The organism is Streptomyces sp. NPDC039736 (assembly GCF_055596485.1).
This window is the reverse complement of record NZ_JBVIUQ010000003.1, coordinates 211,217-268,887: the sequence shown is the minus strand read 5'-3', so window position 1 is coordinate 268,887 and position 57,671 is coordinate 211,217. Positions and strand designations below refer to the sequence as shown.

43 protein-coding genes and 1 pseudogene (1 of these 44 cut by a window edge) are annotated in these 57,671 nt (G+C 70.6%); 29 read left to right on the top strand and 15 right to left on the bottom strand.

Annotation, left to right across the window (positions count from 1 at the left end; translation table 11 throughout):
* The 6 genes from yicI to ACZ56L_RS10570 form a co-directional block, all read left to right on the top strand.
* Positions 1–1,812: the 3' portion of an alpha-xylosidase gene (yicI, locus tag ACZ56L_RS10595; protein WP_471063156.1), read on the top strand. It extends 471 nt beyond the left edge of the window; the window shows 1,812 of its 2,283 coding nt (coding positions 472–2,283); the start codon falls outside the window, past its left edge; it ends in the stop codon at positions 1,810–1,812.
* A gap of 247 nt (positions 1,813–2,059) precedes the next feature.
* Complete coding sequence (locus ACZ56L_RS10590) at positions 2,060–3,118, top strand: LacI family DNA-binding transcriptional regulator (protein ID WP_471063154.1); 1,059 nt, start codon at positions 2,060–2,062, stop codon at positions 3,116–3,118.
* A 243-nt stretch (positions 3,119–3,361) separates the two neighbouring features.
* Complete coding sequence (locus ACZ56L_RS10585; RefSeq protein WP_471063152.1) at positions 3,362–4,594, top strand: extracellular solute-binding protein; 1,233 nt, start codon at positions 3,362–3,364, stop codon at positions 4,592–4,594.
* The gene (locus tag ACZ56L_RS10580) at positions 4,595–5,590 is read left to right on the top strand and encodes a carbohydrate ABC transporter permease (RefSeq protein WP_471063150.1); all 996 of its coding nucleotides are present in this window, start codon (positions 4,595–4,597) and stop codon (positions 5,588–5,590) included.
* A gap of 32 nt (positions 5,591–5,622) precedes the next feature.
* A complete protein-coding gene (locus ACZ56L_RS10575) occupies positions 5,623–6,459 on the top strand; it encodes a carbohydrate ABC transporter permease (RefSeq protein ID WP_345219995.1) in 837 nt (278 codons plus the stop codon).
* A 77-nt stretch (positions 6,460–6,536) separates the two neighbouring features.
* The gene (locus ACZ56L_RS10570; protein ID WP_471063147.1) at positions 6,537–8,768 is read left to right on the top strand and encodes a beta-glucosidase; all 2,232 of its coding nucleotides are present in this window, start codon (positions 6,537–6,539) and stop codon (positions 8,766–8,768) included.
* Positions 8,769–8,981: 213 nt separating this feature from the next.
* Here the strand turns inward: ACZ56L_RS10570 and ACZ56L_RS10565 are convergent, their stop codons facing one another.
* On the bottom strand, positions 8,982–10,970 hold the full coding sequence (locus tag ACZ56L_RS10565) for a beta-galactosidase (RefSeq protein WP_471063145.1): 1,989 nt from the start codon (positions 10,968–10,970) through the stop codon (positions 8,982–8,984).
* A gap of 726 nt (positions 10,971–11,696) precedes the next feature.
* Here ACZ56L_RS10565 and ACZ56L_RS10560 point away from each other — a divergent pair.
* From ACZ56L_RS10560 to ACZ56L_RS10550, 3 genes are all read left to right on the top strand, one after another.
* Positions 11,697–12,530, top strand: a complete 834-nt coding sequence (locus ACZ56L_RS10560; RefSeq protein ID WP_471063143.1) for a helix-turn-helix domain-containing protein — start codon at positions 11,697–11,699, stop codon at positions 12,528–12,530.
* 134 nt (positions 12,531–12,664) lie between these two features.
* Positions 12,665–13,444: a phytanoyl-CoA dioxygenase family protein gene (locus ACZ56L_RS10555; RefSeq protein WP_471063817.1), complete on the top strand. Its 780-nt coding sequence runs from the start codon at positions 12,665–12,667 to the stop codon at positions 13,442–13,444.
* Positions 13,441–13,764, top strand: a complete 324-nt coding sequence (locus ACZ56L_RS10550) for a hypothetical protein (protein ID WP_471063141.1) — start codon at positions 13,441–13,443, stop codon at positions 13,762–13,764. The genes ACZ56L_RS10555 and ACZ56L_RS10550 overlap by 4 nt, the downstream gene beginning before the upstream one ends.
* Before the next feature lie 29 nt (positions 13,765–13,793).
* Here ACZ56L_RS10550 and arfA read toward each other — a convergent pair whose 3' ends face one another.
* Complete coding sequence (gene arfA, locus ACZ56L_RS10545) at positions 13,794–15,308, bottom strand: arabinosylfuranosidase ArfA (RefSeq protein ID WP_471063139.1); 1,515 nt, start codon at positions 15,306–15,308, stop codon at positions 13,794–13,796.
* A gap of 347 nt (positions 15,309–15,655) precedes the next feature.
* The gene (locus tag ACZ56L_RS10540; protein ID WP_471063137.1) at positions 15,656–17,635 is read right to left on the bottom strand and encodes a glycoside hydrolase family 31 protein; all 1,980 of its coding nucleotides are present in this window, start codon (positions 17,633–17,635) and stop codon (positions 15,656–15,658) included.
* An 88-nt stretch (positions 17,636–17,723) separates the two neighbouring features.
* Here ACZ56L_RS10540 and ACZ56L_RS10535 point away from each other — a divergent pair, with 88 nt between their 5' ends.
* On the top strand, positions 17,724–18,086 hold the full coding sequence (locus ACZ56L_RS10535) for a DUF1304 domain-containing protein (protein ID WP_401762888.1): 363 nt from the start codon (positions 17,724–17,726) through the stop codon (positions 18,084–18,086).
* Between the two features lie 18 nt (positions 18,087–18,104).
* Here ACZ56L_RS10535 and ACZ56L_RS10530 read toward each other — a convergent pair whose 3' ends face one another.
* Together ACZ56L_RS10530 and xylA are read right to left on the bottom strand one after the other, a co-directional pair.
* Positions 18,105–19,508, bottom strand: a complete 1,404-nt coding sequence (locus ACZ56L_RS10530) for a xylulokinase (protein WP_471063135.1) — start codon at positions 19,506–19,508, stop codon at positions 18,105–18,107.
* A 3-nt stretch (positions 19,509–19,511) separates the two neighbouring features.
* Positions 19,512–20,699 (bottom strand): xylose isomerase, encoded by a 1,188-nt coding sequence (gene xylA, locus ACZ56L_RS10525; protein WP_468685513.1) that lies wholly within the window; start codon positions 20,697–20,699, stop codon positions 19,512–19,514.
* A 156-nt stretch (positions 20,700–20,855) separates the two neighbouring features.
* On the opposite strand from xylA, the gene ACZ56L_RS10520 reads away from it, so the two are divergent.
* Complete coding sequence (locus tag ACZ56L_RS10520) at positions 20,856–22,079, top strand: ROK family transcriptional regulator (protein ID WP_471063133.1); 1,224 nt, start codon at positions 20,856–20,858, stop codon at positions 22,077–22,079.
* A 302-nt stretch (positions 22,080–22,381) separates the two neighbouring features.
* On the opposite strand, the gene ACZ56L_RS10515 is transcribed toward ACZ56L_RS10520, so the two are convergent.
* Positions 22,382–23,824: an endo-1,4-beta-xylanase gene (locus tag ACZ56L_RS10515; RefSeq protein WP_471063131.1), complete on the bottom strand. Its 1,443-nt coding sequence runs from the start codon at positions 23,822–23,824 to the stop codon at positions 22,382–22,384.
* A 1,037-nt stretch (positions 23,825–24,861) separates the two neighbouring features.
* Here ACZ56L_RS10515 and ACZ56L_RS10510 point away from each other — a divergent pair.
* The 3 genes from ACZ56L_RS10510 to ACZ56L_RS10500 all read left to right on the top strand — a co-directional run bounded on the left by ACZ56L_RS10510 (position 24,862) and on the right by ACZ56L_RS10500 (position 30,474).
* Entirely contained in the window at positions 24,862–26,331 is a 1,470-nt protein-coding gene (locus ACZ56L_RS10510) for a non-reducing end alpha-L-arabinofuranosidase family hydrolase (RefSeq protein ID WP_471063129.1), read from the top strand.
* An 868-nt stretch (positions 26,332–27,199) separates the two neighbouring features.
* Positions 27,200–28,213: a LacI family DNA-binding transcriptional regulator gene (locus ACZ56L_RS10505; protein WP_471063127.1), complete on the top strand. Its 1,014-nt coding sequence runs from the start codon at positions 27,200–27,202 to the stop codon at positions 28,211–28,213.
* Positions 28,214–28,926: 713 nt separating this feature from the next.
* Positions 28,927–30,474 (top strand): WD40/YVTN/BNR-like repeat-containing protein, encoded by a 1,548-nt coding sequence (locus ACZ56L_RS10500; protein WP_471063124.1) that lies wholly within the window; start codon positions 28,927–28,929, stop codon positions 30,472–30,474.
* 206 nt (positions 30,475–30,680) lie between these two features.
* On the opposite strand, the gene ACZ56L_RS10495 is transcribed toward ACZ56L_RS10500, so the two are convergent.
* Positions 30,681–31,838 carry an ROK family transcriptional regulator gene (locus tag ACZ56L_RS10495; RefSeq protein WP_471063122.1) on the bottom strand — a complete coding sequence of 386 codons (1,158 nt, stop codon included), beginning with the start codon at positions 31,836–31,838 and terminating at the stop codon, positions 30,681–30,683.
* Positions 31,839–32,031: 193 nt separating this feature from the next.
* Here ACZ56L_RS10495 and ACZ56L_RS10490 point away from each other — a divergent pair, with 193 nt between their 5' ends.
* From ACZ56L_RS10490 to ACZ56L_RS10480, 3 genes are all read left to right on the top strand, one after another.
* Entirely contained in the window at positions 32,032–34,245 is a 2,214-nt protein-coding gene (locus tag ACZ56L_RS10490) for an alpha-galactosidase (protein ID WP_471063120.1), read from the top strand.
* Between the two features lie 122 nt (positions 34,246–34,367).
* Positions 34,368–34,565, top strand: a complete 198-nt coding sequence (locus ACZ56L_RS10485) for a hypothetical protein (protein ID WP_471063118.1) — start codon at positions 34,368–34,370, stop codon at positions 34,563–34,565.
* Between the two features lie 225 nt (positions 34,566–34,790).
* Entirely contained in the window at positions 34,791–35,651 is an 861-nt protein-coding gene (locus ACZ56L_RS10480; protein WP_401762858.1) for an alpha/beta fold hydrolase, read from the top strand.
* Between the two features lie 162 nt (positions 35,652–35,813).
* Here the strand turns inward: ACZ56L_RS10480 and ACZ56L_RS10475 are convergent, their stop codons facing one another.
* Positions 35,814–36,119 carry an RICIN domain-containing protein gene (locus ACZ56L_RS10475; RefSeq protein WP_471063116.1) on the bottom strand — a complete coding sequence of 102 codons (306 nt, stop codon included), beginning with the start codon at positions 36,117–36,119 and terminating at the stop codon, positions 35,814–35,816.
* A 230-nt stretch (positions 36,120–36,349) separates the two neighbouring features.
* Here ACZ56L_RS10475 and ACZ56L_RS10470 point away from each other — a divergent pair, with 230 nt between their 5' ends.
* A complete protein-coding gene (locus tag ACZ56L_RS10470) occupies positions 36,350–37,177 on the top strand; it encodes a hypothetical protein (RefSeq protein ID WP_471063114.1) in 828 nt (275 codons plus the stop codon).
* A 298-nt stretch (positions 37,178–37,475) separates the two neighbouring features.
* On the opposite strand, the gene ACZ56L_RS10465 is transcribed toward ACZ56L_RS10470, so the two are convergent.
* A complete protein-coding gene (locus ACZ56L_RS10465; protein ID WP_471063112.1) occupies positions 37,476–38,285 on the bottom strand; it encodes a helix-turn-helix transcriptional regulator in 810 nt (269 codons plus the stop codon).
* Between the two features lie 192 nt (positions 38,286–38,477).
* Between ACZ56L_RS10465 and ACZ56L_RS10460 the strand changes: the two genes are divergently transcribed.
* From ACZ56L_RS10460 to ACZ56L_RS10450, 3 genes are all read left to right on the top strand, one after another.
* The gene (locus tag ACZ56L_RS10460) at positions 38,478–38,981 is read left to right on the top strand and encodes a hypothetical protein (protein WP_471063110.1); all 504 of its coding nucleotides are present in this window, start codon (positions 38,478–38,480) and stop codon (positions 38,979–38,981) included.
* A gap of 37 nt (positions 38,982–39,018) precedes the next feature.
* A complete protein-coding gene (locus ACZ56L_RS10455) occupies positions 39,019–39,534 on the top strand; it encodes a hypothetical protein (protein WP_345219257.1) in 516 nt (171 codons plus the stop codon).
* A gap of 154 nt (positions 39,535–39,688) precedes the next feature.
* Positions 39,689–40,909: a hypothetical protein gene (locus ACZ56L_RS10450; RefSeq protein ID WP_471063108.1), complete on the top strand. Its 1,221-nt coding sequence runs from the start codon at positions 39,689–39,691 to the stop codon at positions 40,907–40,909.
* 292 nt (positions 40,910–41,201) lie between these two features.
* On the opposite strand, the pseudogene ACZ56L_RS10445 reads toward ACZ56L_RS10450, so the two are convergent.
* The 6 genes and pseudogenes from ACZ56L_RS10445 to ACZ56L_RS10420 all read right to left on the bottom strand — a co-directional run.
* Positions 41,202–42,263, bottom strand: a pseudogene (locus ACZ56L_RS10445) (threonine aldolase family protein); the annotation flags it as partial.
* An 87-nt stretch (positions 42,264–42,350) separates the two neighbouring features.
* The gene (locus ACZ56L_RS10440; RefSeq protein ID WP_471063106.1) at positions 42,351–43,742 is read right to left on the bottom strand and encodes a hypothetical protein; all 1,392 of its coding nucleotides are present in this window, start codon (positions 43,740–43,742) and stop codon (positions 42,351–42,353) included.
* A gap of 80 nt (positions 43,743–43,822) precedes the next feature.
* Positions 43,823–45,049 carry a metal-dependent hydrolase family protein gene (locus ACZ56L_RS10435; RefSeq protein WP_401762839.1) on the bottom strand — a complete coding sequence of 409 codons (1,227 nt, stop codon included), beginning with the start codon at positions 45,047–45,049 and terminating at the stop codon, positions 43,823–43,825.
* A gap of 100 nt (positions 45,050–45,149) precedes the next feature.
* Complete coding sequence (locus ACZ56L_RS10430; protein ID WP_471063103.1) at positions 45,150–46,883, bottom strand: flavin monoamine oxidase family protein; 1,734 nt, start codon at positions 46,881–46,883, stop codon at positions 45,150–45,152.
* Between the two features lie 64 nt (positions 46,884–46,947).
* On the bottom strand, positions 46,948–48,498 hold the full coding sequence (locus ACZ56L_RS10425) for a glutamate-cysteine ligase family protein (RefSeq protein WP_471063101.1): 1,551 nt from the start codon (positions 48,496–48,498) through the stop codon (positions 46,948–46,950).
* Positions 48,499–48,634: 136 nt separating this feature from the next.
* Entirely contained in the window at positions 48,635–49,303 is a 669-nt protein-coding gene (locus tag ACZ56L_RS10420) for a hypothetical protein (protein WP_471063099.1), read from the bottom strand.
* 700 nt (positions 49,304–50,003) lie between these two features.
* Between ACZ56L_RS10420 and ACZ56L_RS10415 the strand changes: the two genes are divergently transcribed.
* The 8 genes from ACZ56L_RS10415 (at position 50,004) to ACZ56L_RS10380 (ending at position 57,538) form a co-directional block, all read left to right on the top strand.
* A complete protein-coding gene (locus ACZ56L_RS10415; RefSeq protein ID WP_471063097.1) occupies positions 50,004–50,333 on the top strand; it encodes a hypothetical protein in 330 nt (109 codons plus the stop codon).
* A gap of 729 nt (positions 50,334–51,062) precedes the next feature.
* Entirely contained in the window at positions 51,063–51,821 is a 759-nt protein-coding gene (locus tag ACZ56L_RS10410) for an iron-containing redox enzyme family protein (RefSeq protein ID WP_345219265.1), read from the top strand.
* Between the two features lie 55 nt (positions 51,822–51,876).
* On the top strand, positions 51,877–53,157 hold the full coding sequence (locus ACZ56L_RS10405) for a pyridoxal phosphate-dependent aminotransferase (protein ID WP_345219266.1): 1,281 nt from the start codon (positions 51,877–51,879) through the stop codon (positions 53,155–53,157).
* Positions 53,158–53,173: 16 nt separating this feature from the next.
* Entirely contained in the window at positions 53,174–54,970 is a 1,797-nt protein-coding gene (locus ACZ56L_RS10400) for an FAD/NAD(P)-binding protein (RefSeq protein WP_471063095.1), read from the top strand.
* A gap of 3 nt (positions 54,971–54,973) precedes the next feature.
* Positions 54,974–55,501 carry a cupin domain-containing protein gene (locus tag ACZ56L_RS10395; protein WP_468685456.1) on the top strand — a complete coding sequence of 176 codons (528 nt, stop codon included), beginning with the start codon at positions 54,974–54,976 and terminating at the stop codon, positions 55,499–55,501.
* Positions 55,498–56,268, top strand: a complete 771-nt coding sequence (locus ACZ56L_RS10390; protein WP_468685453.1) for a sulfite exporter TauE/SafE family protein — start codon at positions 55,498–55,500, stop codon at positions 56,266–56,268. The genes ACZ56L_RS10395 and ACZ56L_RS10390 overlap by 4 nt, the downstream gene beginning before the upstream one ends.
* Positions 56,269–56,303: 35 nt before the next feature.
* A complete protein-coding gene (locus ACZ56L_RS10385) occupies positions 56,304–56,900 on the top strand; it encodes an O-methyltransferase (RefSeq protein ID WP_401762816.1) in 597 nt (198 codons plus the stop codon).
* Between the two features lie 89 nt (positions 56,901–56,989).
* Entirely contained in the window at positions 56,990–57,538 is a 549-nt protein-coding gene (locus ACZ56L_RS10380) for a nitroreductase family protein (RefSeq protein ID WP_401762813.1), read from the top strand.
* Positions 57,539–57,671: the final 133 nt, after the last annotated feature.

The window sequence follows — 57,671 nt, the reverse complement described above, 5'->3', positions numbered from 1 at the left end:
GGCGAGCTGGTGTACGGGCTGGGCGAGCGGTTCACCCCGTTCGTCAGGAACGGCCAGACGGTGGACATCTGGCAGGCGGACGGCGGCACCAGCAGCGAACAGGCCTACAAGAACATCCCCTTCCACCTCACCAACCGGGGCTACGGAGTCTTCGTCAACCACCCCGGCAAGGTCAGCTACGAGATCGGCTCCGAGTCCGTCGGCCAGGTCCAGTTCAGCGTCGAGGACCAGACGCTGGAGTACTTCGTCGTGCACGGCCCCACCCCGAAACAGATCCTGGAGCGCTACACCGCCCTCACCGGCCGCCCCGCCCTTCCCCCGGCCTGGGCCCTGGGCCTGTGGCTGACCACCTCCTTCACCACCGACTACGACGAGGCCACCGTCAACCGCTTCGTCGGCGGCATGGCCGAGCGCGGCATCCCGCTGAGCGTCTTCCACCTGGACTGCTTCTGGATGCGCGAGTACCAGTGGAGCGACTTCGCATGGGACCCCGAGACCTTCCCCGACCCGGCCGGAATGCTGGCCCGGCTCAAGGAGCAGGGACTGCGGATCTCCGCCTGGATCAACCCGTACGTCGCCCAGAAGTCCGCCCTGTTCGCGGAGGGCATGCGCGAGGGGTACCTGGTGCGCCGCGCGGACGGCAGCGTCTGGCAGTGGGACCTGTGGCAGCCCGGCATGGCCTTGGTGGACTTCACCAACCCGGCCGCGCGCGACTGGTACACCGGCAAGCTGCGCGCACTGCTCGCCCAGGGGGTGGACTGCTTCAAGACCGACTTCGGCGAACGCATCCCCACCGATGTCGTCTGGCACGACGGTTCCGACCCCCAGCGGATGCACAACTACTACACCCAGCTCTACAACGAGGCCGTGTTCGAGCTGCTGCGCGAGGAGCGCGGTGAGGGCGAGGCGCTGCTCTTCGCCCGCTCCGCCACCGCCGGGGGCCAGCAGTACCCGGTGCACTGGGGCGGTGACTGCGAGTCCCACTTCAACGCCATGGCCGAATCGCTGCGCGGCGGGCTCTCCCTCGGCCTGTCCGGCTTCGGCTTCTGGAGCCACGACATCGGCGGCTTCGAGGGCACGCCGAGCCCGGCCGTCTTCAAGCGCTGGGTGCAGTTCGGCCTGCTCTCCTCGCACAGCCGGCTGCACGGCAGCAAGTCGTACCGGGTGCCCTGGGACTACGGCGACGAAGCCGTCGACGTCACCCGGGAGTTCACCCTCCTCAAGCACCGCCTCGCCCCCTACCTCCAGCGCGCCGCCCAGCAGGCGCACACCACCGGCATCCCGGTGATGCGCGCCATGGTGCTGGAGTTCCCCGACGACCCCGCAGCGGCCACCCTCGACCGGCAGTACCTGCTGGGCGGCGACCTGCTCGTCGCCCCAATCCTCAGCGACGACGGCACGGTGGAGTACTACGTCCCCGAGGGGACCTGGACCAACCTGCTGACCGGCGAGCAGGTCACAGGGCCGCGCTGGACCAAGGAACAGCACGGCTTCCACACCCTGCCGCTGCTCGTCCGCCCCGACTCCGCCATCCCCCTGGCGGCCGACGACCAGCACCCCGTCTCCGCCTGGGCCGACGGAGTCGAACTGCGCGTCCACGCCTTCGCCGACGGCGCGGAGCGCACGGTCGTCATCCCCCGCTCCGACGGCCCCGGCGAAAGCGCCCGCTTCCATCTGCGCCGCAGCGGCGACCGACTCCACGTCGCCACCGACAGCCTCCGTCCGTGGCACCTGCGGACCGGCGGACCGGACGGCACCCTGCACACCTGCCCGGCCGGCACCCCGCAGGCCGACTTCCCCTACCCGGTCTGAGAACGACGCCTCCTCCTCCGGCACGAGGTCTGTTCGTCTGTTCCGGGACACGGCAGGACGGTACGGCAGGACGGTACGGCAGGACGGTACGGGCCTCTGCCGCCGGAATCAGGCGCTTCGCACCGGTTTCGCGTTCGAGGAGCCGGACATCGGGGCGGGGTGACCGACACGCGGCCGAGTGCATGTCCTACGGTTTCCGGAAGGCGCCCGGATTCCTTCCAGGCGCACAGCTACGGAGGTGGGGACTGTGGCCGGGAAACGCGCCCAGCGCACTACAGGTACGCAGGGCCCGGACGGGGCGGCCAAGGTGACGATCAGCGAGATCGCCCGGGAGGCCGGAGTGTCCGTGCCGACCGTCTCGCGCGTCGTCAACGGGCGTTCCGACGTCTCACCCGACACCCGGGCCCGGGTCGAGGACCTGCTGCACCGGCACGGTTACCGGCGTCGCCCGGGAGCGCAGGGGACCCGGGCGGCCCTGCTCGACCTGGTCTTCAACGACCTGGACAGCCCCTGGGCCGTGGAGATCATCCGGGGTGTGGAGGAGGTCGCGCACGAGCAGGGCGTGGGCACGGTGGTCTCCGCGATCCACGACCGGGCGGGCGCGGCCCGCCAGTGGATGACCAATCTGCGGGCCCGCGCCTCGGACGGCGTGATCCTGGTGACCTCCGTGCTCGAATCCGGTCTCCACGACGAACTGCGGCGCCTGGGCGTGCCGTTGGTGGTGATCGACCCGGCCGGATCGCCCGCCACGGAAGTGTCCACCGTCGGCGCCACCAACTGGGCCGGCGGCATGGCTGCCACGGAGCACCTGCTCGGGCTCGGCCACCGCAGGATCGGGTTCGTCGAGGGCCCGCCCCGGCTGCTGTGCTCCCGGGCCCGCCTCGACGGCTACCGCGCCGCACTCGACGTGGCCGGGGTGCCGGTCGACGACGAGTTGATCGTGCCCGGCGACTTCTACCACGAGTCGGGCTTCACGGGGGCGAACCGGCTGCTCGACCTGGACGAGCCGCCCACCGCGATCTTCGCGGCCAGCGATCAGATGGCGCTCGGCGCGATCGAGGCACTGCGCCAACGCGGTCTGCGCGTGCCGGAGGACATGAGCATCGTCGGCTTCGACGACCTGCCGGAGGTGCGCTGGTCGTCCCCGCCGCTCACGACGGTCCGTCAACCCCTGTCCGACATGGGCAAGTTGGCGGCTCGGATGGTGCTGGACCTGGCCCGGTCGGTGCAGCCCGCCTCGCCGCGGGTGGAGCTCTCGACGGAGTTGGTGGTCCGCGCGAGCACGGCCAGCCGGCGAGGCGCATAGCGGAACAGTGACTTCCGCCCCGGAGGGGCGGCAGGGGTGTCAACGTCCTTTTTCGCCAGGGACGTTGACACCCCTTTCGCATGCCCGTAACTTCCGTGTCCGTCTCCCGAAAATTATCGGACTTCTTCCGGAAGGTGTGCTGTGCCAGCCTCCGATCGAGTCGCCGCATCCCTCTTCGGTGCCGCGTCCTCCCCGTTTCCCCGTCGCCGATTCCTCGGCACCGCGACAGCGGCCGGACTCGGTGTGGCCGGACTGTCCGCCTGCTCGGACTCCGGGGCCACCACCACCGACAGCGAGGGCCGTACTGTCGTGGAGCTGTGGAACATCCAGACCACGGAGCCCTCGAAATCCGTCTGGCCCGAGCGGGTCAAGGCGTTCGAGGCCAAGAACTCCAAGGTGCGCATCAAGCTCGTCACCCTGGAGAACGACGCGTACAAGTCCAAGATGACGGCGCGCACCAGTTCCGGAAAGCTGCCGGACATCTACCACACCTGGGGCGGCGGGGTCCTGAGGCAGCAGATCGACGCGGGACTCGTGGAGGACCTCACGCCCACCGTCAGCCCCATGGCTCCCACCTTCATCCCGGCGTCGCTCAAGCCCTACGAGTTCGACGGCAAGACGTATGCCATGCCCATCGACATCGGCGCCGTCGGCTTCTGGTACAACAAGGCGCTCTTCGCCAAGGCCGGCATCACCGCCCCGCCGGCCACCTGGGCCGACTACCTCGATGCGGTCAGGAGGCTGAAGAGCGCGGGGATCACGCCCATCGCCCTCGCGGGCAAGGAGAAGTGGCCCGGCATGTACTACTGGGCGTACCTCTCCATGCGGGTCGGCGGAGTCGACAGCATGCAGGAGGCCGCCGACGCCGAGGACTTCACCGGCGACAGCTTCCTCAAGGCCGGCGAACACCTCAAGGAGCTCGTCGCCCTGGAGCCGTTCCAGAAGGGCTTCCTCGGCGCCGGGTACTCCACGCCCAACGGCGAGGCCGCGGTCATGGGCAACGGCGAGGCCGCGATGGAGCTGATGGGCCAGTGGGGGCCCAACGTGCAGGCCGACTCCGGCAAGGGCATCGGTGAGGACCTCGGGTTCTTCCCGTTCCCCGCGGTGGCGGGCGGCAAGGGCGCCCGGACCGACGTGTTCGGGGGCGGCGGCGGGTACGCGGTCCGCAAGGGCGCCCCGCAGGCGGCCGTCGACTTCCTGAAGTTCTTCATGTCGCCCGAGTCCGACCGCGTCCTCGTCTCCGAGGCCGAGATGATGCCGGTCGTCAAGGAAGCCGTCGGCGCCCTGACCGACCCCGGCCTCAAGGCCGTCTCCGAGACCCTCGGCAGGGCCACCGGCTTCCAGCTCTACCTCGACCAGGCATACCCGCCCGCCGTCGGACAGGAGATCAACGACTCGGTCGCCGCCCTCATCGCCGGGACCAAATCCCCCGAGCAGGTGGCCCGTTCCGTCACGCAGGTCGCCAAGAGCCAGTAAATGACCATGACGTCGACCGATACGCGCTCCCCAGGGCAGGCCCTCGCCGAGCAGCCGGACACGGACGGGCCCACCCGCCGCCCGTTCGCCCGCCGCCTGCGGGACTGGCTGACCCCCGTCCTCTTCACGGTGCCCGGACTCGTCCTGTTCGGCCTGTTCGTCCTCGTGCCGATCCTGTACGCCGGGTACGTCAGCTTCTTCAACTGGGGCGGATTCGGCGCCCCCTCGGACTTCACCGGCATCGACAACTACACCCGACTGCTCGGCGACCCGGTCTTCCTCGGCGACCTGTGGCGCGGACTGCTGCTCGTCCTGCTGTCCGTGGGGATTCAGCTGCCGTTCGCGCTCGCCATGGCCGTGCTGCTCAACCAGAAGCTGCGCGGCCGGGCCTTCTACCGGATGCTGTTCTTCGCCCCGTACGTCCTCTCCGAGGTCATCACCGGCGTCCTGTTCTCCATGATCTTCGCGCCGGACGCGGGCCTCGCCGACAAGGTGTTCGGCGCGATCGGCCTCGACGAGCTGGGCGGACTGTGGTTCGCCGACCAGGACAACGTCCTGGCCACCGTGTTCCTCGTCATGATGTGGAAGTACTTCGGCTTCCACATGATGCTCTACCTGGCCGGCCTCCAGGGCGTCCCCGCCGCACTCCACGAAGCGGCCCGCCTCGACGGCGCCGGCCCCTGGCAGCGCTTCCGCCACATCACCCTGCCGCTGCTCGGCCCGACGATCCGGATGAGCGTCTTCCTGTCCGTGATCGGCGCGATCCAACTGTTCGACCTGGTCTGGGTGGTGACCCAGGGCGGCCCCGACCACCACTCCGAGACGATGGCCGTCACCCTCTTCCAGTTCGGGTTCAAACGCACCCAGATCGGCTACGCCGGCGCGATCAGCATCGCGATGTTCCTCATCAGCCTCGTCTTCGCCCTCGCCTACCAGCGCTTCGTGCTGCGCCGCGACACCGAAGGAGCCCTCACCTCGATGCGAGGCAACCGATGACCCCGACGCGGCCGACGCCCACGAAGGCGCCGATGTCCCCCGGCCTGCGGCGCAGACTGCGCTCCACACCCCTGTACGTCATCGTGTGGGTGATCGGCGTGGTCATGGTCACGCCGCTGCTGTACGCGCTCGTCTCCGGTTTCAAGTCCACCGACCAGCTCTCCGGGAACGGCTTCGGACTGCCCTCGCCGTGGGTCACGTCGAACTACACGGACGTCCTGGCCTCCGCCGCCTTCTGGCGGATGCTCGGCTCCTCCACCCTGATCGCGGTCGGTACGACCCTGCTGACGGTCGGCGCGGCAGCACTCGCCGCGTTCGCACTCGCCCGCTTCGCCTTCCGCGGCCGGGAGGTGCTGTTCACCCTCTTCACCGTCGGGCTGATGTTCCCGTTCGCCGTGGCGATCCTGCCGCTGTTCATCCTGCTGCGCACCTTCGGCCTGCTCGACAACCCGTGGGGCGTGATCCTCCCGCAGGCCGCGTTCGGACTGCCGATGACCATCCTCATACTGCGCGGCTTCTTCCGGGAGATTCCCGGCGAACTGGAAGAGGCCGCGACGCTGGACGGCTGCTCGCCCTTCGGTTTCTTCTGGCGCGTCCTGCTGCCGATGGCCCGCCCCGCCCTGGGCACGGTCTCCGTCCTGGCCGTGGTGGGCAGCTGGAACAACTTCCTGCTGCCGCTTCTCGTCTTCAGCGAACCCACCTGGTGGACGATCCCGGTCGGAGTCCAACAGTTCCAGGGCCAGTACGCCGCCGACATCGCCCGCGTCTTCGCCTATCTGGTCCTCGCCATGGTGCCCGCACTCGGCTTCTACGCCGTCGCCGAACGGCAGTTGATCGGCGGTATCACCATGGGCGCCACCAAGGGCTGAGCCCGCACGGGCCGCCCGGTCGCCGTCCTCAGCCCCTTCGCGCCACCCACTCACTCGTACCGCACGTAAGGAGTTCCATGGCCGAGCCATGGCAGAACACCACCCTGCCCGCCCACGCCCGCGCGGCGGACCTGCTCGCCCGGATGACCAACGAGGAGAAGACCGCCCAGCTCTCCAGCGTATGGATCGGCGCCGACACCGAAGGCGCCGACGTCGCACCCGGACAGCACACCTACGCCGCCCGCAGCGCCGCCCTCGACGCCCTGCTGCCCTACGGCCTCGGCCACCTCACCCGCCCCTTCGGCACCGTCCCCGTGGACCCCGCCGAAGGCGCCGCCCGCCTCGCCGGCCTGCAACGCGCCATCCGCGCCGGCAACCGCTTCCGCCTCCCCGCGATCGCCCACGAGGAGTGTCTGACCGGCTTCACCGCATGGCAGGCCACCGTCTTCCCCACCCCCCTCGCCTGGGGCGCCACCTTCGACCCCGCGCTGATAGCGGAGATGGCGCAGGCCATCGGTGCGTCGATGCGCGCGGTCGGCGTCCACCAGGGCCTCGCCCCGGTCCTCGACGTCGTACGGGACCCGCGGTGGGGTCGCACCGAGGAAGCCATCGGCGAGGACCCGTACCTCGTCGGCACGATCGGCACCGCGTACGTACGAGGTCTGGAGACGGCCGGGATCGTCGCCACCCTCAAGCACTTCGCCGGCTACTCGGCCTCGCGGGCCGCCCGCAACCACGCCCCCGCCTCGATCGGCCCGCGCGAGCTGGCCGATGTTATCCTCCCGCCCTTCGAGATGGCGCTGCGCGAGGGCGGCGCCCGCTCCGTGATGCCCGCCTACAACGACATCGACGGACTGCCCGCCCACGCACATGTCCGGCTCCTCACCCAACTCCTGCGCGAGGAATGGCAGTTCACCGGAACGGTGGTCTCGGACTACTACGGTGTCTCGCTCCTGGAGGAAGCGCACCGGCTCACCGACGGGGAGGCCGGAGCGGCGCGGCTCGCGCTCGCGGCCGGTGTCGACGTGGAACTTCCGGCGGCCCGCTGCTTCACCCCCGCCGACCCGCTCCCCGAGGACCTGCTCGACCGGGCCGCACTGCGCGTCCTCACGCAGAAGTGCGAACTCGGCCTCCTCGACCCCCACGAAGAACCCGGCGCCGCCGGGACTGCCGACGCACCCGTCGACCTGAACCCTCCGCACCTGCGTGAGCTGGCACGACGGGTGGCCGAGGAATCGGTCGTACTGCTCGCCAACGACTCCGGTGTGCTGCCGCTCGACGGCGGATCGCGCCTCGCCCTCCTCGGCCCGCTCGCCCACGAGCAGGCCGCCGTGCTCGGCTGCTACACCTTTCCCCGGCACGTCGGCGTCCACCATCCGGACCTGCCCACGGGTGTCGAGGTGCCGACGCTCGCCGAGGCGCTGCGCGCCGAGCTGCCGGACGCCGTGTTCGTCGAGGACCCGGCCGGTGCCGATGTGTGCCTGGCCGTGGTCGGGGACCGCTCCGGCCTGTTCGGCCGGGGCTCTTCGGGTGAGGGGTGTGACGCGGAAGACCTCCAACTTCCCTTTGAACAGGACAAGTTGTTGGACGAGGCGATGGCTTGCGGTGTGCCCGTGGTCATCGTCGCCCTCGGTGGACGCCCCTACGCGCTCGGCCGCTGGGCCGACCGGGCCGCCGCGGTCGTCACGGCGTTCTTCCCCGGGCAGGAGGGCGGCGGGGCCGTCGCCGGAGTCCTGTCCGGGCGGGTCGAACCGTCCGGGCGTCTGCCCGTCGCGGTACCGCGCAACCCCGGCGGCCAGCCGGCCCCCTACCTCGCCCCGCCGCTCGGCAGGCACGGCTTCCCCAGCAGCGTGGACCCCACCCCCCTGTACCCGTTCGGGCACGGCCTCTCGTACACCGCCTTCGCCTGGGGCCGGCCCCACTGCGACGCACCGGAGTTCTCCACCGACGGGGAGACCACCCTGCGCCTGACCGTACGCAATACCGGCGACCGGGCGGGCACCGAGACCGTCCAGCTCTACCTCCACGACCCGGTCGGCACCGTCGCCCGCCCCGAGGTCCGGCTCGTGGGCTACGCCCGCGTACCGCTCGAAGCGGGCGCCTCGGCCGAGGTGCACGCCACCTTCCCCGCCGACCTCGCCGCGTACACCGGCGCGGACGGCCGCCGCGTGGTCGAACCCGGAGCCCTCGAATTGCGCGTCGCCGCTTCCAGTGAACACGTCCACCACACGGTGTCGCTCACCCTGACCGGGGAAGCGCGGCAGGTGGGGCACGAACGCCGGATGCGGTGCGAGATGCGAGTGAAGTAGCACCACTCGTCCATGCCACGGCGTCAGCGAGGACAGGAGGCCCAGGGCGGAGAGCAGAGCGGCACGGCAGGCGGTGCCGCGGCGCGCTGGGCCCCCGGGCGTGCGCGGCCGGGGCGGGCGGTGGGCAGCCGCCGGTGGTCGGTGTGCGGGCGGCGCCGGACGCGGCGGCAGCGGGTCAGCGCGGCGAACGCGTCGTCCGGCGCCTCCCTTCGGTCAGTGCCCGCGCAGAACCGCGCAACCACCGGCCGGCAGTACGCGCACGGGGGCGTCGGTGAGCAGGTCGTGCGCGGCCTCCGGCAGGGGCACGGGCTCGGCGGTGTGGTTGAGCAGGACCTGCCAGCTCCGTCCGTCGGGGGAGCGGCGGGTGACGGCCTCGACACCGGGCGGCAGGTCCGGCACCTGCGGTTCGACCCCGGCCTCCGCCAGCAGGCGGCCGACCAGCGCCGCGTAACCGACGTCGTCCAGCCGGGTGGACAGGTACCAGCCGTGTCCGCTGCCGAAGCGGTGCCGGGTGAGGGCGGGCCCGCCCGTGAGCATGCCGTGGGTGTACGCGGCGAGGGTCTCCGCGCCCTCGGTGCGCAGCAGTTCGCTCCAGACCGTGCCCTGCGACCCGTCCGACAGGACGATCCGCTCGTCCTCGCGCAGCGGCCGGTACTCCTCGACGCGAATGCCCAGGGCCTCGCGCAGCGGTGCGGCCGGGTAGCCGCCGAGCCTGGCGTGCATGCGGTCGTCGACGTAGCCGCTCGCGTGCTGGACCAGGAGCGTCCCGCCGCCGTCCACGAAGCGGCGCAGGCTCTCGGCCCCCTCGTCGGACAGCAGGAACAGGGCCGGGGCGACGACGAGCCGGTAGCGCGCCAGTTCGTGCTCCGGGCGGGCGAAGTCGACGGTGCATCCCGCGTCCCACAGCGCGCGGTGCGCCCGGACGAGTTCCCCGTGGTAGTCGCCGAGGCGGGAGGAGGGCAGCCCGTCGACGCCGAGTGCCCACCAGGCGTCCGGGGAGTCGAGCACGGCCACGGACGCGGTGACCGTCGACCCCGCCAGCTCGCCGAGCCGGGCGACGGCCTCGCCCAGTTGCGTGACCTCGCGGAAGATCCGGCTGTCGGGACCCGCGTGCGGGACCATCGCCGAGTGCCAGCTCTCGGCGCCGGCCCGGGACTGCCGCCACTGGAAGAACAGGGCGCCCTCCGAACCGCGGGCGATGTGGCCGAGGGAATGACGCATGATCTCGCCGGGCTCCTTGCCGAGGATGCGGTCGCCGTCGTACACGGTGTTGGTGCCCTGCTCCATCAAGAGCCAGGGGCGGCCGCCGCCGAGGGAACGGGTGCGGTCGGCGTGGGCGGCGACGCCGGCTGCGGCGTCCAGCCCGGGTGCCGCCGGATACTGGTCGGACGTGACGACGTCGAGTTCGCCGGCGAGGGCCCACAGGTCCACGTTCTGGTAGGCGGGGAGCATCAGGTTGGTCGTCACCGGCCGGTCGCTGTGCGCGCGGATCGCGTCGCGCTGCTCGCGGTGGGCGGCGACGATCTCGGCGGACCAGAAGCGGCGGAAGTCCAGCGCCTGACCGGGATTCTTGTGCCACTGCGAGGCGCGCGGCGGCAGCACCTGCTCCCAGGACGTGTAGTGCTGGCTCCAGAACGCCGTTCCCCAGGCCTCGTTGAGGGCGTCCAGCGAGCCGTGGCGCGCTCGCAGCCACACCCGGAAGGCGGCGGCCGTGTGGTCGCAGTGGCAGAGGGTGCCGTACTCGTTGTGCACGTGCCACAGGGCGAGGGCGGGGTGGTCGCCGTACCGCTGGGCAAGGACGGAGGCGATCCGGCGGGCCGCGCGCCGGTAGGCGGGCGCGGTGAGGCAGTAGGTGTCGCGGCTGCCGTGGGTGAGGCGGGCGCCCTGGGGGGTGACCGGCAGCGCGTCGGGGTGGGCCAGGGTGAACCAGGGCGGCGGTGAGGCCGTCGGGGTGGCGAGGTCGACGGCCACGCCGTTCGCGTGCAGGCGCTCGATGTGGGCGTCGAGCCAGGCGAAGTCGAAGCGCCCTTCCTCCGGTTCGAGCAGGGCCCAGGAGAAGACGCCCACGGTAGCCAGGTTGACCCTGGCCCGGCGCATGAGCTCGTCGTCCTCCTGCCACACCGGCTCGTCCCACTGCTCGGGGTTGTAGTCCCCGCCGAAGGCCAGGCCGCCCAGGCGGTCGGTGATGCTGCGGGTCGTCATGACGGTTCCTCGGTCGGGGGACAAACGGCTTCCTGGTGATCTGCCGGGCCGGGTGACAGCAGTACGTGGCGCCTCGCGGGCCCCGCGCCCGGCAGGGCGGTGACGGTGCGGCCCGCCCTCCGTCCGCCCCGGCCCGCTTCCTGCGCGGGACCGGGGCGAGGGGCTGGTGCTCGACGTGCTGCTTGGAACACCGGACCCCGGCCGGACGGCAGAGGGGTCGGTGAGGCCGCATGCACGGCCGAAGATGCGTGTCGAAGCGCTTCGCCAGAAGACGCAAGTTAACGGAGAAGCTCCGCGGAAAACAAGAGGCTCTACCGTGTAATGCTTCTTTTCGTGGTCACTTGCTGGATCGGCGAGAGGGACAGCCAAGTCGAAGCGCTTCGTCAACCGGGGCCGGAGTCGACTTCCTGCGTCCGTTCCGGCGACGAACCCCGCTTCCGGACCGGTGCGTTCGCAGGCGGAGGGGACAGGGCGGTGAGGCAGGGCGCTGCGGCAGATGGTGAGCCGGTCGGATCGGTACGATGCCGCTGACGCGGCCCTGCTCGGCCCCGGCGAAGAGGGGCGGACAAGAGGAGGGCGGCAGGGGCGGCCTGGAGGCCGGCACCCGGCGTCACCCGCTCTTCACCTGTGGAGAGCTGTTGACCTCCCGGGAAGCCATGGACGATTTTCGTACGAGGTCTTCAGCCCGGGTACGAACCCTTCCCCGACGTATGCTGCCGAGGCACCGTGACCCCATTCCAGTCCGTACAGACAGCCCTCGTCCGCCTCGACGGTCCACCCGAACCCGCGGCCGTCGGCATCGGCGTCCACGGCCCGGCCGGGCACGTCGACGAGTTCCAACTGCCGGACATGTGGCAGTTCCACCTCTATCACTACGAGGCCGACCTGACCGTGGGCGGCGTCGAGCACCGGATTCGCCCCGGCCACGTCAGCCTCGTGCCGCCCGGAACGCCGGTCCGCTACCTGTACCGGGGCCGCTCCGAACACCTCTACGTACACCTGCGCCTCGGCGCTCAGGGCGCCGCCCGTGAGGTGGCGACGGTCCAACGCGCAGGCGTCCAGGCCGCCGTCCTCGACGGCCAGTTGCGCCAGGCGCTGTCCGCCTGGCCGCACACCCCCGGGCGGGCGGCGGCCGAAGTGTGGGCCGCGCTGTGGAACGTGGCCGAGCTGGCCCCGCTCCGGAACGGGAAGGCACAGGTCTTCCCTCCCGCGGTGGCCGCCGCGGTGGCCCTGATCGAGGCGCGGCTGGCGGAGCCGCTCACCGTGCCCGACATCGCGAAGGCGGCCGGTGTCTCCCACAACCACCTCACCCGCCTCTTCCGCACCGCCACGGGGGAAACAGTGGTCGGCTACATCCGTACCCGCAGGATGGAGCGGGCCGGGCATTTGTTGCGAGCGAGCACGCTCTCCATCTCCCGGGTGGCCGCCGCCGTCGGCATTCCCGATCTGCAGGCGTTCAACAAGGCCTGCCGTCGCGAGCTCGGGGCCTGCCCACGAACGGTCAGAGCCGCACGGCGCGGCACCCCGATGAATCGCCCCGCGGTGAGAATCGACCAGTAGAGGGTGAGCCCGGCCCACGCGCCCCGGTGGCGGCCGCTCCTAGCGTGTGCGCCATGACGCATACCGAGACCGAGACACGTGCAGGAACCGGGGCACCGACCCCGCCGGGCGGCGCGCTGCTCAGTACGGTCCAGATGGCGCGCTTCGTGGCGAGCGGATCGCTGCGCCTCGACGCGGTGGTTCCGGCGGCGATGAACGCCGAGGCCCTGCGGGTGCTGGAGGACGGAGTGCCGCCGGTGCCCTACGGGACACCGGTGCCGCAGGCCTACGCGCCGGGGTCGTTCCCCCGCAGGCTGCTCGAACTGCCGCAGGTGGAGGGGGCCTTGCACAGCCTGGTGGGTCCTGGGCCGACGGTGGACCACCACGCCGTGCACATCCGCGAGCCACGCGGGGGAGACGCCCAGCCGTTGCACGCGGACGCCGTCATCGACGTGAGGCCCGACGCGTTCGACGTCCAGCTGATGTACTACCCGCAGCAGGTGACGCTGGAGATGGGCGGCACCCTGAGCGTCCCCGGGAGCCATCTGCGGCGGACCAACGAGACCGACACCGGCCGGTACCAGAACCTGCGGGGCCAGGACCGGTTGGTCTGCCCGGCCGGCACGGTGGTGTTCCTGCACCACGGGATCTGGCACGGGGGCCGCCGCAACGACAGCGACATCCGGCGCTACATGTTCAAGATCCGCTTCAACCCGACGGTGCGCCAGCGCCTCCTGTGGGACCTCGCCGACCTGCACGACCCCCAGGTGCACGCCGAACTCGACGCGCACTTCCCCTGGTACGAGCAGGCCGGCGGCCGTCTGGAGCGGTACAACCGCGTCCTGCTGTGGCGCGAACTGACAGGGGACGACGGATTCGACATCGACCACTGGGTGACCAGGGTCTCCAACCGCCCCGGAGCGAGGACCGCATGACCATCGACACGACGGACTCCGGCCCCCGGGCGGGCGGCACGCCTGTGCTGCGGCAACGGGTCCTGGTGCTCTACCTGTCCACCTCGGCCCTGGACTCCCCGGTCGTCGGCTGGTCCCACTACGACGGGACCGGCCGCACCTTCCCGACCACGGGCGACAGCGACGAGCCGCCGTACGAGTCGGGCGTGGCGGCCCTTCTCGACGGCTGGCGGCTGATCCAGGCCGCTCAGCTGATCCCTCCCGGGCCGGGCAGCGAGTACGGCGTCTCCTTCCTCAAGCACGAGTTCTTCTTCGAGCAGATCGTGGACGTCCGGGCGTAGGAGCCGGCACAGCTCGCCGGTGGCCGGGTTCAGGCCAGCCGGATGACGTTCCAGGACAGCGGTTCCAGCACCGCGCTCAGCACGCCGTCCGTGAGGCGGGTGCCGGTGGCGCGGTGCGGGCCGACGCGTTCGGGGTCGGCGAGTGTGTTGCGCGCGTCGGGGTCCTCGTCGGCGAGGACACTGTGCTCGACGACCCTGCTCAACTCCAGTGCGTGCAGGGTAATTTCCAGCGGCAGGGGCTCGGTCTGGCTGCGGTTCACGGCGAAGACGGCCACCGTCCCGTCCGGTGCGCGCACCGCCGTCGCGTGCAGCAGCGGCACCTCCCCGTGCTCCTTCGTCGCGTACGTGGGCGAGTCGGGCCGTACGTCCAGGACCTGTCCGCGCCCGTGGCGGGCGGCCTGGGCGAAGGGGAAGAAGGTGGTCTGCCGCCATGCGGGACCGCCGGGTTCGGTCATGATCGGGGCGATGACGTTGACGAGCTGGGCGAGGCAGGCGATGGACACCCGGTCGGCGTGCCGGAGCAGCGCGACGAGGAGCGACCCGAGGACGACGGCGTCGGTGACGGAGTAGCTGTCTTCGAGCAGGCGGGGCGCCTCGGGCCAGTCGAGAGGGGCGGTGGCGGCCTCCTCGGCGGAGCGGCGCTGGTACCAGACGTTCCACTCGTCGAAGGAGAGGCTGATCCTCTTCGACGACTTCAGGCGTGCGCCGACGTGGTCGCAGGTGGCGACGACGGCCTCGATGAAGGCCTCCATGTCGACCGCGGAAGCGAGGAAGGAGTCCCGGTCCCCGTCGACCTCCTCGTAGTAGGCGTGCAGGGAGACGTGGTCGACGAGGTCGTACGTCTCGCTGAGGACGGTCGCTTCCCAGGCGGCGAAGGTGTCCATTCCCCGGCTCGAACTCCCGCACGCCACGAGTTCGACGGCGGGGTCCATCTGCCGCATGGCGCGGGCGGTTTCGGCGGCGAGGCGGCCGTACTCCTCGGCGGTCTTGTGGCCGGTCTGCCAGGGGCCGTCCATCTCGTTGCCCAGGCACCACAGGCGGATGCCGAAGGGCTGCTCGTCGCCGTGGGCGATGCGGCGCTCGGAGAGTTCCGTTCCGGCGGGGTGGTTGGCGTACTCCTGGAGTTCCAGGGCCTCGGCGACGCCTCGGGTGCCGAGGTTGACGGCCACCATGGGCTCGGCCTGCGGGCCGACCTTGCGGAGGAAGCCGATGTACTCGCTGAGGCCGAAGCGGTTGGTCTCGGTGGAGCGCCAGGCGAGGTCGAGCCGCCGGGGGCGTTCGTCGGCGGGGCCGACGCCGTCCTCCCACTTGTAGCCGGAGACGAAGTTGCCGCCGGGGTAGCGGATGGCGGTGGTGCCGAGTTCGCGGACGAGACCGAGGACGTCCGTGCGGAGTCCGGCCTCGTCGGCGGTGGGGTGTCCGGGTTCGTAGATGCCGGTGTGGACGCAGCGGCCGAGGTGCTCGACGAAGGAGCCGAAGAGCCGGGGGTCGACAGGGCCGACGGTGAAGGCGGGGTCGAGGGTGAAGCGGGCGGTGTGCGGCATGGCAGTGCCTTTCAGGTGGGTGGTGCGGGGCTGGGGGTTGCGGGAGCGGGCCCGGTCACTGCCCGGCCGGGCGCGTGTGGGCCCCGCCGCGCACGGACTGGCGCTGGACGCGCGGCCCGGCACTGGAGGAGGGCGAGGACGAGGAGCGGGAGCGGGTCCGCGATGACGACGGCGGCCATCAGCCGGGCGCGCCGAGGCCCAGTGCGAGCAGTGGCGGCCGTCGCAGCGGTTCGCCGGACGCCGCGGACCTCTCCCCCTGCGCCCGCCGTCACCGGCCTCGTCACCGGCCGCTTCGCCCCGAGGCCGCCTGCGCCTTCCCGCGGCGGGTCGGACACGGGCGGGTCACGTCAGCGGAACAGCGCCGCCACCCCCGCCCCCTCGCGGACGAAGACGGGTATGCGGTCCAGCGGAGCATCGGCGTCGAGCGTCGTTCCGCCCTCCTCCACCCTCCCGGAGAACGGGTCCAGCCAGCGCGCCCCGTACGGCAGGTGGACCCGGCGGCTGCGCGCTCCCGCCTCGTGGACCGGCGCCACCAGGACGTCGGGGCCGAGCAGGAACTGGTCGTCCGCCTCCCAAGCACGTTGGTCGTCGGGGAAGTCGAAGAACAGCGGGCGCATCGGCGGGGCGCCGGTGCGGTGGGCGACCTCGGACAGCTCGTGCAGGTACGGGCGCAGCCGCTCGCGCAGGAGCAGGTGTTCCCGGAGAATGCCGTAGGCCTCTTCGCCGTAGGACCAGACCTCGTTCGGTCCGCCGGTCATGTCCGTGGAGAACGCGGGGTGATGGGGTTCGCGCTCGCCGTGCAGGCGCATGACGGGGCTGAAGGTGCCGTACTGGAACCAACGGATCAGCAGTTCGCGGTAGGCGCAGTCGTCCGGGTCGCCGCCCGAGAAGCCGCCGATGTCGGTGTTCCACCAGCAGATGCCGCTCATCGCGACGTTCAGCCCGGCCCTGATCTGGCGCGACAGCGAGTCGAAGGTGGGCGGGATGTCGCCGGACCACAGCGCGGCCCCGTACTTCTGGCTGCCCGCCCACGCCGAACGCACCAGGGACAGCGGCCGGTCGTCGCCCGCCGAGGCCAGGCCCTCGGCGACCGCACGGGTGTGCAGTACGGGGTAGAGGTGCGCGGCCCCGGCGGCCGGTCCGGCCGCGTACACGGCGCGCTCCGCCGCCTCCCGGCCCAGGTCGGGTTCACAGGCGTCCAGCCAGAAGCAACTCACCCCGTGCGCACGGTAGTTGGTGTTCAGTCGCTGCCACAGTGCGGTACGCGCACCGGGGTGAGTGGCGTCGTAGTACGCCATCGGGCGCATCGGCTCCTCGGCACTGCGTGACGGCCAATGGGCGGTGAGGAGGCCGCCGCCCGCGTCCCTGACGAGGTGCCCGGCGGCGGACAGTCCGTCGAACGAGTCGCTGCCGGGCTCGACCGTCGGCCACACCGAGACCGCGAGCCGCACCCCGAGCGCGGTCAGCTCCTTCACCATCCCGGCGGGGTCGGGCCACTCGCTCCCCTCGAAGCGCCAGTCGCCGTGGGCGGGCCAGTGGAAGAAGTCGCAGACGATGACCGACAGCGGCAGCCCGCGCTCCTTGTACTGCCGGGCCACCGAGAGGAGTTCGTCCTGGGTGCGGTAGCGCAGCTTCGACTGCCAGAAGCCGGACGCCCACTCGGGCAGGAGGGGCGGGCGGCCGGTGACCTGGGTGTACGCGTCGAGGATCTGGCCCGGGGTGTCGCCCGCGGTGACCCAGTAGTCGATGCGTCCGCCGCCGTCGGCGGTCCAGCGGGTCGTGTCGGCGCCCAGCTCGACGCGGCCGGTGGCGGGGTTGTTCCACAGCAGGCCGTAGCCGCGCGAGGAGTGCAGGAAGGGGATCGCGGCGACGGTGTTGCGCTGGACGAGGTCGATCACACAGCCCTTCTGGTCCAGGCGGCCGTGCAGGTGCTGGCCCAGGCCGTGCAGCCGCTCGCCGTCGTACCCCTCGAAGTGCTGTTCCGTACGGCCGTTTGCCGCGTGCACGCGGGGGCCTTCGTGGTGGGCGTACGGGGACTTCTCGGCGAGCAGTTCGCGGCCCGACGCGGTGTCCAGGAAGCGCAGGCGGCCGTCCGCCGACGCCTCCACGGTGAGGCGGCCGTTGACCAGGCGGGCCGAGCCGTCGTCGGCCACAAGGACCTCGGTGGGCGGTGGGGGCGGGGGGCTCTCCAGCGCACCGGGGGCGGCGGGGTCGACGGACCCCGAAGCGGCGCGCACACGGACCGCGTGCGGACCCCAGGGCTCGGCGTGGAGGACCTCGTTGGCTGTGCGGCGTTCCAGAGCGCCGGCACGGATGGTGTACGTCAAGGGGCTTCCCCTGTTCTGCTCGACTGGCGGTCTCGTCTGTCCGATCGGCGGGGGCGGGGCGCACGGGGAGTGACATAACATGCACGTTATGTCTGCTTTCGCCGCTGTTGCGGTTGTCGCTCTCGCTCTCCTGCACCTCTGCATCCTGGTTCTGGAGATGTTCCTGTGGACCGGCTCCAGGGCGCGGGCCGTCTTCGGCACGACAGCGGAGTTCGCGGCTTCGACCAGGGCGATGGCCGCCAACCAGGGCCTGTACAACGGATTTCTGGCAGCCGGACTCCTGTGGGGTGCCTTCGCCTCCGATCCGGTCGGATTCCAGGTGCGGGTCTTCTTCCTGGCCTGCGTCGCCGTGGCCGGGCTCTACGGCGCCGCGACGTCGTCCCGCAAGATCCTCTTCGTGCAGACCGTCCCCGCGCTCGCCGTGCTCGCGCTGGTGCTCCTTGCTCGCTGAGGCAGGGGCGCGGCGCCGTCAGCGCGCGGACCGGTAGCGGTCCAGGACCTCGGGAGTGGCGGGCGCGGTCACGGTTCGGGTGCCCGCGCGCTCCCAGGCGGGCAAGTGCCCGAGGTGCACTCCGGCGGCCTGCCGCGCGGCGCCGTCGGCGACGTACTCACCCGGCTCGGGGACGAGCACGGGAAGCCCGAAGACCGCGGCGGCGACCTCCTGCACGGCGGCCGAGCGCGCCCCGCCCCCGACCAGGACGATCCGTTCGGCCGGGACGCCCTGCGAGGTGAGCGCGGCCAGCCCGTCGGCGAGGGAGCAGACGATGCCCTCGACGGCGGCACGGGCCAGGTGGGCGGGCGTGAAGTTGCCCAGCGTCATGCCGTGCAGCGAACCGGTGGCATCGGGCAGGTTGGGGGTGCGCTCCCCCTGGAAGTACGGCACCAGGGTGAGGCCCTGCGCCCCCGCCGGCACGGAGAGCGCCAGCGGGGTCAGCTCGTCCAGCGGGACACCGAGCACGGCCGCGGTCGCGTCGAGCACGCGTGAGGCGTTGAGCGTGCACACGAGCGGGAGATGGCGGCCGGTGGCGTCGGCGAAACCCGCCACCTGCCCGGAGGGGTCCGCCGTCGGCCGGTCGGCGACGGCGAACACGGTGCCCGAGGTGCCGATGGAGACGACCACGTCGCCCACCGAAGCCCCGACCCCGAGCCCGGCCGCCGCGTTGTCCCCGGCGCCGGGACCGAGGAGCGCGCCCCCCGGCGTACGGCCCGCCACTTCGAGCGGACCCAGGACCCGGGGGAGCACCGGGCCGTGCCCGAGGGTGCGGGCGAGAACGTCGGGCAGGTACCTCCCCGTCGACGGCGACCAGTACCCCGTGCCCGAGGCGTCCGAGCGGTCCGTCCGCAGCGCGTCCAGCGCGCCCGAACCGGGGCCGTGCCCCGCGAGCCGCCAGGTGAGCCAGTCGTGCGGAAGGCACACGGCGGCCGTCCGCGCGGCGCTCTCGGGCTCGTTGTCGGCCAGCCACCGCAGCTTGGCCGCGGTGAGGGCGGCGACCGGAAGGGTCCCGGTCGCCTCGGCCCACCAGCGGGCTCCGGCGGCGGAGTCGCCGTCGCCCGCCTCGCTGATCAGCGCCGTGGCGGCATCGGCCGAGCGGGTGTCGTTCCACAGCAGCGCCGGGCGGACGACCGCGCCGTCCCTGTCGAGACAGACCATGCCGTGCTGCTGGCCGGCCACCGAGACGGCGACGACGTCGTCGATGCCGCCCGCCGTCTCGATCGCGGCCTCCAGCGCCTCCCACCACGCGTCGGGATGCACCTCGGTGCCCTCGGGATGGCGGGCCGAGCCCGAACGCACCAGTGCGCCGGTCGCGGCGTCCCGCACCACGACCTTGCAGGACTGGGTGGAGCTGTCGACTCCGGCGACGAGGTCGGCCATCGGTCAGCGCCCGCCGGTCAGGTGCTCGATCGCGAGCTGGTTGAGGCGTACGAACGCGAAGGAGTGCGCGGCGGCCTTCTCGACGTCGAACTCCTGGAACGCGGACGCGTCGGCGAGCAGGTCCGCCGCCGACTCCCCGGCGGCGAGCGTCGGCTCGGACAGCTCGTGCACGCCCGAGGCGCGCAGCGCCTCCTGGACTTCCGGGTCGGCGCGGAACGCCGCCGCCCGCTCCCTGAGCCGCAGATAGGTGGCCATGTTGGCGCGGGCGGACTCCCACACGCCGTCGTACCCGTCGGTGCGGGAGGGCTTGTAGTCGAAGTGGCGCGGGCCCTCGTAGCGGGGACCGCCGCCGGGGAAGCCGTTCTCCAGGAGGTCGACCGTGAAGAACGCGCTGGTCAGGTCGCCGTGCCCGAAGACGAGGTCCTGGTCGTACTTGATGCCGCGCTGGCCGTTGAGGTCGATGTGGAAGAGCTTGCCCGCCCACAGCGCCTGTGCGATGCCGTGCGTGAAGTTCAGGCCGGCCATCTGCTCGTGCCCGGTCTCCGGGTTGACGCCCACGATGTCGCCGTGCTCCAGCTGCGCGATGAACCCGAGGGCGTGGCCCACGGTCGGCAGGAGGATGTCGCCGCGCGGTTCGTTCGGCTTGGGCTCCAGGGCGATCCGCAGACCGTACCCCTTGTCCTTGATGTACGCGGCAGCGGTGTCCACGCCCTCGCGGTAGCGGTCGAACGCGGCGGCGAGGTCCTTCGAGCCGTCGTACTCCGAGCCCTCGCGGCCGCCCCACATGACGAAGGTCTCGGCGCCGAATTCGGCCGCGAGGTCGATGGTGCGGAGCACCTTCGCGAGAGCGAAGCGGCGCACCGAGCGGTCGTTCGAGGTGAAGCCGCCGTCCTTGAAGACGGGGTGGCTGAAGAGGTTCGTGGTGACCGTCGGTACCTTGAGGCCCGTCTTCTCCAGCGCGGTGCGGAAGGCGCTCAGGATTCGCTCGCGCTCGGCTGCGGAGGCGTCGAACGGGATCAGGTCGTTGTCGTGGAACGTGATGCCGTACGCGCCGAGCTCGGCGAGCCGGTGAACGGCCTCGACCGGGTCGAGAGCGGCACGGGTCGGGGCGCCGAACGGGTCGTTGCCCGTCCAGCCGACGGTCCACAGGCCGAAGGCGAACTTGTCCGCGGCAGTGGGGAGCAGAGTCATGCCAAACACCTCATCCGGGCTCGTCCTCTGCTGCGGGAGAAGCACTTCCGAGCAGGAGCAGAATTAGTATTGGATCTGAACTATATGGACCGTGGTGAACTTGTCAACGATCGTGCGGCGCGGCCGGACGCAGACAGGACCACCGAAGGGACGCACGTGCAGGGGCAGGGCGACAGCGCGGCGCACATCCAGGCACCCGGCCGGGTCACCGACGTACGGCGGCGCAATCTCGCCCTCGTACTCGCGCGCATCGGACCGGACGCCCCCGCGTCCCGGGCGGACATCGCCGCCGCCACCGGCCTCACCAAGGCCGCGGTCTCCAGCCTGGTGACCGACCTCCTGGCAACAGGGCTGGTCGAGGAAATCGGCGTGACCCGGGCCGGCGGGCGGGGCCGGCCCGGGGTGGGCCTGGCCCTCGACCCGCGACGCGGCGCGGTCGGCGCCGAGGTGAACGTCGACTACCTCGCGGCAGGCATCGTGGACCTGCACGGACAACTGCGGGTCCATGAAGTGGCCGAGGCCGCCAACCGGGACCGCGCCCCGGACGAAGTCCTCGCGGAACTGTCGGAACTCGTCGCACGCTGTTCGGCCCGGGCCACCGACGCGGGGATGACCCTCCTCGGCGGCGGACTCGCCGTTCCCGGCCTCGTGGACCCGGGCCGCGGGACCGTTCTGACAGCCCCCAATCTCGTGTGGCACGGCGCCGATCTGAGCACCGCGCTCACCGGCCTCGCCCAGCCGACGCCCTTCGGCGTCGTCCTTTCCAACGAGGCGGACAGCGCATCCCTCGCCGAACTCTGGTACGGCTGCGGGGCGTCGCTCGGCTCCTATCTGTTCGTGTCGGGCGAAGTCGGGGTCGGCGGCGGCCTGGTGCTGGCGGCGGAGCTGTTCTCCGGCCCCGGCGGACACGCGGGCGAAGTGGGACACGTCGTCGTCGAACCGGGCGGCCGACGCTGCTCGTGCGGAGGCCGCGGTTGCCTGGAGACCGTCGCCGGTCAGGAGGCGATCCTCGCCGCAGCGGGAATCACCGGCGGCGGCAGCACGACGGCGGAACGCATGAGCGTGCTGCGGTCCGCCCTCACGGCAGGCGACGCACGGGCGCTCGCCGCCGTCGCGCACGCGGGGCATTGCCTCGGGATCGCGGTGGTGTCCTCGGCACGCCTCGTCGACCTCTCGGCCGTGGTGCTCGGCGGGCACTTCGCGACGCTCGCCGCTTGGCTGCGCCCCGCACTCCTCAGCAGCCTCGACGACTTCGCCCCGGGTCTCATCGCCCCCAGCCGCGCGGTCTTCTCGGAGCTGGGGGCGACGGCTGCACTGCGGGGGGCCGCGGGCTCGGTGCTGCGGCGGGCACTGGCCGCACCGTACGAACTGCTGGACTGAGTGCGGAAGTCCGCGGGGGCCCGCCGCGCGGGCAGCGGGCCCTCGGGCCTCCCTCCTCCGCGCGCCGGAAGCCCGTTGTGTGCTGGGATTGTGCAGCGGACCGTGTGTTCAAGCCCTGCCTCAGGGGGCGCGCTCCCGACCGCCGTATCCACCTCAGTAACTGGTGCAGCCAGTCCGGGGCGGACCTCGGCGGACGCCCGACGACTGCCTCCGCAGCGGGAGGCGGGTACCCCGTCGGCCCGGGTCGCAGGCCCTGGCCGCGACGAGGGCCGCGCCGCGTTCCGACAGGTCTGGCAGGACTCTCAGGTGAGGGTCCAGCGCTGGTTGCCCGCGTTCGAGCAGGAGTAGAGCTGGGCGAGGGTGCCGTTGGCCGTGCCGGCTCCGGCGGCGTCGAGGCACAGGCCGGACTGGACGCCGACGACGGAGCCGTCGGAGTTGAGGCGCCACTTCTGGTTGTCGCCGCCCCAGCAGCTGTAGATCTGCACCTTGGCGCCGTTGCCGTTGCCCGCGGCGTCCAGGCACTTGTCGCCGTAGACCCTGAGCTCGCCGGCGGCGGTGTGCGACCACTGCTGGTTGGTGTTGTTGTTGCAGTCCCACAGTTGGACCTGGGCGCCGTCGGTGGTGGTGGCGCCCGGCACGTCCAGGCAGCGGCCGGAAGCGACGCCCCTGATCTGTCCGGAACCCGAAGGGGGCGGGGTGGAGGCGGAGTTGAGTGCGTCGAGGACGGCGGTGTAGGCGGGCTTCTTGCTGCCGTTGGCGTTGAACAGCAGGGGCGAGTGCTCGGGTCGCCAGGAATCGGTGTCGCGCACACCCCAGACGGTGATGCCAAGACAACGCGCGACGGCCAGGCAGTCCTTGGTCACGTCGGCGTAGGCAGTGGGCGACGCGCCCTGGACGTCGAGTTCGGTAACGGCCACGTCGACGCCGAGAGCGGCGAAGCTCCGCAGGGTGGTGCGGAAGTTGCTGTGGTAGGGGCTGTCGTTGTTGAAGTGCGACTGGAAGCCGACGCAGTCGATCGGTACGCCGCGCTGCTTGAAGTCCTTGACCATGGCGTACATGGCCTGGGTCTTGGCCCAGGTCCAGTTCTCGACGTTGTAGTCGTTGTAGCAGAGCTTGGCGGCCGGATCGGCGGCGCGCGCGGTGCGGAAGGCGACCTCGATCCAGTCGTTGCCGGTGCGCTGCAGGTTGGAGTCGCGCCGGGCGCCCGAACTGCCGTCCTGGAACGCCTCGTTCACGACGTCCCACTGGGCGATCTTGCCCTTGTAGTGGGTCATCACGCCGTTGATGTGGCCGACCATCGCCTGGCGCAGCGTGCTGCCGCTGAGGCTCTGCATCCAGCCGGGCTGCTGGGAGTGCCAGGCCAGGGTGTGACCACGCACCTGCTTGCCGTTCTGCACCGCCCAGTGGTAGACGCGGTCACCGGCGGTGAAGTCGAACTGGCCCCGGCGGGGTTCGGTGGCGTCGATCTTCATCTCGTTCTCGGCCGTCACCGAGTCGAACTCGCGGTTCGCGATCGCCGAGTACGTCGAGTCACCCAGCCTGCCCGAGGCGATGGCGGTGCCGAAATAGCGACCGCTCTGCGCCGCCGCGGCCCCGAGTGTGTTCTCGGCCGCGCTTTCGGCGGCGTGTGCGGCCGGTGACGTGACCGGCGCGGTGAGCGCACCGAGGACGCCGACGGCCAGTGCGGTGAGCAGAACGCCGGCCTTCCGGCGGACGGCGGGCGGGGGAGTGGCATGCGAAGACATGACTGTGCCTCCAGAGCTGAGATCGGGGAAGGGGGGAACGGAGTCGCGCCGGGGGCGACCACCGTCCCGGAGACGTTGCGCGACTGCCAGGTGAGCGACTGTGCCGCTGTGGTGACCACGCCGGCGCGCTGGGGGCCGTCCGGCGGGCAGCCGACCCGGTCGACGCGTACCGCGGTGTTCGCCGCCGCGGCGGGAACCGCCACCGGGCGGTGGCAAGGCGTCCGGGGTGGCGCGACGAAGAGGAGGAGGGCATGAGCGGCTCCCGCGTCGATGGTGTTCACCGGGTGGAGTGGGTCCGGGTGAGCAGGTCCTCCGCCGCGGCAGGCGGCCACGGGGGCAACCGTGTGAGGAACCAGGTGCCGGTGGGGCCGGCGGAGGTGAAGGAGCGGAAGCAGCGCAGGCCGACGGAGTGGACGCTCCCGGGGTGAGCACACACCGGTGGCGACCCGCAGCCACTCCGTGGAGGCGTTCTCGGTGACCGGCGGCACCGTGGGCAACGCCGAGGAAGTGCGCTTCCTTTCGAAATATCGAACGGCGGTCGGTGCGTCGGCTGATTCGAGTCGGACAGTAGCGACGTGCGGGGTGAGCGTCAACAGTGCTGACGCACAAGGGAGTTGGAAATGTGGCGACCGGGTGGACGCCGCTTGGCCGCCTTCTCCCTCCCCAGCGCGGGCGCGTGGGGCGAGGACCGAGGCGAAAGTTTTCGGAGAATTGCCGTTCGGCCCGACCTGTTGGTCGAGCCGCCAGGGGCAGCGCTGTTGGCGGCAGATCGGTCGTAGGTCTTGACCCAGAGACCTCGTGTTCCTAATTTGTGGCGTCAGCGATCCGAGAACGTTCCGGAAAAGTTTCGGACTTGAAGCGGCGTCCGCCCTCCCGGATCCCTCACCCCGGCCACGGGGAAGTGCTCCAGCTGGAGCGCGCAGAGCGCCGATGCGTCGGCAGGTGCGCCAGTTCTCCCCCGCCCCGCCCCTGATCCCGCCGCGGCCGCTCCGCGGTGCATCAAGGTCACCTCACCCCCGCCCCCAGGAGGTCTTCCGATGCGGTTCCGCCAACGGCCCCTGTTCCACCTCAGACGCCTGCTCGCCGTCCTCGCGCCCCTGCTGCTCGCGGCCACCGTCCTCGGCGCCCCGCCCGCCGCCGCGGCGACCGTCGACACCAACGCCTGGTACGTGCTGGTCAACCGCCACAGCGGCAAGGCCCTGGACGTCCACAACCTGGCGACCGGCGACGGCGCGCGCATCACGCAGTGGACCAGGAACGACCAGAACCAGCAGCAGTGGCAGTTCGTCGACTCCGGCGGCGGCAACTACCGCATCAAGTCCCGCCACTCCGGCAAGGTGCTGGACGTCCACAACCGGTCGACGGCCAACGGCGGCCCGATCGTTCAGTGGGCCGACCTCAACGGCACCAACCAGCAGTGGCGGCCGGCCGACAGCTCGGACGGCCATGTGAGGCTCCTCTCGCGCCACAGCAACAAGGCCCTCGAAGTGCAGGGCGCCTCCACGGCCGACAACGCGAACGTCGTCCAGTACGACGACTGGGGCGGCGCCAACCAGCAGTGGCGGCTCGTCAAGGTCGGCGGCGGCAACTCGGGCCCGTGCGAGCTCCCCTCGACGTACCGCTGGACATCGACGGGGCCCCTGGCCCAGCCCAAACCGGGATGGGTCTCGCTCAAGGACTTCACCGTCGCCCCCTACAACGGCAAGCAACTCGTCTACGCGACGACGCACGACACGGGCACGAAGTGGGGTTCGATGAACTTCAGCCCGTTCACCGACTGGTCGGAGATGGGCTCGGCCGGCCAGAACACGATGTCGTCCGGCGCGGTCGCGCCCACGCTCTTCTACTTCGCGCCGAAGAACATCTGGGTACTCACCTACCAGTGGGGTGCGACCACCTTCTCCTACCGGACGTCGAGTGACCCCACCGACCCCAACGGCTGGTCAGCGCCGCACGAGCTCTTCTCCGGAAGCATCGGCGGCCCCGGAACAGGACCCATCGACCAGACGATCATCGGCGACGCGACGAACATGTACCTGTTCTTCGCCGGTGACAACGGCAAGATCTACCGGGCCGACATGCCGATCGGGAACTTCCCGGGCAGCTTCGGCTCGTCGTACACGACGATCATGAGCGACACGACCAACAACCTGTTCGAGGCACCGCAGGTCTACAAGCTCCAGGGCCAGAACCGCTACCTCATGATCGTCGAGGCGATCGGCTCCCAGGGCCGCTACTTCCGCTCGTTCACCGCCACCAGCCTGAACGGCACCTGGACACCCCAGGCCGCGACGGAGAGCAACCCCTTCGCAGGCAAGGCCAACAGCGGGGCCGCCTGGACCAACGACATCAGTCACGGCGAACTGCTCCGCACCGGCCCCGACCAGACCATGACCGTCGATCCCTGCAATCTGCGGCTGCTCTACCAGGGACGCAGCCCCGACTCGGACGGCGTCGACTACGGCCTCCTCCCGTACCGTCCGGGGCTGCTGACACTGCGGCGCTGACGGCGCGGCCCGAGTCCGCTACGGGGCCCGCGTGGTGGGCTCCGCAGGAAGCGGACAGGACGTGAAGCCCCTGGGAGGGAGGGGACGTGCGACGGCTCTGCCGTTCCAGGAGGCTTCACGTGGTCCTTCACCACCCGCCGAGTCCGAGGAGCCGGCCGACCGAGCGGGGTACCGAGCTCCGGTACGCGATCCGGTTCGGGCGATCTCGACATTCCCGAGCCTCCCGGGCAACCGCCGCGCGCGGGTCGGTCAGCTCTTCTTCGGCGGTGCGCCGGGTCGGTTGGCCAGGGTGACCGCCGGTCTGTGAGCGCTGATCACGCGGACGGTCACCGGGCCTGCCCCGGGCGCGGCATGCACCAGGGGCGCGCCCGGGGAGAACGCGGCGGCTGTGGCCGTGACCGACGCCGCCGTCCACGCGGCTCGCGGCAGGTTCCGCACCGCGGACATGCCGTGACCGCGCCACCCTCGGCCTCGGCTGGAGGGTGCCAGAACTCCGCTGACGGGCCCACTGCTTGTCCCCGGCCCCCTGCCGCGGTGGTGTGGGACGACTTCCCGGCCGATGCCGGGGCCGGCGGCGTGGTCGACGAAGTGTCTGCGGTAGCCACCGTCGCCCCGGATCTCGCCCCGGATCTCGCGCAGGGCGGGCGGCAGCCCGCCCGAAGAGGGCCCGACCGGGGGAGGGGCCCGGATCGTGTTCCGCTGGACGCCGGTTGACGAATGGTCCGTGCCGGGTGCCTTCGGACCGCTGAGTGAAGCGCTTCAATAGCATGGTCTGGACAGGTCTCGGCGACTGGGGCTAAGGTGCGTCCTATCCGCGACGATCTATGCCAAGTCCGCTGTTGAAGCGCTTCTTCTCGGGGAGAATCCGATGGTCACCCTTGCTGAAGTGGCGCAGCATGCCGGAGTCTCGGCCAGCACCGTGAGTTACGTCCTCAGCGGCAAACGGACCATCTCCGCAGTGACGAAGCAGCGGGTTGAACGCAGTATCCAGGAACTTGGCTACCACCCGAACGCCGGGGCGCGGGCATTGGCGAGCAGCCGGTCCAACATCATCGCGCTGATGATGCCGTTGCGTACGGACATGTACGTACCGGTCATGATGGAGATCGCCATCGCCGTCGCCACCCATGCCAGGGAGCACGGCTTCGACGTGCTGATGCTCACCGGTGAGGAGGGGCCCGCCGCCGTGCAGCGCGTGGTCGGCAGTGGGCTTGCCGACGCGATCATCCTGATGGACGTGGAGCTGGACGATGCCCGGCTCCCCCTGCTGCGCGCGAGCGGGCGGCCCGCCGTGCTCATCGGCCTTCCCGCCGAACCCGGTGGACTCACCTGTGTGGACCTCGACTTCGCTGAGGCCGGGGCGCTGTGTGCGACGCACCTGGCCGAGTTGGGGCACCGCGACATCGTCGTGATCGGTGAGGCTCCGGCAGTGTACGAGCGCAAGACCGGCTTCGCGGAGCGCACCATCGAAGGCCTGCGGGGCCGTGCACAGGAGCTCGGCCTGCGTGTGCTGCACCGTCCGTGCGAGGGGTCGTACGCCGCAGTGGCCGGGGCCCTGGGGCAGGTCTTCACCGAACGTCCCGGCGTCACGGGTTTCGTCGTACAGAACGAGCAGGCGCTGGAACCCCTGCTCAGCCTGCTGCGCCAGGACAGACGTGCCATTCCCGAGGACATCTCGGTGGTCGCCGTCTGCCCGGAGCAGGTGGCCCTCCAGGGCTCGATCCGGCTGACCTCCGTCACCATCCCCGCGCGCGAGATGGCACGCCAGGCCGTGGAGCGCCTCGTCGCCAAGATCGCGGGTGAAAGCCAGGGCGAGATCTTCCTCCTTAAGCCCGAACTCGTCGCCCGGGCAAGCAGCGGACCGGCGCCCGCAGGAGGGTGACGGGCTGGTACGGCGGGGTCTGACCGCCCCGCCGAATCGGTCCTCCACCCGCAGTGGAGCGCAACAACCACTGGCGCGAGCGCCGAGGGCAACGGCCTCGCCATGCGCTCGGCAACGAGAGAACGCGCCAACTCCCAGAATCAGCGGCCCCGTTACGGGGCCGCGAAGAGTGCGACGGCGGCGGGCAGTCCCTTCGCGGCACCGCAGCCGGATTGCCTGACGCGTTCTGGCGCGGCCCTCGCTGGGAGGAACTCCTTCCAGCCCGCCTCATTCGAAGCGCTTCGAAATTCTCGTGTTGCCTGCGCAGGGCCCAACAGGAGCAGCAGTCTGCCCGTGCGCCCGTTCGGCGGCGCCCGTGTCGCGCCCCCAACACGCGGGCACATTCCCAGTTCGGAGCGTGCGAAGCTGCCGTGAAAGGTCGAGCGAAGTCACCCTCGACTCCGTTCGGTCCCCGAAGTTCCCCGTGACGACCTGTTGTCTTCCCCGGAGCTGCATCGCTACTGTCACCGAAGCGTTGAAGCGCATCGATACGCGCCTTCTTCGGCCTTCCGGACCTCCTTCGACCGAACGGCTCCGTGTCGACCTGCCCCGGCTCCCGGGAGCGTGAGTCAAAGCCGCCGGCACCGCCGCGCATGAATGTCGCCACCACCGGCCTCAGGGCCGCACATGACTCGGACGGCCCTCACGAACACACCAGAAAGGCAGGACCCCCCATGTCCTCCGCGCCCCACCTGTCCCGACGAGGGCTGCTCGCCGTCGGCACGGCCATCGCCGTCCTTCCGGCGCTCGCCCCCGCCGCCGCGTCAGCCGCGCCGTCCGGAGCGGCCAGACGTATCCCGTACACCTTCGGCAACGCGGAGACAGTCGGCGGCGGCTTCGTCAGCGGCATCGTCTTCAACCAGCGCGAGCGCGGACTGGTGTACGCCCGTACTGACATCGGCGGCGCCTACCGCCTCGACCGGGCGACCCGGCGCTGGGTCCCCCTCACCGACTGGATTGGCTGGGACCGGTACGGCCACACCGGCATCATCAGCATCGCCACGGACGAGACCGACCCCGACCGCGTCTACCTGGCGGCGGGCACCTACACCCTCCCCGACTGGGACCCGAGCACGGCGGCGATCCTGCGCTCGACCGACCGCGGCCGCACCTGGAGGACCACCCCCCTGCCGTTCCGTCTCGGCGGCAACATGCCTGGGCGGGGCATCGGCGAACGCCTGGTGATCGACCCGAACCGCAACCGCGTCCTCTACCTCGGCGTGCGCGGAGGGCACGGCCTGTGGCGCAGCACCGACCACGGCAAGACCTTCGCGAAGGTCGACAACTTCCCGAACGCGGGCAACTTCGTTCCGGACCCCCAAAACCCCGACGGCTACAACGGCGACAACCTGGGCGTGCTGCAAGTCGTCTTCGACAAGCGCACCGCCCGGGCAGGCAGGGCCACCCGCACGCTCTACGTCACGGTCGCCGACAAGGACAACATCCTCTACCGGTCGACCGACGCCGGCGACACCTGGAAGCCGTCGGGCAGTGAGCCGGCCGGACTCACCGGGCCCGGCGTCGAGGACCAGGCCGTCGCCGTCAGCGCCGACGGCAGGCGCGTCGTCTGGTCCCCGGCCGGCGCTCCGGTCAGCTGGTCCGACGACCTCGGGGCGACCTGGACGGCGTCGAAGGGGCTGCCCGCCGGGGCCCCGGTACGTTCGGACCGGGTGAACCCCGCCATGTTCTACGCGTACGCCGCCGGCGTCTTCTACGCCAGCACGGACGGCGGCAGGACCTTCACAGCCACGTCGGCCGGCGGCCTGCCCACCGCGGGCAACGTCCGCTTCAAGGCGGTGCCGGGCCACGAGGGGGACGTCTGGCTGGCGGGCGGCACCAGCAGGTCCGCCGCTCCCACGCCGTACGGGATGTGGCGCTCGACCGACGCGGGAAGGACTTTCACCCGGCTCACGGCGGTGGACGAGGGGGACGTCGTCGGCTTCGGCAAGGCCGCACCGCGTGCCACGTACCCCGCCGTCTTCACCAGTTCCAAGATCGGCGGCGTGCGTGGCATCTTCCGGTCCGACGACGCGGGCCGGACCTGGCTTCGTGTCAACGACGACCGGCACCAGTACGGATGGACCGGTAACACCATCACCGGAGACCCCCGCGTCCACGGCCGGGTGTACGTCGGCACCAACGGACGGGGCGTCATCTACGGCGACCCGAAGCAGCCGGTGGACGGTGCCGTCCGGAGGTCGGCGCGGTCCACCTCCGGTTGACGCCGCTGTGGCAGTCCCGCAGATCGCCTCGGTGGGGGGAAGTCGGCGCGGTTGCCGGGGTCTGGACCTCAGATCCGCAGGGTGCCGCAGTAGGGCCGGTGGTCGACGCGAGGTGCCCTCGGGGGACTCTGAGGGCCGGCCGCACGGGCCGCCTCGGCCAGCCGTGGGCATGCCTTCGTTCACACCGGGGCAGGGCGACGGCGTGACTACATGTCCAGGACGTGGGCCTGGATCGCGGTGGTCGCGGCGCCGCGTGCCCAGTGGGTGAAGTCGCTTTCCCTTATGTCCAGTTGGAGTGGTACGGCGCTCGGGGTGCGGCCCTCGCGCACTGCTTCGTCCACGGCCGCACGGGCCACCTCGGCCAGCCGTACGCCTTCGCCCGCGAGCACGATCTTGCGCACCAGTGTGAAGTTGGCGATCGCGGCCACCAGACGGCCGAGGGCGCGTCCGGCGTCCGTGACGACCCGCGCGGCCACCGGGTCCCCGCTTGCGGCGAGGTCGAGGCACTCCTCGTAGGACACCGGTCGCCGCAGACCCACGGAGACGGCGGCGCACAGTGACGACTGCGTCAGCATGGCCGTGGCGCAGCCCCGGTGGCCGTCCGGGCACAGCGGCCCCAGCGGGTCCAGGGGAACATGACTGAGCAGCCCGATCCCGGCGTCCGGGCTGTCGACGACAGTGTCGTGCATGACCAGGCCGTATCCGATGCCGCTGCCGATGGTCAGGACCGCACACCGGTCGTGACCGCGCGCCGCGCCGAACCAGTGCTCGGCCCGGGTCAGAGCCAGCAGGTCGTTGTCCACGACGACGGGCAGGCTGAGAGTCTTGGAGAGCAGGCCGCCCAGCGGTACTTCGCCGGTCCAGCCCAGGAAGGGCGCCGTGATGACGGTCGTGTGCTCGCGGACGTGCCCGCCGAGGCCGACACCGACCCTGCTGACCGGCGGCCCCCCGGCGGTGCATTCGTCCGCCAGTTCCCGTACGGCCGCCACGACCGAAGCCGGACCCCGGTCCGTCAGGGGCCTGCGCGCCGAAGTGAGGGCCTCTGCGCGCAGGTTCGTGAGGACCGCGTGCACCGCGTCACCGGTCACTTTGACGCCGAGGAAGTGGTACGCGGCCGGGTTGACGGCGAGCGGTCGGCTCCGGCGCCCCGCCCGGCTCTCCCGGTCCGGTCCGCTGTCCTCCTCCACCAGCAGCCCTGCGTCGACCAGCGGCCTGGTGAGCCGGGTGAGACTGCCCGCCGACAGGCCCAGCCGCTGGGCGATCCGGCTGCGGGAGACGGGCCCGCGCAGCAGCACTTCGAGGGCGACGGCGCGGGCCGCGCCGGTCATCTGGATCTGGGTCGAGGGCGCTGGGGTGGCGTCCAACGGTGCTACCTCCGCGAAGCAGGGTCGGTCGGCTGGATGAGGCTCAGCGTCCCATGTCGACGAGTTATTTTCGCTGCAGAACGAATCGGCTGTCGTCGCCCTGAATTTTCCTGCTGCGCGCCGGGGTTGACGGCAGTTGGGTTCCGTGGCGAAAGTTTCTCGTGTCCGTCCGCGCATCATCCCAGGGAGACACATGCCCGCGCGCTCGCACGACCATGACCTCCTCCACTTCCGTGCCGCCGGGACGAGCCTCGTCCTGGACTGCTCCGGCGGCCTGCTGCCGCGGGTCGTCCACTGGGGGGCCGACCTCGGTGAACTCTCCCGCGACGCGCTGGCTTGCCTGGCTCTCGCCGACGCGCAGCAGCCCGTGTCCGGTTCCCTCGATGCCCCGGTTCCCTTCACCGTGCTGCCGCAGCAGTCCGTCGGGTGGCTCGGCACCCCCGGACTCACCGGGCACCGCGACGGACAGGACTTCTCGACGGCCTTCACCGTCCGCTCCCTGCGTCCCGAAACCGGCGACGGGCCCCTCGCCCACCGCCTCACCGTCGAAGCCGCCGATGAGCACGCGCGCCTGGCCCTGCGGCTGGAGATCGAGCTGACGCGCTCCGGCCTGGTCCGCCAGCGGGCCGCCCTCACCCACGAAGGCGGCCATGAAGACGGCCATGAAGACGGCTATGAAGACGGCCGGGAAGGCGAGCGCCCCTTCACCCTGGACGGTCTGCTGCTGACCCTGCCTGTTCCCGCCCACGCCACTGAACTGCTCGACCTCACCGGCCGCCACCTGCGCGAACGCAGCCCCCAGCGGCACGAGTTCACCATCGGGACCCATGCACGGGAGAACTGGCGCGGCCGCACCGGCATCGACGCGACACTGGTCCAGATCGCGGGCGAGAGCGGATTCGGGTTCCGCACCGGTGAGGTGTGGGGGATGCACGTCGCCTGGAGCGGCAACCACCGGTCCCTGGCCGAACGTACCCCGGCGGGCGTGCGCCTGCTCGGCGGCGGCGAAAGCCTGCTGCCGGGCGAGATCCGGCTCGCAGTGGGCCAGACGTACGACTCGCCCTGGGTCTACGGATCTTACGGACGCGGCCTGGACGAACTCGCCGGACGCTTCCACGCATACCTCCGCGACCGCGCCCACCACCCCCGCTCGCCCCGCCCGGTCACCATGAACACCTGGGAGGCCGTCTACTTCCAGCACGACGAGGACAAACTGAAGGCCCTGGCCGACGCGGCGGCCGAGGCCGGGGCGGAACGCTTCGTCCTGGACGACGGCTGGTTCCGCGGCCGCCGCGACGACACGGCCGGACTCGGCGACTGGTACGTCGACAAGAACGTGTGGCCCGGTGGCCTGCACCCGCTGGTGGACCATGTGCACGCGCTGGGCATGGAGTTCGGGCTCTGGTTCGAGCCCGAGATGATCAACCCGGACTCCGACCTCGCCCGGGCCCACCCGGAATGGATCATGGCTACGGGCGGGCGCACGCCGCCGCTCTCCCGCCATCAGCAGGTTCTCGACCTCGGCCACCCCGAGGCGTACGCCTACCTGCTGGAACGCCTGGACACCCTCGTCGGCGAGTACGGCATCGCGTACATCAAGTGGGACCACAACCGAGACCTGGTCGAGGCCGGGCACGGCCCGCTCGGCACACCCGGGGTGCACACGCAGACCCTCGCCGTGTACCGGCTCATCGACGAACTGCGCGCCCGTCGGCCGGAGCTGGAGATCGAGTCCTGCTCCTCCGGCGGCGGCCGGATCGACCTGGGCATCCTGGAGCGCACCGACCGGGTGTGGACCAGCGACTGCATCGACGCCTTGGAACGCCAGCAGATCCAGCGCTGGACCTCCCTTCTGCTGCCTCCCGAGCTGCTCGGCTCGCACGTGTCGGCGCCCGTCGCCCACACCACGGGCCGTTCGCACACCCTCGACTTCCGGGCGGCGACCGCCCTGTTCTGTCACTTCGGCATCGAGTGGGACCTCACCCTCGCCACCACCGAGGAACGCGCCCGGCTCGCGCAGTGGATCACGGCGTACAAGAGTCTGCGGCCGCTGCTGCACCGCGGCACCGTCGTCCGCGGCGACCACCCGGACCCTGCCCTGTGGCTGCACGGCGTCGTCGCGGCGGACCGCTCCCACGCCGTCTACGCCCTCGTGCAGACGGCCACCGGCGTGCAGTCGCCGCCCGGCCGCGTCCGCCTGCCCGGACTGGACCCGAGCGTCGTGTACCGGCTGGCACCGCTCGCGCCCGGGGACCGCCCGGAGGGGTCGGCCTGGACGGACCTGCCCTGGTGGCGCGATGAGCGGATGGAGCTGCCGGGGCACGTCCTGGAGACGGTCGGCGTGCGGGCTCCCGTGCTGTTCCCGGAGCGGGCGGTTCTCGTGGAGGCACGGCGTGTCGGCCTCTGAGCCCGTGGAGCGCGGATGAGCCCGTCCGGGGCGGGGGAGTCCGGCATGGAAGTCTCCTGTGCCGGGCTGCCGCGCGTCGACTCCCGGTCAGCTACGAGGTCGCGCTGGAGACCGTGGGCCGGGTGGTTGCCTGGTACGCGCAGCGCATACACGCAGAACGCCACGCGGCGGACCCCGACCTGGAGCGCCTGGCCACCTCCACCACGGCGCGGCACGACGCCCAGAAGGACGTCGAAGCGCTGGACGACGCGGACGAGGCGGAGACGGAACGGTTGGCCGCCCTCTACGAGGCGCGCTTCAAGGAACTCGCCGCACAGTAGGTCCCCCCGGGTGCCGCCGGCCGGCCATCGCCAGCGCCGCGAGTCGCGCGGTGGCCGCCGGCGGTTTCTGACAGCACTGAGGCACCGCACGCGGAAGAAGTGCGTGGGCACGCCGCCCGGTCCGGAGATCCTCGGCTGCTCAGACGACGTACCGGGGCCCATCCCGGGCAGGCGGAATGCCGGGGAGGGCGGTCGGCCGGGCCCCGAAGCGAAAGGACGTGGTCCGTGTTCGAGGGATTCGCCACCAGGACGGTGGACACCGGTGAGGCATCCGTCTTCGTCCGATACGGCGGAGAAGGCCCGCCCCTCCTGTTGCTGCACGGCCATCCCCGCACCTCCGCGACCTGGCATCGGGTCGCGCCCCTCCTGGTGCGGCGGGGCTTCACCGTCGTCTGTCCCGACCTGCGGGGTTACGGGCGTTCCCGCGGCCCCGCGCCCGCCGCCGACCACGCACCGCACTCCAAACGTGCCGTGGCCGGAGACATGATCGAGGTCATGCGGGCGCTTGGTCACCAGCGCTTCGGGCTCGCAGGCCACGACCGTGGAACGGCCGTGGCGCTCCGGCTGGTGCTGGACCACCCGTCCGCGGTGTCCCGGGTGGCGTTCCTGGACGGCCTGCCGCTGAGCGAGCACCTGGACCGTGCCGACACCCGGTTCGCCACCGCATGGTGGCACTGGTTCTTCTTCGCCCAGCCGGAGATCCCCGAGCGCGTCATCAACGCGGACCCCGACGCCTGGTACCGCGGGACCCCCTCGGCGATGGGGCAGGAGAACCATGACGAGTGGCGCGCCGCCACCAGGAACCCGGACGTCGTGCGAGCCATGCTGGAGGACTACCGGGCCGGGCTCACCGTAGACCGCCGCCACGAGGAGGCGGACCGAGCCCGGGGCGCACGGATCGAGTGTCCCACCCTGGTCCTGTGGTCCCTGCGGGACGACTTGGAGGACCTGTACGGCGATCCGCGCGCCATCTGGCGCGGCTGGGCCGACGACGTCCGCGGCCACGGCATCGACTGCGGCCACCATGTGGCGGAGGAAGCCCCCGGTCCGCTCGCCGCCGCCCTGGGCGACTTCTTCACTGCCTGACTCGGTCCACCGCCGTAACAGCAGGGGTCGTCCCACACCCGCGGCAACGCCCCACGGGTGCTCGCCATGCCCCGTACCCCGTGGCGGGAAACGCATGGCACCGCCCGGCCGGGAGCTGCCCATTCCCCTTGTGGGCAACTCACCCGGCCGGGCCGCTCTGCCTCAGCGCCAGGTCTGGTGCCGGTTGTAGTAGCACGTGTTGGTCCGCAGCCCGTACTGCCTGTCGTCCAGGCACTCATTGGTGGCCCGGCTCCTGAAGGTCACTTTGTCACCGCTCTCGTACGCCCACCAGCCGTGCTGGGGCGAGGAGTTGCAGGCCCTGGTGGCGAGCGTGACGCCGTCGTCGTAGAGGCACTTGTTGGTGGCCATGGTGCGGAGCTGACGGGTGCCGTCGTTCCAGACGTGCACGTTCCACTGCTGGTGGACTGGTGGACACCACCGTTGCAGCCGTCTGCGCAGCAGCTCCATCCCGTGGGAGTGACCGTTGCCGCGCCCCCGTCGGCTCCTACGGGATCGCTGGAGTTCTCGACCACGAAATAGTGGGCCATGCACGCCAAAGGGCTTGAGAGACAACCTTGTTGGCGCAGTTCGAATTTCCCGTAGGAGTGGTACCGGGGCGAAGGTGTCTGTACTTCATGCCGAGTATGAGTAGCATCCGGCTATCCACGTGCCCCCTACGAGAGCGAGCGACCATGTCGTTGAGCACCACCCCCATCCAGAATCAGTACGTGCAGCAATTGGCCGATGACTTGGCGAGGAACATCGAGGAGCAGGAGAAGGTCCGCGCCCAGGTGGAGGAGGCGCAGAAACGTCTCGCCGTCCTGACGCAGGAGTACATCTGGCTTGAGGCCATGCGAGCCCAGGCCGCAGCGGCCGAGGCCACCTCGGTGGTTGCCGTACCGGTCACCGATGATGCTCCTGCCGCTCCTGCCGCTCCTGCCGCTGAGGAAGCTCCGGCCCGGACGCCGGTGAAGGCCGGGCGGACCCGCAGGAAGGCCGTGAAGCCGCAGACCGTGACCGTCGCCACGGATGTCCCGGCACCTGCGGATGCCCCCGCGAAGCAGGGCGACTCAGCGGCTGCCCAACCGCTGGAGTCGACACCCGCGGAGGCGTCGAAGAAGGGGTCCGTGCGGAAGTCAACGCCGAAGAAGACCGCGAAGAACGAGAAATCCGAGACGACCGCGACGACCGCGACCTCCGCAAAGGCCGTGAAGGCCGCGAAGAAACTCCCCGGCCAGCGAGTGACAACGACGAAAACGGCTCCGGCCGAGCGGGCCAAGCGGGGTCCTTCGCTGGCCGACCTGATCGCTCCGTTGCTCAGCGCGGACATCCCGCGCTCGACGAAGGAAGTCGTGGCCGCACTCCAGGAGCACCACCCCGAGCGCCCCACCAGCGACCAGTTGGTCCGCAACGCCATCAACACCCTGATCAGCCGGGGCAGGGCACAGCGGCACCAGCAACAGAACTCGGTGTTCTACACCGGCGTCGCACCCCAGGACGAGGGTGTGGAGGCAGCCGCACGGTGAGGCACGGACCGGCCCGACACCGGGCGGGCCGGGCAGGTGGCCCCGCTGGCAGGTGAGGCCGGCTCAACGGTGCGGCCATTAACGGTGCGGTCGTCAACGGTGCGGCCGTGAGCGACGCTCGCGCTCGTCACGGACCCCCCACATCCCGGACGGCCCCGCCGGTTCATCCCGCAACGGCAGTTCCACGCCCCCTTTCGGCACATCGCAGCACATCGCATCGCAGCACATCGCACCGGTGTCGACGGTCGCATCCGAGCGCTCGCCGGTCGGCCGCGCGCGAGTGAGTGGCCGTCGGCGGTCAGCACGGCCTTCCGGGCGGCGACAACTCCTGGCCGGAAAGCAGGCCCGCGCGCTGAGCACGCAGCACTGCGCTGAGCCGGTCCGTGGCCCCGAGTTTCCGGTACAGGGCGTTCAGATGCTTGTGGACGGTGCGCGGCGAGATGCCCAGCCTGCGTCCGATCCCCTCGGCGGTCAGTCCCGTGGCCAGCAGGTGCAGCACGTTCGTCTCGCGCGGGGTCAACGGCGCCGCCAGGGCGTCATTGGCCCGCCGCCCGCACTCGCCGGCGGAGGACCCGCGCAGCGCCAGCAGGAGGGACCGGTGGGCCGTCGCGGCCTTGAGCAGTGGCTGGACGCGTGCGGCGTAGCGCTCGTCGTGCCGGGAGAAGTCGTCGCCGGAACGGTGCACCAGGAACCCGCTGACGTGCGGCCCTCTCCCCGGCAGCGGCAGGCCGAACACGTGCCGTGTCCCGAACGCCTGGCGGAGGGCGTCGGCGGTCGGACTGTTCTGCCAGGTCCGTGCCCCCACCACCCGGGCGGCGCTCTGCGGCGTCCAGTCCGCGCTCGCCCCGTAGCGTTGGATGAAGGGATACCCCGAACGGATGTGACCCTGCGCCGAGTCGTCGTCGGCACCGGCCTCGGGCAGTCGTCGCGGGGACCGGATCACCACTCTGCCCTGCTCACGCGTCCAAGGCACCTCCTTGACCACGACCAGCTCCCCGTCGAGCGCCGTGAGCAGCTCGTCGGTGAGCAACGGCCAGACGACCTCGGGGCTTTCGGCGCTCATCACCTCGACCGCCAGGTCCAGCATGCGTGCGTACCGATCGGGCATGACAACCCTCCGACGTCCCCGAGAGTGTGCTTCATCACGGTAACCCGTCGTCGTCCATACGCACTTCTCCCCATGGCCCGGCACAGGGCGATCCCGCCACGATCGGTTCCGGGCGGGCCGCGGGGTCCGCTCGGGACCGCGGGGAGATCACGTATGCCCGGAAAGCGAAGAGCGGCAGGAGCCGCGTCGGCCATGGCACCGCCGTCGGCCCGCCGTGCGCTGTTCGCCGCCGTGCTCTGCGCCGCCAGTGCGGGGTTCGCGGCGCCCGTCGCGACGGCGGCCGAGCCACGGACGGGAGCCACCCACTGCGTCACCGTCCTGAACGGGGTCGAGCGCGGCGAGGGCGTGTCGAAGGTCCGCTCACGCACCTGCTTCTCGGGGCCCGGCGCGGCGGAACGCGCCGGGCGGGCGGCACCGGCCGCCGCGACCCAGCTCATGCTCTGGGCGGAGCACCGTGACTACGGCGGTGTGTACGACCGGATCCACGGCTACGACGGTCCGTGCGACGCGGCCGGCCACAGCTTCACGCCGAGCACCTGGTGGTCGAACAACCTGACGTCCTTCCAGGTGATGGGCGGCTGCACCAAGTCGTACCTGAGCGGCCCCCGTGGCAACGGGTCGTTCAGCGGGCAGGTCCCCCACGTCGGCGACAACCTCAACGACGCGGTCACGTACGTGAAGGTCTGGCGCGGCTGACGCCGCGACCGCTCACCATCGAAAGGACATCCACGACATGCGTCCACTGCGCACCGTACTCACGTCTCTCACCGCGACCTGCGCCCTCGCGGCCGGCCTGGCCGTCGCGGGTCCCCTCACTCCGGCGCAGGCCGCCGCGTCGGACTGCACGGGCGGAGCCCGGGGCTTCCGCGACCACCCGGACAACGCCTCCGGTGACACCGACAAGCCCCGCAAGCTGGACCTCGGCGGCGGCGTCGTCATCACGCTGGAGAAAGGGGTGTACGTGGACCAGCAGATCGGCTTCGGGAAGATCAGCGGCCCCACCCGCCCCGGTGACAAGGTGTGGATGGACTGGCGGGCCGCCGGGTGGGACGACGGAGGCAGGCCCGACTGGCCGGTGCACCCCTGGCTCCAGTGCGGACCCTTCACCGTGCAGCATCACGGCCAGAGCCTGACGACTCCCTTCAAGCGGACCAGCACCGACCCCAACTACCAGTTCCGGGTCTGCGGTTCGCTCGCCTCCAACGGCGTCGTCCGCTGCGCCACCAAGAACGGTGTCGACTGGTGGTGACCCGCCGGCACCGTTGAGCCCCGCCCCTGGGGTCCGCCGCGGGCCGCGGTACCGGCAGACCGGTGGCGCGGCCCGCGGCGGACCGCCAGGCCGTCCCACCGACCCGACCCACGGTCGGGCTCGTATCCGACCCCCGCGCACCCCTGGACTGTTCATGACTCTGTCTTTCACACGTTCCCGTGCTTCCACCCGTTCCCCCGCCGCCGCGCGCCGCCGCCCGCCGTGGCGGCCGGCGCGCGCCGCCGTGCTCACCACCGCTCTCCTCGCGCTCGTCCTCGGGGCCGCACTGCCGGCCGCGGCCGCCCCGTCACCCGGCCCGAAGCCCGGAACCGCGCGTGCCGTCGTGCCGCCCGGAGTGACGGCGGGCATCGCCGTCTACGACCGCAAGGCCGGCACCTTCACCGAACAGGTCAACCCCTCCCTGCCCTTCCGCTCGGCCTCCGTCGTCAAGCTGCTGATCGCGCTGGACGTCCTGGGCGACCGCGGCCCCGACGCACTCGGCGCGCAGGACCGCGCACGTGTCGACGCCATGCTGCGCACCAGCGACGACAACGCGGCCAGCCACTTCTGGACCGTGAACGGCGGCGGCACGATCATCGACCGGATGGTGCGCAAGCTCGGCCTCACCGACACCGCACGCCCCCCGGCGACCCATCCCGGCTACTGGGGCTACACCGCTCTCTCCGCCCGGGACACCGTCACGATCTACCGGTACCTGCTGGACACCGCGCCGGCCGCGGTGCGCGACTACGTCATGGGCGGCCTGCGCTCCTCCGCCCGCTGCGCCGGCGACGGCTACGACCAGCACTTCGGCATCCCCGGTGCCTTCGAGCGCCCCTGGGCGGTCAAGCAGGGCTGGTCGGGCTTCAGCTCGGGTGGTTGCACCACGCCGGCCGCGGTCGCACCGGTACCGGCCACGCCGGCGGCCGGTACCGGCGGTCCGGCCGCCGCGGGAGTCGACCTCGCCCGGCCGGCCCTGCACAGCACCGGCACCGTCGGCCCCGACGACGGCACGATCGTCGCCGTCCTCACCCTGCACCCGGACGGCACCTCGTACGGCAAGGCGTACACCGACCTGGGCCGGCTGACCCGCTCCTTGAACGTGCCCGGGGCCACGCGCCCCGCGGGCATGTGGATCGGCACGTGGGGCGCCGACGTCGTCGTCCGCGAAGAAGCCACCACGAAATCCCGCAAGTTGACGGTGCTGCCCGCCGGCGCCGAGATCCTGGTGTCCTGCCAGAAGCGGGGCCAGGAGGTCAGCATCCCGCCCTACACCAACGACTGGTGGGCCTACCTCCCCCAGTACGGAGGCTACGTCACCAACATCTATCTGAGCGTTCCCGAGAACCAGGTCCCGGGCCTGCGCCTGTGCTGACCCGCACAACCCGCCCGGTCCGCCTCGCCTGCCGGGGCGGACCCCCAGCGACACCGGCCCCCGCTCCGGCCGCCTCCGTGCCCAGCACGCGGGGAAACGGACGCCCGCCGTCGAGCCCGTCGACCAGACCCGGTGGAGCCTCGATGATGTGGCGGATCGCCGGTTCGGCCGACCGGCGATCCAGGGACAGCACGCGCGCTGTCACGTGCTTGTCGTGTGCGGCATTCGGTCCAACGGCGTCCTCGTGCCCGGGGTCTGGTCCCGTCGTCGAAGACGAGGCCAAGGGTGGTGGTCATGGTCGGGTCGTCTCGCACGCCACAACGGCGACGAACTCGTCCACGTCGCTTTCGGTGGTGTCGAACGAGCACATGAGCCGGGCTTCTCCGGTTTCCTCGTCGTTGAGGTAGAAGGTGTAGGTCTCGCGCAGCCGTTCGATGACGTGGTGCGGCAACTGGGCGAACACCGCGTTGGCTTCAACGGGTCTGGTAACGACTACGCCGTCGAGGCGGGCGAGGGAGCGTCCGAGACGTGCGGCCATGGCGTTGGCTTGAGACGCGTTGCGCAACCATAGATCGCCGCTGAGCAAGGCCTCGAATTGTGCTGAGAGGAACCGCATTTTGGAGGCCAGGTGCAGGGATTGCTTGCGCAGGTGAGGGACCCCGCTGACCAGGGAGGGATTCAGGACCACGACGCACTCGCCGAAGAGCAGACCGTTCTTGGTGCCGCCGAAGGACAGGATGTCCACTCCTGCGTCCGTCGTGCAGGCACGCAGTGGAACGTCCAGGAAGGCGGCGGCGTTGGCCAGGCGGGCTCCGTCCAGGTGCAGCGCCATGCCTCGTGCACGGGTGTATGCGGACAGGGCGCGGATTTCGTCCGGCCGGTAGCAGGCGCCCAGTTCCGTGGGCTGGGTGAGTGAGACGGCCTGGGGTTGAGCTCGTTGTACGTCACCCTGGGTTTCGACGGCACCGTGGACGGCGTGCGTATCGAGCTTGCCGTGGTTGTGCGGCACGGCCAACAATTTCAATCCGCCCACTCTTTCCGGCGCGCCTCCTTCGTCTTCGTTCAGGTGTGCTTGATCGGCGCAGACGACCGCGCCCCAGCGGTCGGTTACCGCTTGTAATGCGATGACGTTGGCGCCTGTGCCGTTGAAGACGGGGAAGACCTGGGCCTGCGGTCCGAAGTGGTGGCGGAAGAGCGTGTCGAGGTGGGCGGTGTAGTCGTCCTGTCCGTAGGCGCTCTGGTGACCGCCGTTGGCAAGGGACAGGGCCGTGAGGATCTCCGGGTGCGCGCCGGAACAGTTGTCACTGGTGAAATCGCGCCGTCGGGGATCGTGGCGCCGGGAGGCGTCGGTGCGCGTTCCGGGGCCATGCCCGCCGGGCTTGCCGTACCCACGCGTGGGCGTGGCACGGGCGGTCGCGGGCCTTGTCCGCGTCGCGGCTCTTCAACCGCCGACGACGTAGTTCCAGTAGCCCTCCAGGAGGGCGCCGAGCTGGCGGGCGGTGTGCAGGATGCGGTCGGGTTCCTCGCCCTGCGAGAGGCCGTGTTCGAGGACGGCCAAGGTGCCTTCGGCGATCTCGGCGGGTGGGCGCTCGCCCCACGACCGCATATAGGTGATCACTGGGCCGGGCACGTCGGGCAGGTTCTCTGCCGCATCCGCGATGCGGGAGAAGAGCGTGCACCACGTGGAGAGATCTGTGTGGAGGTAGAGCGCCGCTTCCGCCGGCCCGGCGTGCATGCCCAGCCAGGACAGGTCACGCACGACCTGGTACAACCCCGCGTCGACCGGCACTGCCGGGATGCGCCCGTCCTCGATGCCGACCGAGGGCGCCCCCTCGCGCAGGAGCTTGCGGGACTCGGCAATCGTGAGGAGGGTGAAGGAGAAGAGCTGAGCCGGGTCCTCGTGCCGGTGACGGGCCACCAACTGACCGTACGAGGAGAGTTCGGCCTCCTGGCACTGGTACTCCGCGAGCAGCAGACGTTTGAACTGGTCGCCACGCACCTGTTTGGCAAGCGCGCTTTCTACCATCGTGTTGCCGCGAACGAAACGCTCGACATCGGGCTTCATGGCTTCTACCAGCTGTTCGGGATTCATCCGGCCCCTCCTGAAGGGTTGTGGACACGTCTGTTCTGGCAGCGGTATGCCGCTACCAGGAGTAGTGGAGCGGTGATCGTCTTGGGCTTCGGCAGCGCCGGCCACCGAGCGCCACCACGCGCGGTGCAGCGGCTCGAGCACCGAGGCGCTGCGGGTGATCCCTTGCTCGGGCTCTCCGTGGGCGAGACCGTATGCGATGACCCGAAGGACGCCGTCGGCTGTCGGTGCGGGGTTCTCCCGGTGGGCGTGCAGGTGCGCGACGAGCGCAGCGGGGACGTCTCGGTGTCGGTCCAGCGTCTCGGCCAACATCGCGCAGGATCGGCTCCACGAGGCGACACCGGTGCGGATCGTCAGTGCCGCCTCCCCGGGTCCGGCGTGGCACGCGACGCGGGTGAGGAAGGCGGTCAGGCGCCGTACAGCCGGGGTGCTCTCCGCGATGTGCAGGTCTGCCTGGGTCAGGCCCAGGACCGGTGCGACCGAGGTGAGCAACCGGTGTCTGTGGCTGATCGCTCGGTTTCGCGCGTACGTGAAGAACTGATGTGGTTCCTCGTGCTCGTAGCGGCGCAGGAGGAAGGCGTACGCCTTGATCTCGCTCTCGCACGTCTGGTGTTCGGCGATGACGAGCCGACGGCACGCATCGGTGTCCATGCGTCCGGCACTGGCCAGGGCGAGGACGTCCTGTGACACCGGGTTTCCGGCGCCGCCGGTGTGAACGGCGTCGAGGAACGAGGTGAGCGGCACGGAGCGTCCGGCATCCGGTCGCGCGCGAGCTTCACCTCCACTGCCGCCGCCGGGGCGCCTCTCGGCCCTGGGAGGCGGGATCATGTCAACGATCCCGGGGGGTAAGGCCGCCCGTCCTTGACGACGTAGCGGACGCGGCCGGTGGCTTGGATGTCGACGAACGGGTCACCGTGCACGGCGATGACGTCGGCTACGGAGCCGGGGACGAGCTTGCCCAGGTCGCTTCGGCCAAGGAGATCGGCAGCGACGGTCGTCGCGGCACGCAGGGCGCGCAAGGCAGTGAAGCCGTGAGAAAGCATGGCGGGGAACTCGCGCCAGTTGTCGGCGTGCGGAAACATGCCGGCGTCGGTGCCGAACGCCACCTTGACCCGGGTGCGTGCAGGGCGCGACAGCCCTTCGAGCAACTGCTCTGCGTGCGCACGGTACGCCTCGCGCGTCTGCGCAGATCGCCCGCTCCAGAAGTCGTCGTCGTCGAGGTTGTCCACGAAGTACCGCTGGACGTACTGGGTGGGCACCAGATACGTGCCCGCGTCGATCATGCGCTCGTAGGTGGGATCCGTGGCCAGGCAGGCGTGCTCGACGCTGCGCACACCAGCCGTTACGGCCCGTACGACAGCCTCGTCGTGCAGGGCGTGGGTCGCGCAGGGCAACAGCATGTCGTCTGCCGTGGCGACGATTGCGTCCATCTCGGCCTGGGAGTAAGCGGTGCTGGTGAGTTGGCTGACGGGTGAGGAGAAACCACCGCCGCCGGCGAACTTGATCCAGTCGGCGCCGGCCTGGGCTTGCCCACGTACGGCGCGACGCAATTCGTCGATCCCGTCCGCCACGGTACCGATCTGGGTGCCGTAACGCTGCGCGAGATCGGGCGACTTGTCGCCGTGACCCGAACGCGGGGAAAGGATGTTGGGTGCCGCCAGGATGCGCGGGCCCTCGATCAAGCCGTCCTCGACGGCTTGCCGGAGTGCCACGTTGAGTGCTTGATGAGCGCTTCCCAGGTCGCGGACGGTGGTGAACCCGCCCGCCAGCAACTGCCGCAAGGGCCGGATACCCGTGAGCGTCTGGTACGCGGCCGACGACGTCTCGGCATTCTCATCGAGGAGGTGGACATGGCAGTCGATGAAGCCGGGCAGCACCGTGCAGCCCGGCAGATCCACGACCTCCGCGTCTCCCGGGGCGAGGCCGGGGCCGACTTCGGCTACCCGGCCGGCGCGCAGCAGGACCTCCAAGCCGCTTGTGGGGGCCGAAGCGACCGCGTCCCAGACTGCGTCTGGGCGCAGCAGGATGCCTCGCTGGGGGGAGGAACTCATGTACACCGTCCTTTCGGTCGACGCCCGTCCGCGGACATGGGCACGCACGGGCACCGGGCGTGGCACTCACATCGAGGCAGGGATGCCACCGTGTTGCTCGTCACAGCTCGACAGGGGCGTAGTCAGGGTGGTTCCACATGTCTCCGGGGCCCGGATTGCCGGGTTCACAGCGACCGCCGAGCAGACGGACGACGCCCCAGGCGGCATTGAGTCCTGAGGCAAGCGCGTGTTCGAGCCAACCCGACGACCAGGAGGTGTCGTCACCCGCGAAGAAGAGGGCATTGGGCGGCTCACCCGGTACAGCGGGCCGTCCGGTGAAGTCCTTCATGAAATGGCTGAACAGGTCCCGCTGATAGGGGTACTCGCCCGGCGCCGAGAAGCGGCACAAACCGCGGAAGTGGGCCTCGTTCTCCCACGAGATGGTGACCGCCTGAGAACGGTCCGCCTGCCGCCGCAGTTCCCCGGCGATCTCGGGGTGGATGCGTGCGAGGTCGCGGACGAAGAGTTCGACGCGTTCCTGCTGGGAGGAAGCCGACACCTTGACGGCATCCCGGCCCCAGCTGAAGCTCAGATCCAGAACGGCGGTCCGGCCACCGGGGGCGCGAGGGGGACCGTAGTCGAAGGTGTAGCAGGCGCGCGGCAGGCGGTCGGTGAGAGTGACACCGTCGAGGGTGGTGCCCTGCCAGAAAGGTTCGTCCACCACGAGCGCGGTCTTGGACGACTGCCGGTAGCTGAGCCGGCGCACCGCACGCCACATCCTGGGGCCCAGAGGAGAACGGCCTGCGGAGGCGGAACGCAGTTCGATCGCTGTCTCCAGCACGTTCAACTGGGGGGTCAGCACCACGGCGGCCACCCGCTCGCCGCGCCCGTCAGCACTGTGCACCACGGCACCGCGGCGGGGGTCCTCGTCGACCACGACGGCAGTGACCGCAGGACGTGGTGTGCCGCCGTTGACCTCTTCCAGGCTGGTGGATCGACCGGAGGGATCGGTGGTGCGGTAGCTCCAGAATCCTTCGGCGAGTGCGCTGATGCCCTCGCGGGGGTAGTACGCAGTGCTGCCCTCGGAGGTCAGCACCAGCCGCAGCGTTTCCAGCAGGCTCAGCCCGAAGAAGGTGTCCCATGCCGCAGGAGCCACGCCGGTGGTGCCCAGCAGTCTGGCCTGGTTGTGGGTGAGCCCGGCACCCTCGTCCTCGCGCAGGAAACGGTAGAAGGTCCACTGCTCGTACCTGCGCACCACCTCCTGCCAGCGGCGACGCACAGCGCCCAGGTCGCGCCGTGCGAGGTCGCGCTGGAGCTGGTCCAGGCCCAAGCGGGTCAACGCGTCCAGCCAGCGGGTGTGGGCATGGCGTATCTCCTCGTCGAGGGGATACAAGTCGGTGATCTCCCGGACCAGGTGGCGTACTCCGTCGATTTCAAGGGCGGTGATCGGCGTGGTTCCGGCCGCGTAGTCGTCGCGGAAGGGCTCCCAGTGCAGGCCGAACATCTGCGCGTACTGCCACAGCAAGCGCGCGGAGTCGGGGAAGCGCATACAGCCCAGCTCCACCACGGCGCTGTCATCCTTGTGCAGCCGCCGGGAGTACATCCGCCCGCCCAGCCGAACGCCTCCGGGCCCGTCCGCACTGCGTTCCGCTTCGTACACCAGCGGGCGGCAGCCGGTGCGCAGCAATTCGTATGCGGCGGCAAGACCGCTGCCACCGGCGCCGATGACCGCCACTGGCGCGCCCCGGGCCGCTTCGGGCAAGCGACCGATACGCCGGTCGCCGACCACGTGGGCGGCGTAGTCGAAGGGGAAGTCGACCTGCAGATCGGCAGGCGGCGGCGGTTGCGCACTCATCGAGACCTCGTTTGCGTACCGGGGGCGAACTCGGATCGGGACGAAGGGAACCTCGTGGCGGCGGCTACGGAGAAGCGCGGGGCGACGATCCGCGGTGAGCGCGCACAGGCCACGTGTGCACAGGAGCGCCGGTACGGGCGAGGTCGGCATAGGCGCGGGTCAGCATCCGCAGGGCTTCTGCTCGATCGACGTGCTGCTCGAACGCCATGAGAGTCCGGTCCTGCCAGGTCGCCCCGGTCCTGCCGGTGGTCGCACGTGCGCGGATGATTTCGAGCAGCGACTCGGTTTCTTCCTTGTCGACCTCCAAGGAGGCCAGACCAGCGGCGGCGAGCGGCACCAACCCGCAGACCAGATCGGCGGCCCGCCGACGGGTGGGTGGAGCGCCAACGGATGAGGGCCACCACAGCTGTGCGTCCAAACCGTACTTCGCCGCGAGGTAGAAGTTCTCTTGTGCGTGGGCGAACGGCAAGAGCTCCGCCACGTCTGCCTGCTCCGCGAGCCCTGTGGTCAGGCCCACGAGAAAGGCGGCGTTCGCCGCCATGTCGATGGTGGTCGGGCCGGAGGGCAGCGCGCGAAACTCAATGCGCACGTGCCCGGAGGGGTCGTAGACCGGCCGGTTCCACCACCACACCGTGCTCATGTGGTCGCGCAGTTCCCGCAGACTCGGAACACCAGAGTCCGTCACGTCCGGGCACGGCAGTACGTCCGAGACGACCGGTTCCAGGACGTCGTAATGGCGCACCGCGTCCTCGAAGAGCTGCCGCACACCCCCGGCCAGCCACCGCCCGCTGGGCCCGAACGCGACCCGTGGAGGCCGTCGGGCGTCGTGTGAGCGGTCGCCGAAGCCGTGCTCGAACATGGGGATGCGCGCCTCCTGCCATGACCGCCGACCAAGCATCAACGAGGAGTTGCACGCTGCAGCCAGTACGGGCGCGATGGCGAGTTGCGCGGCGTTATAGGTGCGGGTGAATGTCTGAGGAGCGACTGACAGATGGACTTGCCATGAGCAGGACAATCCTTGGACCGCGACGGACCGCGCGTGCACGGTGGTGGGTTCTGCTCCGTCGAGAGTGAAGGCGAAAGGGAGCGCACGCCCTGCCGTGAAGGCGCGCTCGAGAGCTCTGTACCTGGGGTGCGGCGACAGTGCCGAGGGCCCCACATCGGCGGATGTCAGAGTGGGCAGACTGCCGAGGGTGACCGGTGCAGCGGCATACGTCGACGCAGCGTGGGCGATCTTGGCCAACACTTCGTCACTCTCGGCGGCCATGGTGCGAAACGGGCCGCCGGCGGCTCGTACCGGCGTCACATTCACTTCAAGAAGGAAGCGGTTCACTTCGGGGGCGATCCGCTTGTCTGCGACCGCGGTGCGCACCGCGTCGCCCAACAAAGCCGGGGAGCCGTCGGTGTGGACCAGGAAAAGCTCCAGCTCCGCTCCCAGCGTGGTGCTCGCGGTGCCGAATCCGGGGCGGTGCAGCACGTCTTCGAGTTCGGTCAGGCAGGCGCGGAGCCGTGTTCGGGAGGTGCTGTTCCGCACCTGATCCGCGGCGACGCGCGGCGTCGGGCCAGGACTGGGCGGCGGCCTGCGAGGCGGATTCGTTGATTGGTTTCCGGTCACCGCACCCAGCCTCCTCATACGCCTCGATGCCCTCCGGTCTGACACGTGAAGGAGCCGCCCGTGGACGGACCCGAGGGGCTGGAGGTGTCCGGCCGCGTTCGGCCGGACCGCCGGGACGAGCCACCTCGTGGGTGCCTCACCACCCGGCCCCGGCACCGTCCACGGCTGCGGAGTGCCACCATGCGCGCAGGGCAGGGTCCATGCGCACCGCGCTGCGGGTGATCCAGTCTCGGGGCTCGCCTTGGGCCAGGCCGTGTTCGATGACCTGGAGCACACCGTCGGCCACCTCGGGCGGGTTGTCGCGATAGGCATCGATGTAGGCGACGACTTCCTCGGGCACGTCATCGGCGTCGCGCAGTACGTCAGCGAGTTCCGCGCAGCTGTTGCACCACAGAGCGAAATCCGTTCGCGCTGTCAACGCGGCCTCCGCGCTCCCCGCGTGCAGCGCCACCCATGAGATGAACTCGGTAAACCGCCGCACCGGCCGGGTGACGGGAGCCCGGCGCATCTCGTCCGGGGAAAGACCCAGAGAGGAGGCGGCCCCTGAGACCATGCGGTGGCGTGCCTGCATGAGTTCGTGTGCCACAAAGGAGAAGAATCCGCCAGGAACCTCGTGGGGGAAGCGCGAAAGCAACAGTCCGTAGGCTGTGAATTCCGCCTCCTGCGACTGGAATTCGGCGAGGGCGAAGCGCTTCAGATGCTCGGTGCGGATTTTCCCTTCGCGCGCCAGGGAGAGGAACTCGTTGGCGCGTACATGATCGGCTACATTCGCCCCGACCGCGTCAAGAAATGAAGTGGCCGCCATGTATAATTTCCTCCCCGCAGGCATTTTGGCGCGCATCGTCGCCCGGTGCGAAGTACTGGATGGTTTTACGTGGCCCGAATGGACGGCGGTGGCTATCCCGGAAACTGACGACCACCATACGTGGCGTATCCGCGTTCGAGAACCCCTGAATGTCGTCGAGTGTGGATATGGGTGCTTCCCGGCCGAGAACACCAGCAGGAACAAGCCGGAACAGCCAAAAAGACTTCTACTTTTGCTCCATGAGAAGGCCAGAAAGAGATCGTACTCGCGGCCGCTGCGGCAAGGTGGCGAACTTCTTGAAACTCTGGAGCACCATGGAGCCCTTGGGCAACGGCAGTTCCTTCGCCAACGATGAAGACGGGACAAAATCCCATGCGGCGCCTGCGCATGATCCGGAATGTGGAGCTCTTGCTGGGCCAATGCCGAGAGTTGCGGGTCTCCTGACCAGGTGGCCCTCGGAGGAGACCCTGAGCGTTCGGACGCAGCGCGCCCAACCGGTTTCCTGAGTCGTCGAACGCAACCTGGTCATGGCCGGGTGTGACAGCGGCCGATGTGTCGCTGCCTTCGCCAGGGCACTGTCGCGCGCCGGGCGAACAGGGCGGTGCACACGGGGTGGAGACGGTGGCCTGTCCCGAGGCCACAGTGCCGCGCGGGCCGGTGATGTTCCCTTTCGGGTGTCCGGCAGGCCCGCCGACGTACTGTGGCTTCGGGCCCGTCCCGGGCGGCGAGCAGGAACAGCCGCCACGACAGCGGGCACGAGGCACTCGCCCTGTACTACGCGGGCGCCGTCCCCAGCGGCCGGCTCCCCGTGCACGAGAACATTCAGGACGGCGGCGAGGCCGCCAACATCGAGGAGTCCCTGCACGCCGTCGCCGTCCGGCGCGGGGTCGGCCTGCTCCCGGTGTCGGTGGCCGGGCAGCACTCGGACCCGGACATCCCGTACCTGCCGATGACGGGCACCCTGCCCGCCGTCCTCACGTACGTCTCCCCACGCAACGACCCGCACCCCTTCGGCCGTGCGCTGAGGTAGGACCGGACCGCCGGGCGGGCCCCCGGCCCGGACCGATCTGCCGGAGGCCCGGCTGACGGCCCCGGCGGAGGCGTGAGGGGAGTGGCGGGCCGGGGCCCGGGTGCCCCTCCACAAAGCGTCCGGACGCCCGGCTTCCGCGATGACGGCGCTCGAATCGCTCGCAAGGGCGCGATCGGGACGATCGGTCGCGCATCCGATGGTCGTACAGGTGTCCGCACCTCCCGCCACTCCGACCGGCCAGCGAAACCCGCAGTTGGGGCCCGGTGTCGCCGTCGCACGATCGCCATCGCGAAGAACGGGCGTGCGGGTGAAGGGAGTTCTCCGCCCGCCGGCCTCCGTACGCGCGGTGTCCTGATCCCCACGGCGATCCTGTCCTGAATCGCGTTGTTGATAGGTGGTGGGCATATTCGTTTCCGCAGACCAGGCGTCCCGCTCCTCCTGTACACCTCTCCCGTGCGCCCGCCCGGCCCGCTTCTGTGCTGGCAATGGCGAGTTTCCGTCCTGTGGCGCCCAAGATCCATCCGTCAGGATGGTCGTGACGGGTCGGCGGCGGGCACGCCGACGAGTGGAGGAACGGTGCAGCACTCATCCGGGTCCGCAAGGAAACGGGTGGAGGAGCCCTTCTTCCCCCGGTCCGATCCGTGCGTCGACCAGTTGCGCTCCCGTTCCATTTGCTCGGCAAAGTCGTTCCGTCAGTCAACCGCGCCTCAAGACAGAGTGGGCACACGAATGACAACGTTTCCCAGCACGGCTATCCACGACTCGGTCACCACGCTCATCGACGACCTGGACCGGCACCCGGTCTACGAGAACGAGTACTTCAAGCTCCTTGAGGGAACGCCCTGGACCGGTGACACGTTCGACTTCCACCGGGCGAACTTCTACCACCGCACCGAAGGCACCGTGAAGGGCATAGCCCACGTGTGCGCCCAGGCCGCGGCCCACGACGACATGGACACCCTCGTCCTGTTCTCGCACATTCTCAACGAGGAGACCGGCGACGGAAACCGGGCGCACTGCCACGAGGTGCTGATGGAGAACACCCACAACCTGCACGGCCAAGTCGAGTTCGGGGTGGCTCCGATGCTGGTCAAGGAGGCGCGGGAGAGCAAGCTCGTCATCCCGGAGACCCTGGAGTACCGGCAGCGCACGCTGGACCTGCTGTCGGCCGGCTACCACAGCATGCTGGGCGTCGCGATGGCCCTGGAGTCCCACGCCGACCGGATGCTCAAGATCTGCCGCACGGCGTTCCGCAACACCAACAAGAACCTGCCGCAGGACAAGTTCGTCCACGACGTCGAGGTCTACTTCAACGTCCACGTCGGCGACGCGGGCGTCGAGGAACGCCACGCCGCGGACGCCAAGAAGTGCGTGGTGAACAACTGCCGCAGCGAGGCGGACGTGGCGGCCATCGCCGCCGCCGCGACGGAGACGCTGGACGTCCAGCTGCGCATGTGGAACGCGATGCACAAGGCCGTCACCCACTGAGTCCGCGGTTCCCCGAGGCTGCCCGCACGACTCCAGAGAGGTAGACCGCACGACTGTGCAGAAGAACCGAGGAATCTCCCGCGCCGTCCTGAACATCCCGGAATCGGTGACCCACGGCACCGCCGCGAAACTCCTGGCGATGAACAGCACGCTCGCCCCGGAGGACCAGGTCATCGACCTCAGCATCGGTGCCCTGGACACACCCGCCGACCCCCGGATCGACCGCGGCGTGATCGACTTCATCCGTACGCGGCCCGAGGTGCTCCACGCGTTCGCCCCCATCAAGGGATTCCCCTTCCTGCGGGAGTCCGTCGCGGCGCGCGTGAACCGGCTGCACGACATCTCCTACGACCCGGAGAACGAGATCCTGGTGACGCCCGGCGGCGTCAAGGGCTCCATCTCCGTGGCCTTCCACGCCCTGCTGGACCCGGGCGACGAGGTCGTCGTCCCGGTGCCCAACTGGCCCCACTACCCGGACATGGTGCTGCTCCACGAGGCCGTGCCGACGACCGTCCGCGTCACGGCCGAGGACGGGCTGACGGCGCCGGCCCTGGAGCAGGCGCTCAACGACCGCACCAAGATCGTGGTGCTCGGCGACTGCGTCAACCCGACCGGCAAGATCTACTCCACGCAGGAGCTCTCCGCGCTCGCCCAGGTTCTCGCCCGGCACAACCAGCGGCGCGAGTCCGATGGCGCGAGCCCGGTCTACGTCCTGTTCGACTGCCCCTACGAGGCCCACGTCCTGGGCGAGCGCGCCCGGACCTTCGCCGCCATCGAGGCCACCCTCCCCGACGGGACCCCCGCCCCGATGCGGCCGTGGACGCTGACGGTGACCGGCCCCGGCAAGACGTACGGCATGCACGGCGACCGGATCGGCTACCTGTGCGGACCGCCCGACATCGTCGAGGCCGCCGCCCGTGCCCAGGTCAACCTCACGTCGTTCGCCTCCACCTACGGCCAGGTCGCGACGCACCTCGCGCTCCAGCCGGACATGGACGAGGTGGCCACCGAACGGGCCAGGTCCGCGCGGGCGAACCTGGAGGTCATGCTCCGCGAACTGGAGTCCGTGCCCGCACTGCGGGTCAGGCCCCCCGACGGCGGCTACTTCCTCTTCGTCGACCTGTCGCACTACGCCCACGCCTACCAGCAGCACGGGTACGTCACGGCGGACCAGTTCCTGCTGGAGGAGGCGAGGGTCGCCACCATCTGCGGCAACCACTTCGCCCAGGAGGAGGAGTTCGACCACTACGTACGGATCAACTGCGGCCGTACGGGTTCCACCCTGAGCCAAGCCGGCACACGCATCAGGGGTGCCCTCAGCCGTCTGGAGACCTGAGCTGAAAGCCAACACGGTGGGAACTGTCAGGTACTGCGTCATCGGCACCGGATTCGCCGGAACCTGCGCGCTGTGGCATCTGGTCCGAGAACTGACCGCTCCCGGCCGTCGGTCCCCGTTCTCCCGCCCGGCGGTCTCGATCGCCACGGTGGAGCGGGGGCCGGTCAGCGGCCCCGGATACCCCTACGCCAAGGACAACGCCCAACTCGGGCACCGGTGCAACAACGAGGCGAGCACCATGGGCATCCATGGCAACGACTTCGTCGACTGGCTCGCCGAGAACAAGCCCCGCCTCGTCGCCGATCACCCGGAACTCGTCCTGGAGACCCACCCCGGGATCGACCTGGAGCAATGGCGGCCGGAGAACGGCGAGTTCTATCCGCGGGCCCTGTTCGGCCTGTACCTGGAGCACCGGTTCCAGGACGCGGTGCGGATCGCCCGGGAGCACGGCATCGACGTGCGGCAGTACACGGAGCACGAGGCCGTCGACGGGTGGAGCGCGCGGGACGGCTTCTCCGTACGGCTCCGCGACCTGGCGACGGGCCGCGAGTTCGACCTGGACGGGCTCGATCGGGTGCTGCTGAGCACCGGGCACTGGCAGTCCGCGCAGGGCGACCCGCTCGCGGAACACCCGGGGTACCTCGCGGCGCCCTATCCGCCGGGCCGGATCCTGCCCGCCGTCGCCGACCGCGTCCGCTCGCGGCGCGGTGCGGGCGGCCGTCCGCGGGTCTACGTCCAGGGCATGGGGCCCAGCGGCATCGACGCCGTCATGACCCTGTGCGACGAGGGCGCGTTCACGTACACCGCCGACGGACACGTCGACTCCTACCGGCCCGCCCCGACGGCGGGGGGGACGGAGCCCCTGCACATCGTCGTCGGGTCGCGCTCCGGCTTCTTCCCGCCCGTCCGGGGCCCGCTCACCGGCCACGAACTGCACCATCTCACCCCGGACGCCCTGGCCGGCATCCGGAGCGAGAACCGCGGGCGACTGCGGCTCGAACCCGTGCTGGACCTGCTGGACAAGGACCTGCGCCGGGCGACCGGCGGGGCGCTCGGGTGGCACGACGTGGAGAAGCCCCGCTTCGCCTCGGCCAGGGAGAAGCTCGAAAGCGACCTCCATGACGCACGCCACGGCAACCTCGTCTACACGCTCGTCCTGAAAGCACGCCGCATGTGCTTCTACCGGGAACTGACGTCCGCCGACAAAGCCCTGTACGACCGGCACTTCGACACGCACTTCATCCGCACCGCGGTACCGATGCCGACGGCCAACGCGGAGAAGCTGCTCGCCCTCATGGACGCCGGGGTCCTGTCCACCGTGCGGCACGGCTACGCCGACCCGCCGGTCGGCGTGGACGAGGACGGCGGATTCGTGATCGCCTACGAGACGGCCGACGGCGAGCGGTCCCGGCTGCGGGCCGACTGCGTCGTACGGGCCAAGGCACACGACTTCGGCCTGGAGCGCCACCCCTCGCCCCTCGTGCGCAACCTGCTGCGGCGGGGCGAGATCGTGCGGCACGAGGAAGCGGGCTACGCCACCGGCGGACTCGCCCTCGACCCGCACGGCGACTACCGGGTGACCCGGCGCGTGGGAGGGATCACCGGCCCCTCGCCGCACCTGTCGTCGTACGGTTCCCCCGTCAGGTTCTGGCAGACCGAGAACAATTACGCCGGGGCCTTCGTGAGAGCCGCCGAACAGGTCGCCGCCGACTGGGCCGAAACCGCGAGAGGCATTCCGCAGCAGACCGGGAACCCCGAGAGCACCGCCGTCCCGGACGACTCAGAGCTGATCACCACCGAAACACGGAGCTGAACCATGGAAATGAAAGAGTTCCACTACCAGGACGGTCTGCGGGTCAGCGTCTTCAACCTCGATCACGAAGCGGTGCCCTACCACTTCCACAACGAGGTCTCCGACATGGTGTACTGCTCCCGGGGGCAGATAGCCATCGAACTCCCGGAGACCGGCGAGGTGTTCACCGTGCACCCCGGGCAGGTCTTCCAGGTGCCCCGCACGAAGAAGCACCGGTTCGTCAACGGAGCACCCGTCGGAACCCACTCGCGGTACGTCCTTCTCCAGATCGGCGCGTTCGACATCAACTTCGTACCGCCCGCCGAAGGGCTCGCGGAAAAGGTCGCCGACCGTGAGGCCACGCACGTGGCGGACGCCGAGGTGTACATCGAGAACCGCGAGGGGGACATCCGCAAGCTCGCCGAACACTTCGCGGTGGAGAGGCCCGAGGTCCTGACCGAGGAGGAACAGGGCGACGTGGTGCAGGCGCTGCGCTGCTTCGTGGACCGCGGGATCGCGGCCGAGCACCCGAGGGCCGCCGTCCAGCCGTGACCGATGCTGCTCCCTTCTCGTTCGGGCCGACCACCTTCGCACTGATCGTCCTCACGTTCTTCGTGGGCGGCCTGTTCAAGGGACTGACCGGTCTGGGCCTGCCGCCCGTCGTGCTCGGTGTGCTCACCGCAACGATCGGCATCGAGCCCGCCAAGGCGCTGATCGTCATCCCGACGTTCCTGACCAACGTGGCCCAGGCGGTCCGGGGCGGCCACGGCCGGAGAGTCGTCCGGCTCACCTGGCCGTTCCTCCTGGCCGCCACCGTGTTCACCCTGTCGGGGGCCCTGACGCTGAGCTACTTCCGGGCGGATGTGATGTCCGCCCTGCTCGGCGTCGGGCTCGCCGTCTACGGAATTCTCGGCCTTTTCCGACTGCGGGTGAACATCAGGGGAAAATGGTGGAACCACCCGGTCGGCGTCCTTCTCGGAGCGGTCAACGGATTCCTTACCGGAATGACCGGATCCTCGGCCGTGCCGGGTGTTTTCTACCTCCAGTCGATCGGTCTGCTGCGGGACCAGCTGATCCAGGGCATGGGGATCCTGTTCACGCTGTCGACGGTCTCCCTGGCGTGGTCGCTGCGCACCCAGGACCTCCTGGGGGCGAACCTCCTCCTCATGTCGGCGGCGGCCCTGGTGCCGGCATTTCTGGGAATGTCGCTCGGAAACAAGATCCGCCACAGCATTCCCGAGGAAAAGTTCCACACGGTACTCTGTACCGCCCTGGTGCTGCTGGGCCTCTACATCACGGTCCAGAATCTTGCCGCATGACACCGGACCAGTTCATTGACGAGGAGACACACATCATGGAACAGGCCATCACCGAGTTACTGCGCGAGCTGGAGGAATTCGGCGAGGCCAACGACTCGTCCACGGACGAGCGCAGCCGGAAGATGCTCAACATCACGCACGACACCGGCGCGTTCCTCGCGGTGCTCGTCAAGGCGTGCAAGGCGCGCAACGTCCTGGAGATCGGCACCTCCAACGGCTACTCGACGCTCTGGCTCGCCGACGCCGTGGGCGAGGGCGGCACGGTCACCACGGTCGAACTGGCCGAGGACAAGGCGGAGATGGCCGCAGACAACTTCCGGCGCGCCGGACTCGACTCCCGCATCCGGCAGGTCACCGACGACGCGGGCCGTTTCATCGCCGGGCGCGACGCCGGCGAGTACGACTTCCTCTTCCTGGACAGCGACCGCGCGCAGTACGTCGGCTGGTGGGACTCGCTGCGGCGGATCCTCGCGGACGGCTGCCTGCTCGTGATCGACAACGCCGTCTCGCACGCCCACCAGTTGGAGGAGTTCAACAAGCTGGTCGAGGCGTCGGACGACTTCTCCGGAGTCCTGCTGCCCGTGGGCAAGGGCGAACTGGTGCTCCTCAAGGAGTCCGGGGACGCGTCCTAGCCGTACTCGTGCCCGATTTCGCATCGGGCCCGCATCCGCAGCCTCATCCGTACCCGGATCCGTACTGAGGAGTACCTGCCTTGGACGTCATGACGGCCATTCTGACGCGCCGCAGCATCCACGAACTCGCCGGTCCGGCACCCTCCGACCAGGAGTTCGCCTACCTGCTCAAGGGTGCTGCCGCCGCCCCCGACCACGGCGGACTGCGCCCGTGGCGCTGGATCCTGCTGCGGGACGCGGAACTCGCGGCGGTGGGCGACCGGCTCGGCGCCGACGCGGAGGACCGCGGGGACTCCGCGGAAGGAGCCCCGGCCGGGGAGGAGTCCGTGCGGGCGCCCCTGAAGGCGGTGCTCGTCTTCTCGCCGAGCGCGGAGAGCGGGGTGCCCGAGTGGGAGCAGCTCGCCGCGGCGAGCAACGTCGCCTACGGCCTGATGCTGCTGCTGCACGCCCGCGGCTTCGGCAGCGTCTGGCGCAAGGGGCGGTGGTGCCGGAGCGAGCGGAGCCGGGAGCTGCTGGGCATCGGCCCGGACGAACAGCTCCTGGGCTCCCTGGACATCGGGACGCCCGGTGCCCGGGTGCGGCCGGACCGCAGGAGGGTCGAGGACGTCACGGACCGCATGTGCGTCCTGCGCACCTGACGCCTGGGCGTCCCGCTTCCGTGCCACCGGGGCGGGCCGGGTAAGGGGCGGGCTGCTGCTCCACCGGTCCGCTGGTGTACGGGGTGGCCAGGAGGGCTGGTGCGGGCGGGAGGGGGAGGGGGGATCAGCGGAC

Coding starts and splice junctions, on each gene's coding strand:
- ACZ56L_RS10575 (WP_345219995.1), top strand. CDS start 5,623: ATGTCCCCCGGCCTGCGGCGCAGACTGCGCTCCACACCCCTGTACGTC.
- ACZ56L_RS10515 (WP_471063131.1), bottom strand. CDS start 23,824: ATGTCTTCGCATGCCACTCCCCCGCCCGCCGTCCGCCGGAAGGCCGGC.
- ACZ56L_RS10435 (WP_401762839.1), bottom strand. CDS start 45,049: ATGAGTTCCTCCCCCCAGCGAGGCATCCTGCTGCGCCCAGACGCAGTC.
- ACZ56L_RS10505 (WP_471063127.1), top strand. CDS start 27,200: ATGGTCACCCTTGCTGAAGTGGCGCAGCATGCCGGAGTCTCGGCCAGC.
- ACZ56L_RS10430 (WP_471063103.1), bottom strand. CDS start 46,883: ATGAGTGCGCAACCGCCGCCGCCTGCCGATCTGCAGGTCGACTTCCCC.
- arfA (WP_471063139.1), bottom strand. CDS start 15,308: ATGCCGCACACCGCCCGCTTCACCCTCGACCCCGCCTTCACCGTCGGC.
- ACZ56L_RS10450 (WP_471063108.1), top strand. CDS start 39,689: ATGACTCTGTCTTTCACACGTTCCCGTGCTTCCACCCGTTCCCCCGCC.
- ACZ56L_RS10570 (WP_471063147.1), top strand. CDS start 6,537: ATGGCCGAGCCATGGCAGAACACCACCCTGCCCGCCCACGCCCGCGCG.
- ACZ56L_RS10465 (WP_471063112.1), bottom strand. CDS start 38,285: ATGCCCGATCGGTACGCACGCATGCTGGACCTGGCGGTCGAGGTGATG.
- ACZ56L_RS10385 (WP_401762816.1), top strand. CDS start 56,304: ATGGAACAGGCCATCACCGAGTTACTGCGCGAGCTGGAGGAATTCGGC.
- ACZ56L_RS10535 (WP_401762888.1), top strand. CDS start 17,724: ATGTCTGCTTTCGCCGCTGTTGCGGTTGTCGCTCTCGCTCTCCTGCAC.
- ACZ56L_RS10395 (WP_468685456.1), top strand. CDS start 54,974: ATGGAAATGAAAGAGTTCCACTACCAGGACGGTCTGCGGGTCAGCGTC.
- ACZ56L_RS10475 (WP_471063116.1), bottom strand. CDS start 36,119: ATGGAGCTGCTGCGCAGACGGCTGCAACGGTGGTGTCCACCAGTCCAC.
- ACZ56L_RS10460 (WP_471063110.1), top strand. CDS start 38,478: ATGGCACCGCCGTCGGCCCGCCGTGCGCTGTTCGCCGCCGTGCTCTGC.
- ACZ56L_RS10565 (WP_471063145.1), bottom strand. CDS start 10,970: ATGACGACCCGCAGCATCACCGACCGCCTGGGCGGCCTGGCCTTCGGC.
- ACZ56L_RS10510 (WP_471063129.1), top strand. CDS start 24,862: ATGCGGTTCCGCCAACGGCCCCTGTTCCACCTCAGACGCCTGCTCGCC.
- ACZ56L_RS10580 (WP_471063150.1), top strand. CDS start 4,595: ATGACCATGACGTCGACCGATACGCGCTCCCCAGGGCAGGCCCTCGCC.
- ACZ56L_RS10500 (WP_471063124.1), top strand. CDS start 28,927: ATGTCCTCCGCGCCCCACCTGTCCCGACGAGGGCTGCTCGCCGTCGGC.
- ACZ56L_RS10550 (WP_471063141.1), top strand. CDS start 13,441: ATGACCATCGACACGACGGACTCCGGCCCCCGGGCGGGCGGCACGCCT.
- ACZ56L_RS10490 (WP_471063120.1), top strand. CDS start 32,032: ATGCCCGCGCGCTCGCACGACCATGACCTCCTCCACTTCCGTGCCGCC.
- ACZ56L_RS10380 (WP_401762813.1), top strand. CDS start 56,990: ATGACGGCCATTCTGACGCGCCGCAGCATCCACGAACTCGCCGGTCCG.
- ACZ56L_RS10530 (WP_471063135.1), bottom strand. CDS start 19,508: ATGGCCGACCTCGTCGCCGGAGTCGACAGCTCCACCCAGTCCTGCAAG.
- ACZ56L_RS10420 (WP_471063099.1), bottom strand. CDS start 49,303: ATGGCGGCCACTTCATTTCTTGACGCGGTCGGGGCGAATGTAGCCGAT.
- ACZ56L_RS10455 (WP_345219257.1), top strand. CDS start 39,019: ATGCGTCCACTGCGCACCGTACTCACGTCTCTCACCGCGACCTGCGCC.
- xylA (WP_468685513.1), bottom strand. CDS start 20,699: ATGACTCTGCTCCCCACTGCCGCGGACAAGTTCGCCTTCGGCCTGTGG.
- ACZ56L_RS10555 (WP_471063817.1), top strand. CDS start 12,665: ATGGCGCGCTTCGTGGCGAGCGGATCGCTGCGCCTCGACGCGGTGGTT.
- ACZ56L_RS10410 (WP_345219265.1), top strand. CDS start 51,063: ATGACAACGTTTCCCAGCACGGCTATCCACGACTCGGTCACCACGCTC.